Origin of the sequence: Paenibacillus sp. PL2-23 (assembly GCF_040834005.1) — a bacterium.
Classification (GTDB): Bacteria; Bacillota; Bacilli; order Paenibacillales; family Paenibacillaceae; genus Pristimantibacillus.
Genome location: NZ_CP162129.1, coordinates 4,752,421 through 4,810,091 on the forward strand (window position 1 = coordinate 4,752,421; position 57,671 = coordinate 4,810,091).

A 57,671-nucleotide genomic window follows, 5' to 3' on the forward strand; every position below is an offset into this window, starting at 1 on the left:
GCCGCGATCGGGCTTCTCAATGCCAAGCAGGAGGCGCCCCAGCGTCGACTTGCCGCTCCCGCTCTCGCCGATAATGCCCAAGCATTCGCCGCGGGCGCATTCGAAGCTGACCTGATGCAGCACCTGCCGCTTGCTGCCGACGAACATGCCGCCGACACGATAGCTTTTGTCCACGCCATCCACTTTAAGCATGAAGCACACCTCCCATTACCGATTGGAAATGTTGGCTTAACATCAGGCGCGAGTCTAGCAAATATTGCGTGTAGGGATGCCGGCACGCCGTGAAGACGGACTCCACGCTGCCTTGCTCCACAATGGCACCGTCCTTCATAACAACAACGTCATCGGCGATTCGCTTCACAACGCCAAGATCATGAGAGATGAAGAGCAGTGAGCAGCCAACCTGCTCCCGCAGCCTTACCAGCTGCTCTACCACCTCGTATTGGGAGATAGCATCGAGCGCTGTTGTCGGCTCATCCGCGATAATGACGTCAGGCTTAAGCGCCAGGGCCAAAGCAATCATCACCCGCTGCAGCATGCCTCCCGACAGCTGATGCGGATATTTGTTCATCACCTCAACCGGCTTATGCAGCATGACACTCTCCATTGCCGCACACATGGCGCTCTCCGCCTCGCTCCTGCTCCAGTCGAAGTGCGTCCGCAGCGTCTCCCGCAGATGAACGCCGACCGGGCGGGAGGGATCGAAAGCCGCCATGCCATTCTGAACGATCATGCCGATTTGTTTGCCCCTGCGCTTCCTCATCTCTCGCTGCGACAAAGCTCCGATGTCCTCTCCGCTAAGCAGAATGCGGCCGGATTGCCGAATGCTCCCCTGATTCAGCCTCATGATGGCTTTGCAGGTCATCGACTTGCCGCTGCCGCTTTCGCCGACGATCGCGAGACACTGCCCCTGCCGCAGACGGAAGGAGCTGTCCCGGACAATGGAGAGGCCTGTCGCCTCGTCCCAGACATGCAGCCCCTCAACCTCTAGCGTATTCATAGGCTCTGTTCTCCACCTCTTCCGTCTTGCGACTCGTACTTCTTGTTCGCAGCTTGGGATCCAGCGCAACCTGAATGCTGTCCGCCAGATAGTTGAAAGCCATAACAGCCACGACAATGGCCAGCCCTGGCGCGAGCATCATCTCCGGTCTCGAGAACATGACCTCCCTCGCCTCATTCAGCATCATGCCCCACTCTGCGTAGGGCGCTTGAATGCCGAGCCCCAGGAAAGAAAGTCCCGACACCTGCAGAATCATGGAGCAGATGGAGCCGCTCGCGATAACGGCGATATCCGGCAGCGAGGCGGGCAGCATATGGCGACGTATAATGGTTCGATGCGGAATGCCGGCAGCCTTGGCGAAGCGTATGTAATCCATCTCCGCATACTGCATAACGGATGTGCGGATGACTCTGGCGAACCAGACCCATTTCATGGCGACGAAGGCCAACAGAATATTTTCCAATCCCGGTCCCAGAATGCCTACGATGGCCAGAATCATGACATATCCCGGGAATGACAGCATAACGTCGCAAATTCTCATCAGAATAGCGTCCGTTCGTCCCCGGAAATAGCCTGCGGCGAAGCCAATCAAGCCGCCGAGCAGGACGGAGGCCGCCAGAGTCGCCAGCACCCACAGGATGCTGGGACGAATGCCGTAGATCAGACGCGACATCACGCAACGGCCCAGGTGGTCGTTGCCCAGCCAATACTGCCATGAAGCCGGCGCGAAGCGAAGCTTCATATCCACCGCGTATGGATCATGCGGAGCAATCCAAGGGGCGAATGCCCCCGCAGCAACAATGACTGCAAGGACAGATAAGGAGACGGCCGCCCATTTGTCCTTTAACAGCTGGCTTATAAGGGTCATGTCCGCTCACTCCTCAGCTTGGGATTAATGGCGGCGTTGACGATGTCCGACACCATATTGATAATGACGAATGCCGTAGCCATAATGAGCACATAAGCTTGAATGACGGGGAAATCCTGGCCTAGTATTGCCTTGAGAATCAACCTTCCCAGCCCTGGCCAAGCGAATACATTCTCAATGACAACAGTGCTTCCCAGAATAATTGGGATGGACATGCCGAAGATGGACACCGCCACTTGCAAGGAGTTCCTCAGAATGCGCAGAGTGATCGTTCCCTCGCTAAGTCCGCTGGCTCTCGCGTAGAGCACGTATTCTTCGTTTTTGTTCGTCAGCACCGAGCTCCTCACGGAACGAAAATAAATGCCGACATAGGCGACGGCAATGACCGTAACGGGCAGCACAAAGCTTGCCGCAGAATCCATCCCGCTGGTGGGAAGCAGGTCCAGCTTCACGGAAACTAGCCAGATGAGGACAGAGGCAAGCCCGTATGAAGGGATGGCTGTCAGAAAAAACGAAACGCCCCTCGTCGATTTGTCGATCAGCCTTCCTTCCCTCATCGCGCTGACTACGCCCAGAAGGGTAGACAGCACGATAATGACGAAGGACGAGATGAGGGTGAGGACCAACGTATTAACCAGCGCTGGTCCGATAAGCGACCATACGGGCTGTCCGGATACGAACGACTCGCCAAAATTAAGACGAAGGCAGGACATTAGCCAATTGGCGTATTGCAGCAGGAATGGATCATTCATGCCCAGCTTCTCTCTCGTCTCGGCGAGCAGCTCCTCGGTAATCTGAGGCGTTTCCTGCGCGCGCAGCACCACCTCAGCGGGATCCATCGGTGACAGTCGGACGAGCAGGAACGTGATGAAGGACACAACAACAAGCAGCGGCAAGGTTAGCATGAGCCTGCGCGCAATGTAGGGCGCCATACAAGCACCTTCCTTTCTCCTCCAGCAGAGGGTTAGTAGCTAAAGCGCTCGAACGGAAGCTCGAATTGGGTCTGCTTGAAGTCGATGCCTTTCAGCGCCGCCGGTGCAATGACCGTAACACTGCCGTTCGTAAGCGGAATGAATACCGCTTCTTCATGCACGATACCAAGAATATCCGCGTACAACGCTTGACGGGCTGCCTCATCTGTCGATACCATAACCTCTGCGATCTTGCTGTACAGCTCCTCCGCTTGGGCAATGCCTTTGGTTGTGTGCAGGTAGGATGACTCTGTCGTAAATGCCGCAATCGTGCTCTGAGGATCATAAGCCAGACCCCAGGTTTGGTTGAATAACAGATCGTAGTCGCCCGAGGCTCTGCGACTCGCGACAGAGGACGATTCCTCCCCGATCAGCTCCAGCTTCACGCCGATCTGAGACAATCCGCTCTGAATAAATTCCGCTTGCGTCTTCTGCGAGGAAGAGTTGCTGTCATAATACAGCTTCATGGACAGCTCCGCCCCGTCCTTCTTCCTAACGGCCTCACCTTCGCCAAGCTTCCAGCCCGCTTCGTCCAGCAGAGACTTCGCCTGCTCCAGGTCATACTCACGCTTCTCCAGCTCAACATTGGCATAATTCACATTCTCCGAGAACAGGCGATGGGCTGCCTTCTCTGTTCCCTCGAAAATGGCTTCGCTGATCGTATCACGGTCAATGGCGTGCCAGATCGCTTGACGCACCGCTGTCTCGGCAGCCGGGCTGCCCTGCTTGCTGGAGTTCGCCACAATCATCTTCGTATTCATCGCGTCGCTTCTTACGAGCTGATATTTGCCGGAATCCACAAGCTGCTTCATCGCTTCAATATCGATGCTGTCTGTGCCGCGATCATCCGTGAAGACGAAGTCGATCTCGCCCTTCTGCAGCGCCAGGAAGGTCGTCTCGCCTGCCGGGAGCACTTTGGAGGTGATTTTTTGGATAGCGGCTTCGCCGCCCCAATATTCTTCGTTCGCTTCGAATTCGGCATATTGCTCCGGCTCGTGCTTGACGAGCTTATAAGGACCTGTGCCATGGAAGCCGTTCACGCCGTCCTTCGTGCCGCCGTCCTTGAAATCCTTCGGCGAGATGAATACGAACGGTCTTGTCATGGACAGCTCCAGCAATGCCGGGTAATAGGTCTCGGACAGCTTCAGAACTACGGTGTACTCATCCGTCGCTTCTACGCTTGTGATTTTTGTCGACAATTTGATCCACGCATGCTTCTGCGCATTGGCAAGCACCGCTTCGATATTCGCCTTCACCGCTTCCGCGTTGAACGGCTCGCCATCATGGAACGTGACGCCTTGTCTCAGCTTGAAGGTGTAGGTCTTGCCCTCATCGGACAACTCCCACGACTCGGCAAGCAGAGGCTTGATGCCGTCCTTGGTGTTCTCGACCAGCGATTCGTACACCATGCCTTGAGCCGGCATAGAGCCTGTGTACAGATGAGGGTTCATATCGTTAATGTCCTTGGCTGAAGCGTACGTCAGCTCCGACTTGACCTCTGCCGGCGCGTTTCCTCCATTATTGGCTCCGCTATTTGCTGCTTGATTGGCTTCATTGCTTCCTGTGCTGCAGCCGGCTAGAATAGCCAGCGAAAGAGCCGCAACGGCCCATGTTTTTTTCCATGCTCCTGTTTTCACCTTAAGTTCCTCCAATATGTTTGCATATAATGGCTAAATCCTCTTCGAACGACTGGGCTTGGAACGCCCGGGATAATGGCACATCGTGCCCGACTCCAGAGGCCTCCGCGAGCTTCGCTTCATACAAGCTAAGAAACCTGTCAATCGTCGGACAGGCGACTTGCAGATGGCGGGCGATGCCTTGAATGATTTTCAAACGATAATAATCTTCCTTGGGCATTCTAGGAATGTCCAGCTCCCCCTCCAGATTGACGAACAATGCTCGGAAGGGCACCGCGGAAAAATCATAATAGCGCCCCTGCTCGTCAGGAGTAGAGAAGGGATCAATTAACAACGAAGCGTACCGTATGTATAGCAGGTACTCCTGGTGGATCGGCTCAAGCCCGACAAACTCTTCAATATCGCGGCGGGACAAGCTCTCTGGCCGTACCGGGTAGTTGTCGTCCGTCATGAACCTCAGCAGGTTCACGCCGTCAACGCCAAGCGCCGCCAGGATGCTCGTAATTTCCTTCCACTGCGCAAGCATGTCTCGAATGAGCTCCTGTGTAATGGGACCCTCCGGATACAATTTGTACACGTACTTTCGAGCCTTAGCCGGTTGACCGAACACGGCATCCAGAGAGAAGTCGTTCATGAACAGCGGCGGATGCACATACAGCGAAATATTCCGGGCCTCCGCTTCGATCGGTGTCGCAGTCTGGGTCACGCCGATGCCGAGCCGCTGGAATGCCTCAGCCAGTCTGGTCGCTTGCTCTGACGAGGCGCAGGTGGAGCCGATGAATATCTTCCTCTTCACGCCTGCCGTCAGCACCTGGCCGGATGGCTCGCCATGCAGCCAGCGCGTATCGCCGATATAGGTGGAGCAGCTGATGACCTCCGCTTTCGACTGGAGCGACTCCAGATAGCCGCTGACCAGACGGCTCGAGCCGAAGGTCGGGGAGACGAGCACCACACTTTGCAGCCCCCGGATCACGGAACTGCTCAGCTGCTTCAACACCTCCAGGTAAGCGTCTGTCGTCACAGCGAGAATCAGCATATCCCATATCCCGTCGACGGTATCGTAGCCTTCATAGACGCGGCTTGCGAGGCATTCCCCTTCCAGGCGGCTATGCTTCTCGTTCTGCACGCTTGCTCGAAGCAGACCGCCGGTCTGGCTGAGCGATGCGAAGAACGGCTGAGACCGTGCCGACCTCCTGCCTGCAATGCCAATCTCGGCGTTCAGCTCCGCATGCAGGCTAACCGCCAGCTGCACGGAGGCAGGACCTGTTCCCGCCAGCAGCATCCTATGGGACTGATGCATGTTATTGCTCCTCCCCTGGCTGCTGGCCCGACTTCGTATACAACGCGACGTCAAATACTTGATCCTGTCGCAATATACGGTCCGACAGCCGCCACTTCCGATGATCAACCTCCTGCATCGGGTAATTGAACAACGACTTCAACCCGTTACCGTACCGCATCGCCACGACGACATGCTCCATGGTCAGCGCATGCAGGCGGTCTAGCAGCTCATATTTCAAGCCTACGGTCGAGCTGAAAATAATATGAGTCGCTTCGCCCGTATAGGCCAGATGCTCCACAGACCCGTGCTCCAGCCGAATCGGCAAGCCGCCGCCAAGCCTGTCGACAACCTCCTGTCCAAGCTGTATGGCCTCTTCGTCAATATCGATGCCTACCACCTCAGCACCCGTGCGTCTTGCAATAAGCAAAGGCGTCATCGGGAACGAGCCAGAGCCCACGAGCAGCACCTTGGAATGGGGGGTAACCGAAAATCCGCCGAATTCTGTATCAATGCAGGTTTCAATATTCCGGAAGTAGTCGGCGATCGAGGAATGGCCCTCTCGCAGCCTTAACGCCCGGTGCTTCTCCATCATGGCCACGCAGCTTGCGGAAGCGCCGCGAATTCGCTGCATGTCGCTCTCCAGCGATTCCAGCTCGCTGGGCGAAAGCCGATTCCAAGCAGCCTTATTGCCGTCATTCGTCACGAAGAGGGAAAACTCGTTCAGCAGGCTCTCCAGCTTGGAGCCGTATTCCTGGGACTGATCATAGGTGAGAGACAATGCATCAAACCTGTCGGCATACTCCATCAGCTCTTGCTTCAAATGATTCAGAACAATCATCCATCCACCTCTATTCTCCCTATTTGTCTAGATAAATGCGGTACCCTCGGCTGATATATGTACGTCTCCCTGGATGGTCAGACTGGCCAGCTTGCCATATTCGCAGAGTGCCTGGACGCGAACAATACCGCCTGGCTGCTTGAGCTCCAGCTCTACATCTCTCCCCGCCTCGTACGCTGCGTAAGCGCCGATGGCTGCTGCTCCCGAGCCGCAGCCACGCTCCCAGATCATCGTATCTGTGCCTGGCACATAGACAAGCGGCTCCAGCTCTCCACTTTCCTTCCGGTACAGCATGATGCCAAGCGCCCCTTCGCCTTGCAGCAGCGATGGTTGTCTGGCGGCCGCTTCCGCGGCTTCTTTGGTGGAACGGTTGAGCTCGCGGACATCTACGATAAGATGAACGATGCCGGGCAATCTGACGATAGCTGCCGGCAGCAGCTCGCCGCCGAACCACAGCATCTCCTGCTCTATCGACAGAGGCAGCGGCATGCGGAGCCGGCATGAATAGCCCAGCGGCTTCGCCTCGATGGCGCATACCAGCAGCTCCCCGGCCCCTGATACCTCCAGCGGCACCTCCAGCCGTTCGCCGGGCTGCAGCTGGCGACGCCATGCCATTACCGCGGCTAGCGCCATCGCGGCATTCCCGCAAAATTCCCCCGCCATCATCTGCAGCCGGGCCCATGCGTTGGCATCCTCCGCTGCTTCGATGAAGCCTACCTGCTCGGCGAAGACATGATCATACGCCATCAAGCGCGACGCCACCATCGCATATTGTTCTCTGCCGAGACTGCTCTCCACAAGCACCGTCATGTTCTGTGTGGGGCTTGCTTTGATAAACTTAACTTCCACTCCGTTTCATCTCCTCCATTCCGGATGAATGCTCAGGAAGTGATTCTTGAAGTTGGACGCTTCTCTCTGTGTTCCTCCACTCGTCGCTTCAGATCGTAATCGATACTATTAGAACGATTTAAATTGTAATGGTTACTATTATCACTGTCAATACTTTCTTTTTTTGAATGCCCATGGGACGCTAAGGATGCATATCGGCACAAAAATAGAGAGAAACCATTGGTTTCCCTCTTGTGTCGGCATGCTTATTACTCCAAACGAACCACTCCTGCGCAATTAGTCGTTTCTTGCACGCTTGTCCTATTCCTAAGCTACTGAGCTACTAAGCTTCAGGCTCTCAGGCACTCAGAATCCTGGGCTCTCAGGCTTTCAGGCTTTCAGGCTTTCTGGCTTACAGGCTTTCTGGCTCCTCGGCTCTCAGGTTCTCAGATTCCGAGACCCCTAAGCTCCCGGGCTCTTGTTCATCTTTAGCCTTTAGCCCTCCCGCCCATTAAACTTGAAGCCAGGGAGTGAAGGCTCGGCTCCTCAAACCAAGCTCTAAATGCAGAACGTACAGCTATTTTCACGAAAATCTCCATTTTACCAACGCTAGCTGCAGAACGTACAGTTATTTCAAAGATATTTAGAAAAACAAGGTGACTGCCCCAAATCTAAATGTATGTTTTGCAGGTAATCTCCTTAAAATGGTCATGATGCTGCAAAATAACTGTATGTTTTGCAGTTTGGCCCATACCAACCAAATGCTCTACCCAGGCGAATGGCTTGATCCAATCCATATCAAAACACCATTACCGACGTTCCAAGCTTAGCTCAATCGTAACCTTAAACAAATCCCCGTCCACCTCGATATCCAACCGTCCCTCATGCAAGTCTACTATTGATTTGGCAATAGCGAGACCCAGACCGGAGCCCTCCGTATGACGCGACGCGTCGCCACGCTTGAATCTCTCGAACAATTCGTCCACATGCTCGCTTTGCTCATATTTGGACACGTTCTTGAACACAATGACCGCCTTGTCGGATTGCGTCGTAACCGACAGATATACCCTGGAATGCTCCAGCGAATATTTGAGACAATTCCCGATCAGATTATCGAAAACACGCCACAATTTCTGCCCGTCAACCATGGCGTATAGGGGGGCATCCGGCGTTGTCACACGGAATTGCAGGGTGGACGACTTCATCGCCTCATTAGATTCCGCTAGCGCTTGCTGCAGAAGCTGAACCAGATCAATCTTTTCCTTGGTGAGCTGGACGTGTCCGCTGGCCATCTTTGAGGCTTCAAAAAGATCGTCGATCAGCACCTTTAGTCGCTGCGATTTGCGGTCTATAATTTCGACAAAGGCTTTGCGGTCCTCCTCGCTCATCTCCTCTTGCTTCAATAGCGCTGTATACGAGATGATCGAGGTTAGCGGAGTCCTGAGATCATGGCTGACGTTTGTAATCAGCTCCGTTTTCAGTCGCTCGTTCTTGGCCTGCACCTGCTGCGAGGCTTCCACGCCGCGCTTCAGAACGTTGATATTCTCGGCAAGCTTCGCCAGCACGGACTTCCCCTTCACCGGCAGGTCCTGTCCGAAGTGTCCTGCAATCACCTCTGAGCTATGGTACACAATGGTATTGAAATAGCCGATTCGCTTGATCATCAACCAAAGTATAGGCAATCCAATGACGAGCACCACCGGTATATATACGACAATCATCTCAGGCTCAATAGCAACAGCACTCAGACCAGCTCCTAACCCGAACACAATGAGCAGAAGGATAAGCTGCTGAACAGCGACGGACCTCATCAGAAACGCTTCCTGCAGTCCCCGGCCGCCCCGGTATAAGAGAGTCTGGCTCCATGCTTCACGGTTGAACGCCCCCTTCAGCATCTTGCACTGCATCAGAAACAGCATAACAGCGATCACGTTCATAACCAGACCGTTGCCCCACCCCATAACCAATCGATAGGCATCATGGTAATAAAAGGCTTCGTGGGCCATAAAGGCCAGCAGCAATATAGCAGCACCCGTGCCGATTAACAGCATGAGCCTGACGTCCAGCGGTATTCGAGTATACGCAGGTTGGTATCTCTCCAATATCGCCAGCTGTGAAATGGGATGCTTCCTATATAGATACAGCATACCGCCAATGGCAGCTGCACTTATTGCACCAATGATAAGCAGGGCCATTTGTTTTCGTTGAAAGTTATTGTAATTCACCAACACATCGCTTGAATCTGGAGCCGACTTCGTGACGCCGACCTGACCTTCAAACTCCCTTGCGTCTGTGCCAAAAAAACCGTATTCATACTCCAAGTAGTGAGGCGGCGCCTCGGCAGCTAGAGGCTGAAACTCCTGAATATATAACATATCCTCCCGTTTCATAGCACCGTCTGATCCTTCTTCAGCCGCGATATTGGCAAATAGCTCACCTGTCTCGATATCCTTCAAACGATATTTGAACGTCTCCTTCAATTGCAGAAATTGGGAGCGGTACAAGCCTTGCTGCCGGTAATACTGTTCGATTTGGCGCTCCTTCTCTTCAGCAACTCTCTCGCCGGCATATTCATCGCTCTCGAATAGCTGTGTAGCTTCTTCAATTAACCGATTCCGTTCCGACGTATACAGGTCTGCAGCTTCTTTATTTTCCATGGCTATCGCTTCTAAGATTCGTTGGTCATATTCGTTATTAATTTCCGAGATTTGCTGCAGCAAGTCACCCTGCTGGTTGCGATAATTATCTATTTCCTCAGGAGTGACCGTGATCGACCTCTGGGCTTCCTCTATGGGCATCGCATTCAATTCGTAGGCGTTCAGAAGACTGATGAATCGGCCCAGTTCATTTTGAAAATCATGGGTTGCAAAATAGTCCTTTTTCGAATAGGTATCCCCCAATGTCACAATGGTAAGAATGCCATTCATACCAAATGCCAGCAGCAGAGCCCATACGGCTAGCAGTAATCTACTTTTCCATCTTGTATCCAATCCCCCATACCACCTTCAAAAACTTTGGATTTTTTGGATCGATTTCGATTTTTTCGCGGATTTTTCGAATATGTACAGCTACTGTGTTTTCCGCGTTGAAGCCCGGCTCCTTCCATACCTTCTCGTAAATATCATTAATGGAGAAGACGCGGCCCGCATGCATCATAAGCAGCTCTACAATCTTGTATTCTGTGGGAGTCAGTCTCACGGTCTCGCCGTGAACGGCAACCTCCTTGGCCGCTTGGTCCAACGTTAATCCGTTCAAGTTGACCAGCTTGTGCATGCCCTCGTAATGCCCCAAAGTGACGTACCTCCGAAGCTGCGATTTGACTCGCGCGATGAGCTCCAGCGGATTAAATGGTTTTGTCACATAGTCATCCGCCCCTGCTTGCAGCCCCCATACCTTATCCGTATCCTCGCTTTTGGCGCTCAGCATAATAATCGGAATGTTCTTTTTCTCTCTAATCTTGAAGGTCGTTGTAATGCCATCCTGCCGCGGCATCATAATATCCAGGATAATCAGGTGAATGTCCTGCTCGTTCAGCACCTCAATTGCTTCGATGCCATCCTTCGCCTTCACGACCGTAATGCCCTCATTCCGCAAATAAATCTCAATCGCATCCCTAATTTCCAGCTCATCATCGACGACCAGAACGCGGTAGCTGTTCAACATGTTTTCGCCTCCCTTCTGCCATTGTTCTACAAGACCTTCAGCAATTCAATTGTAAAATGCAGTTCCTCTCCAAAAGGTAAGGATAAATCTTAAGATTGGTTTAAAATTGTACGGCGCTATCTTAAGGTTTGATGTATACGGCAAAAAAGCCCGGGATAGGAATCCCGAGCCTTCATTTCCGTTCGATTATCGTTTTTTCGGTTTAAAATTCGCCCATGGAGCCGACATGACCGAGATGACCTTGCCGGACTCCTGGTGGATCTCCTGACGGGAAGACATTAGAGGCTGCGGCCTGCGCGATCGTGGCGCGCTGCCGCCTTGAGCCGGCTGCTTCTGCGCAGGCTCCTGCCTCCGCTGCTTCGACGGCTGCTGACCGCCTTGCTGGCCTTCTGCGTTCCGCTGCTTCGGCTGTTGGCCGCCTGCCCTCTCGCCAGCGCCCTGCTGCTGCCTGCCGTCCTGACGGTCGGCCGACGCCTTCGGCCTGCCGCCATGGTCTGCGTCGCTCGCGCCGACATTTGCCGGCTTCGGACGGCGCTCCGCCTTCTGCTGCGGCTGTCCAGTGTTCAGCGCCTGCGCTGCCTGAGCGGGCTGACCGGCTTGTCCGTCCAGCGCGGTCCCTTCCCCTTGACCAGCCTGTCCCTTCTTGCGGCGCTTGCGCTTCTTCTTCTGCCCGGCGCCCGCTTGCTCCTCTGAAGGCTGGCCGGAAGCGGAAGCCTCCGCTTGCTTCGCAGCGGCTGTCGGCGGCGTTGCCTCTGTCATGGGATAGGCATGCTCCTCCACGACAGGAACCTTCTTCTTAATCAGCTTCTCGATATCCTTGAGATAAGGAATTTCCTCGCCCTCGCAGAAGGAAATCGCTACGCCGCTATGACCCGCCCGACCCGTTCGGCCGATCCGGTGAACGTATGTCTCCGGAATGTTAGGCAGGTTAAAGTTAATGACATGAGACAGCTCCTCCACGTCGATGCCGCGAGCTGCAATATCCGTTGCTACCAGCACGCGCGTAGTGCCGTTCTTGAAGTTGTTCAGTGCGTTCTGACGGGAATTCTGCGACTTGTCGCCATGAATGGCTTGCGCTGTCACGCCTATTTTGTTCAACCCGCGAGCAACGCGGTCAGCGCCGTGCTTCGTACGCGTGAACACAAGCGCGGAAGCAATGCTGGCATCCTGCAGCAAGTCGCCCAGCAGCTTCTGCTTGTTCGGCTTATCGACAAAATAAACCGATTGACTAATCCGCTCCACCGTAGAGGATACCGGCGTGATCTCCACCTTCACGGGATCAACCAGCAGGCTGTCAGCCAGCTGCGCAATCTCTGGCGGCATGGTAGCCGAGAAGAAAAGCGTTTGGCGCTGGGCCGGTATTTTGAGAATAATCTTCTTCACATCGTTAATAAAGCCCATGTCGAGCATGCGGTCCGCCTCGTCCAGCACGAGCACCTCAATAGAACCCAGGTTGATGACCTTCTGATTCATCAGATCCATCAGACGCCCCGGCGTCGCGATAAGAATATCGGTTCCTTGGGCAAGCGCCCGCTCCTGGCCGCTCTGCGACACACCGCCAACAATGGCGACGCAGCGCAAATCAACGTACCGGCTGTACGCGTGAATGTTGTCTGAAATTTGCAGCGCAAGCTCCCGAGTCGGTGTCAGGATCAAGGCGCGGATCAGCCGCTGCTTGCCCCCCTGGCCCTGCTCGCTAAGTCTTTGAATAATGGGCAGCGAGAACGCGGCAGTCTTGCCCGTCCCTGTCTGCGCGCAGCCAAGCAGATCCCTTCCCTCTAGCACGGGCGGGATCGCTTCCTCCTGAATGGGAGTTGGCGCTTCATATTGCTCTTGGGCGAGCGCCTTAAGAATGTCTGGTTTTAGCTTTAAGTCTTCAAAGTTCATTATCACAATTCTCCTATAGTAACCATGCGAATGGTAAATATCATTATATAGCCTCTAAGGATACCACAAATGGATGCAAAAGAGTAGGCATTCTTATTCGGCCCCCTACTTCCCCTCTGCGATGAAGCTGCAAAAACATCCGCTTTGTTGCCATAATATCCTATTACCATAAACGATTAAGCGCTTACAATCAAGTGGAGGGCAGCAACCCGCAGCCCTACAACCGAACCGTATGGAGGCATGATCGTAATGTGGAAAAAAACGTTTGGCCTGCTGCTCAGCCTGGCGCTATGCTTGACCTTGGTCTCGTCGCCTGTGGCTGGGCCACAGCAGACAGCAGCCGCAGCTCCTTCCTTCGCCAAGGGAGCCGATATTAGCTGGGTGCCCGGCATGGAGGCGCAAGGCTACAAGTGGAAGGATAAGAACGGCGTGCAGCGTGATATTCTTGATATTTTGAAAACCGATTATGGGATCAACTCCGTCCGCATCCGCGTTTGGGTCAACCCGTCGAACGACTACGGGAACGGCTACATGACCGTCGACCGAGCAGCTACGCTTGCGAAACGCGCCAAGGACAAGGGCTTCAGCGTTATGCTGACGCTTCACTACAGCGATTCCTGGGCAGACCCCGGCAAGCAGACGAAGCCGGCCGCATGGGCGGGCTATACGTTCCAGCAGCTGATGGATGCCGTCTACAACTGGACCCGCTATGTGATGACGTCCATGCAGGCGAAGGGCGTTACACCGGACTGGGTGCAGATCGGGAATGAGACGAATGACGGCATGCTGTGGAACGACGGCAGAGCCTCCACCAATATGAAGAACTACGCATGGCTTGTCAACAGCGGCCATAACGCGGTGAAATCGGTCAGCAGCTCGACAAAGACCATCGTTCATATCGCGAACGGGTATGACAATGCGCTCTTTGTATGGAATATTGGCGGATTGATCAGCAACGGCGCGAACTTCGACATTATCGGCATGTCGCTGTATCCCACCGCCTCCGACTGGTCAACGAAGGTGAATCAGACGATCTCCAACGCCAACAATCTCATCTCCAGATACAACAAACCGATCATAATTACCGAGATTGGCATGGACTACAATCAGCCCGCCGCAGCCAAAAGCTTCATCGCCGACATCAAGACGAAGATCCGCAATCTGTCCGGCGGCAAGGGCCAAGGCGTGTTCTACTGGGAGCCGCAGGCTACTCCGAGCTACAACGGCGGCTACAGCAAAGGCGCATGGCAGGCAGACATGAAGCCGACGATCGCGATGGAGGGCTTTTTGAACTAACATATTCTTCTCTCTAAAAATGCGGCAGACCGGGATCAAAGCGATTCTGGGCTGCCGCCTTCTCCATTCCGGAACGCTCTAGGCGGCATGCCGTTCAGCTTCTTAAAGCTTTTGCTAAAATGAAATTCATCACCATACCCGCAGCTGTCCGCAATCTCCTTCATGGAGCGGTCGGTGTACAGGAGCATGCGTCTGGCGTGTTCGTTGCGAAGCGCCGCCACATAGCTCTTGGGGCTTCGCCCCTCATAACGACCGAACAAGGCGCGCAAATACGACTCCGATATGCCGAAGCGAACGGCCCACTCGCGCAGCGGGACGGGCTGGGCGTAGCTGCGGGTGAGCTCACTCCTTATTCGCTTGAACAGCCGCTCACTCTCGCTCTCCTCCTTGGGGCTGACGCTCCCGGTTCGATGCAAGCGGTCCAGCAGCTCGAACAGCCTTGCCTTCACGGCCAGCTCGCTCTCCGCTTGACCGGGAACCCACTGCTCCAGCATGTCTGCGAACAAGCCTTGATAGAATGAGGCAGCATCTCCCTCTGTATGAGTGACGAACGGCAGCGGCAGCGCACCAGCGCCTCTAAGGGTCAATACGCCGCTCTCCTCCTGCATCGGTTGCGGCTGATACGCCGACACCAGCACCATAGCAATTCGAAGCGGATGCTCATGATCTGTTCTCATATGCAACTGGAGGCCGGGGTGCAGGTAGAACAGCATGCCTGCTCGTGCTTGCCACTCCTCCCCCTCCCCCGTCACAAATCGGCCTCGGCCCTCCTGAACCCAATAAAAGGTATGGCAATTTCTATTCTGGCGAATATCGCTCCAGCCCGGCTCCGTTCTCTTGTCCATCATCCAGAGCAGCTGAAGATGCAGGCCAAACGGCAGGCTTTTTCTAGGCTCCACGATCCTCACCCCGAGCTTCACTTCGTTTGCGTTCATCATAATGAAGCGAAGCGTTTTTGACAAGTATTGTTTTGTTTTATCCATGTAGAATGGAGCATGAAGCTGATACACTGTTGGTGAATTGTACATGAGGAGGATGGCCAGATGAAGCATCGGGAGATTGATTTTATGCCGTGGATGACGAAGTCCGAGGAGGTGCAGAAGGAGCAGAAGGAGCTTCAGGCTGCGCTGGTTGAACGCTTTGGGTGCAGCTTCGGGGAGGAATGTTTTGTATCGCCGGAAGCGATGCTGTACCCGGTTTCCATGAACATTGGTGACCGGAGCTATATCGCGGGCGGAGCGATCGTGCGCAATACGGAGCTTGTGGCTGGAGCGGACTGCTCCATTAACACGGGAGCCGTCATTACCGGCAAGGTGAAGCTTGGCGATGCCGTACGTATAGCCACCTATGCCAGCCTTTATGGCTTCAACCACGGCTATGCGTCGGTTGACGTGCCGATACATCGCCAGCCCCATACCTCAGTCGGCATTGAGATCGGCGACGATGTCTGGATCGGAGCTCATGCGGTTATTGTCGACGGCGTCCACGTCGGCTCCCATTCCATTGTAGCCGCAGGCGCTATTGTCACGCGGGACGTGCCGCCCTACAGCGTCATAGCCGGCAATCCGGCGAAGGTTATCCGAAGCCGGCTGGCAGGAATGCCGGAAGCACAGGGGCATGCTGGCGGCGGATTGGAAAGCCGGCTTCAGCAATTCGGCCAACAAGTGCGCGGCGAGCTGGAGCCCCTTCTGCGATTTTATTCCGAGACATCGGAAGCTGGCGAGCCGTTGTTCCGGGACCGTCCCGGCTTCTCGCGGACGGTTCGCGCTTATTGCGATGCCGTTGAAATCGCAGCGCTGTTCGGCGAGTTGCCTCCCGGCTGGAGCCGTGAAGCGCTGGTGGCGAAGCTTCAAAGCTATCAGTCCGCTGAGACGGGACTGCTGCCCGACCCGTGGCATTTGCCAGACCCAGACAAGGACGACCCTTGGCTGCTTACGGATTATTTTTCCCGTTATCATCTGCTCGCTGTTGGTTATGCGCTGGAGACGCTGGGCGCGAGGCTCCTCCATCCCGTTCATGCTGTGGAGAGGCTGACAACGGGAGCCTTGTACCGCAAGCTGGACGGCTTGCCCTGGCACATTAACGCCTGGAGCTGCGGCGATTGGATTGATGGCTACGCGACGGGACTGTATCTGAACGCCAAGCATTTCGGCAGCGCCAAGCGGCCTGACGATCTAATGGGCTGGCTGCAGACCCATGTGAATCGCTTCACCGGCGTGTGGGGCCAGCCCACGGAGAAGGAGGACTGGCTGCAGCCGGTCAATGGCTTCTACCGCCTGACTCGCGCAACCTATGCTCAATTCGGCCTGCCGCTGCCGTATCCCGAGCGAACTATCGATACCGTGCTTGCTCATAGCCGGAACAACAAATTTTTCCGCGAGGACCGGCTGAACGCCTGCAATGTGCTAGACGTAGCCCATCCCCTCTGGCTCTGCATGAAGCAGACGGAGTACCGGCGGGAGGAAGTCGTAGACTGGGCCACGCGCACACTGCACCTCGCGCTGGGATGCTGGGTGGAGGGGCGAGGCTTCAGCTTCCGTATCCAGGAGCGCGGCAGCGAGGGCCTGCAGGGCACAGAGATGTGGCTCAGCATTATCTACCTGCTGGCGGACATCTGCGGCATGAGCGCCTCTCTGGGCTACCGCCCGCAAGGCGTCCACCGGCCGGACCCCGCCTGGTCGTGGCGAGGCGTGTAGCCTGCGCAAATCGGGTGGGCTTGGCTGACGCTGTGGCGGGGATGTGGTGACGGCGGCGGTGTCGCTGCGGCAGCGAGGCACGGTGACGGCGGCAGCAGGGTGCGGTGAGGGCGGGAGCGAGGAACGGTGACGGTGGCAGCAGGGCACGGTGACGGTGGCAGCGAGGCACTGGCGCTGGAGTGGACGCTTGTTGGGGAATTAGACGTGCCAGGAACGTCTATTCCTTGCTGGGAGGGGTGTTTGGAGCATTTAGACGTGCCAGAAACAACTAAATGTGCCGGGGCGGGTGTTAGAGAGCAAATAGACGTGCCACAAACGTCTATTCCATGCTGGGATGGGCGTTTGGAGCAAATAGACGTGCCACAAACGTCTATTGCTCCCCTTCTTCCAATTGACTCCATTCTCGGGCGAACCAGTCCCGGGCAAACCGGTGCGCGCCGATGCCGTAGTCCAGCGTCTTCAGCTGATATCGGAACAGAACGCTATGCTCCTTCGGTACCGTCACGCCCTGCAGCTCTTGATTCAGTGCCTCCAGCTCCGCCAACGCTTCATCCAATTTGTCCTTAACCTCCTGAAGTATAGCGCGTTTCTCAACGGTGCTCTCTATCAGCCCAAGAAAAAAAAGCTTAGACAACGCCGTAACCTCCAGCTTGCTGGCAGGCGTCTCACTACACATCCAATTCAAGAAAGCCTCGCGTCCGGCCGGCAGCACAGCATACACCTTCTTGTGTCTCCCGTTCTCGACCTCCTCCGCAAACTCAACCCACCCCTTCTCAAGCAGCTTCTTGAGCGCAGCCTGCAGGCTGCCATAGCTGGCGCTGTAGAACAAGGAAATCCCTCTCTTAAAGCTTTGATTCAGCTCATATACCGTCTGGCTCCTGATTTGGAGTAAACCCAAAATTACAAATTCCATGCTCGCGTTCTCTCCTCGTCTCTTGCAGAATACATTAAATCATATTACGATTAGAAATATATCTTATCGTAATACAAATACCTTACAATATCCACCGCAAGGAGAGATTGGGTATGTCCAATACGCTTATGAACACGAATAACCGGACGGATTTATACCGTCGGCTGGATGCCGTATTTTCGAAGCAGGCACGAAGCAAGCGTGGAGGCGTGGCACGCGGTCAGGCGGCCGATCTTCAAGGCCGCGTGTATTCTGCTAAGCTTGGAATCGACTACCGTTATTCGGCAGACGGGATGGCTAAGCCGTACCACATCGCCAGTATCGGCAAGCTGTTCACCACCGTCCTCATCGGCCAATTGATTGACAGCGGCAGACTGCGGCTGGAGGACCGGATCGCAGACTTCCTTCCTGCCGCTACGCTGAACGGTTTATTCGTCTACAAGGGACACAATTATGAAAGCGAGGTAACGGTTGAGCACCTGCTCGGCCATACGTCGGGTGCGGCGGACTATTTTGGCGATAAGGTGTTGACGGGTGTTCCCCTCAAAAGGCTGATTACCGAGCAGCAAGACCGTATATGGACGCCGCAGGAGCTCCTCGCGATATCGAGGGAACAGCAGCAAGCCGTCGCTCCCCCAGGAACCAAATTTCATTACTCCGATACAGGCTACGTGCTTCTTGGCCTGCTGCTTGAAAGTGTGACCCGCGAAACCTTCGAACACCGCATACACGCTAAGCTGATTGAGCCTCTCCAACTCAATGACACCTATATGCCCTTTCGCACGAAGCCGGCGAACGTGCCTGCCTCCGACATTGCTCCCATCTGGTTTGGCGGACACGAGATCAGCGGCTGCGCCAGCCTCAGCTGCGACTGGTCCGGCGGAGGATTAGTATCTACCACGGATGATCTGTTGGCTTTCAGTCGAGCATTAAGAGAAGGCAAGCTGCTGCAGCCTTCTACTTTACATGCGATGGATACCATTCGCCATCGTTTCCATCCAGGCCTTCATTATGGACTCGGCACCATGGAGGTGCGATTTGAGCAATTCTTTTTTTTACTAAGAGGACTTCCGCGCTATAGGGGACATATCGGCGTGTTGTCAACGCACCTATTCTGGGACCATGAGACAGATACGCATATTGCGTTGAATTTTGGTTCGGAGGGTGCCATGACACAGAGCTTCAAAGCTCTTATCGAACTGGCGCGCATCTTGAAGAGGTTTAATAGTAGGTGAATGCTATGCTGGTGCGGCTTGGCGCGATAGAAGGACACGAGGGAGAAAGGGATTTTCGTTTAACATTCGATCCAGAAGCGCTTCACATGGTGGCCATTCGACGTCGTCAGCTCGTTCTCCAGCACGCCGCCAGCCCTGCGGATCGTCCGCTCCGAGGCGACGTTGTCGCTGTCGCAGACAAGCAGCGCGCGGTCGATGCCAAGAGACTTAGCCGCTCGCAGCGCTTCCGCAAGCTGTATGGAAGCGTAGCCCTTGCCTCGTGCCGCTGGACGAATACCGTAGCCAATATGTCCGCCGCCTTCCAGCAGCCTGTCGTTCAACCGATGGCGAATATTCACCGCGCCTACAATTTCCCCCGTCTCCTCATGGAGCAGCCAGTAGGTGGAATGCGGCACCCAGCCATCCTGTGGCAGCTTCTCCTCGCTGTCGGTCGCATACAGGAACGCAACATACTCTTCCATATCGAATGGTTCCCGCTCAACAACCCATGGGACAATATCCTCCCCCGAACGCCTCCAATCCTCGTAAAACGCCACATAAGCTTCCCTGAAGTCAACCGACGGCCGCACCAGCTTCAATGTTCCCATTCCGCTCCCACCCTCCATCGCGATAATAGCCACCATTATACGTTGGTGATCTCGTGTATGGCAAGCATTTCCATTGTCGCTCCCAACAGAGCGCAGCGGCCGATTCGCGGCAGACGCCTCCATGCCGATGCCATTGCCATTATCCTCTACTTCAAGCGCGAGCGAGCCAGTCCCTTCCATATAAGTTCAGGTATTTGAATTTCTCCTCAGAGGATTTCTCTATACAACAAACACCCCTGCGGGACCGAAGCCTCGATCAGGGGTGCTGCAATCGGTTAGCTGTTATCTAATCTCTGCCACTTCCTCCGTCTTCACCCGCACCAGCACAACATCCCAGAACTGCAGCGGCGGCAGCGCGATGACGGCCGTGTAGCCGCGAGGGGTCGTCTCCAGCCGGAATGCCAGAGGGAGAGCCTGCCCGCCGTGCGCGTCCGGACTTGCCAGCAGGACGGACTCCACCTCGCCGTCAACCGCTACTCTTACGATTCGGCCTTCTACGGGCGAAGGCGTTTCCTTGGCTTCATTCCATCGATCGTCGGAGGCGGACACCAGGTTGATGAAATGCACCAGCTTCAGCTCCGGCTTCTCCCGAATGACCGTCCACACCTTGCCGGCTTCGCCATAGGTGCTGAACGGAAACCCTTCGAACGTGTACTCCATATTATCCCCATCCGCATGAGTCATGGACACGTCGCGCATGCCCTCGGCGTACAGCACATGCCCATACCTGACGCCGAAGTCGCAATAGTCCCTCACTACGCGCATGAAGCCGGGCCGCAGCCTGGAGTAATCCACGTAGTAGCCCTGCGTCAGCACGCCGCCGTTCTCCCCGTGCAGCAGATGGTGTGCGCCATGCGCGGACACGACCGCGTTCAACAGACGATAGCCGTTCTCCGCGCCGCCCTCTCCCAAAGCGTCCAGCTCCCGGAAAGGCTTCAAATACGCCGCGAGAATGACGTTTTTGCCCCCGCTTAGATGCTGCGCCCAGCCGATAATCTCCCGCAGATGATGATATCGCTCATAAGGCTTCCACACCTCCACGTAGATCGCATCCTGGCTCGCCCGAGCAACCGTATCAACAGGCCAATTGCCAACATTGTTGAAAATAAGGCAGACATCGTCCTTCAGCTCCGACAGAGCCTCGCGAGTGGACTCGATCAGCGCAGGGAACTGCTCCTCCAGTCGCTCCAGTCGCGGCACGCCCTCCAGCCTGGACCAGGCCGTCTTGGGGAAGCCGTAGGTGTCCATATGAATGCCGTCGAAGCCCAGCTGCTCCACCGCCTTGCCGTACTCCGCGACAATATGGCCATGCCACGGGCTGGCAGGTGATATATTCATGATGTTAAATATTCCGATAAAATCGTATGGCTCCCCCGCTCCCGTATACAGCCGCCAGTCGGGGTGCTGCTCCGCAAAAGCTTTGCTGGCCGCATATACCGCGCCATAAGCAACCGCCTTCATGCCATGGGCATGGCATAACGCGATCTTCTCCTCCACGACCTTCCGGCTGACGGACCGCCCCATGAGGTCCATGTAGACTTCCTCCGCGCTGACCAGGTCATCGTGCCGGTACATCCAGTCGTAGAACTGCACAAGGTTCAAATGCAGCTTCGTCATCCAGAGCACATCCGAGGCGTCGCCGGCCTGCTCTGCTCCGAAGTCGCTCAGGAAGCCGTAGCGCGTCGCGCGCCGCCAGTCGTCCGCGACATCGAACGCCGTGGACAGACGGGAGACCACTTCCCCATCCATCAGCAGCTCCGCATCGGCGCCCAAGCCTACAAAAGCGGCCTCGAACGAGCCCAGCTTCAGCTCCACCCGCACCTCGTCCTGCGCCGGAGCCTCTACCGCCAGCTCACAATGCCGCACGATGCGGTCCAGCTCGCGAATGAAGACACGAATATGAAGCGTCGCCGCCTGTACGGCTCCATTCGCGAGCTCGACCGCGAGCGCGACCTCCTCCCCGCTGGCGAACTGCGCCTTGAGGGGATACAAATCTTTTATACCAATTGCTGTCACTTCGATATCATCCTTTCAGCGCGCCCGCCGTAATGCCCTTGATGAAATACCGCTGGAACGCCAGAAACGCCAGCACCGCCGGGGCGAGGCCGATCAAGGCCGCTGCCGCCATCATGTTCCACTTGGCGCCGTACGTCTGGAAGAACATCGACACCGCCAGCGGCACGGTGCGCATCTCCTGACTCTGGAGGAAAAAAACCGCCTGCCCGTAATTGTTCCAAATCCCGAGACCGGTCAGAATAACAACAGCCGAGGTCACCGGGCGGAGGAAATGGAACGTCACCCGCCAAAATGCGGTGAAATACGTGCAGCCGTCTATCACGGCCGACTCCTCTACCTCCTTCGGCAGCGAGCGGATAAAGCTTGCGTACAGGAACACCGACAAGGGCAGCGCGTTCGCGGCGGTCAGCAGAATCATCGCCCAATGGGTATTGATGCCGCCAATCGTCTTCATTAGCGAATAGAGCGGCACGGTAATAATAATGGCGGGAATCATGAGGCACGCGAGCAGCGTGTTAAAGATAGCCGCGTTCCCCTTACTGCGGAACCTCGCGATGGAATAGCCCGCCGAGCTTGCGACAACAACGATCAGCGCCACCGCTCCGATTGTAATAATCAGGGAATTAATCATCGAGCGGCCAAGCTTGGAGCCCTCCCACGCATCGGAGAAATTGCCGAAGTGAAAGTCCGGCACAAGCAGCACGCCCCCGAAGACGTTCGCCGACGGCGCGTTCATCGACAAGTACAGCAGCACGTAGAAGGGAATGAGGGACAGAAGCACCATCATCCCCGCAATGCTATATTTGGCCGCAGCCGATAATGAAAATCCCGTTTTTTGTGTCATGGCGGTTACCCTCTCAAAGCTCGTATTCGGACTTCTTCGTCATTCGCAGGAACAGCGCGACCGGAATCAGAATGATGACGAACAGGATGAGCGCTACGGCGGTGGAATAGCCCGTAAAGCTGCCGTACAGCATTCTCATAATGTAGATGCTCAGCGATTCCGTCGCATAGCCCGGCCCGCCGTCCGTCAGCGCCACGATAATCTCGAACACGGACAAGGAGCCGATGATGTTCGTGACGACGTTGATCTTAATAGACGGGTACAGCAGCGGCAGCGTCACGTAACGGAATGCCGACCATCTGCCCGCTCCGTCGATCCGGGCGGCTTCATACAGCTCCGCCGGAATGCCCTGCAAGCCTGCCAGGTAGACGATCATCGTCATGCCGACATATTGCCATACGTTGACCAGGACCAGCACAACCAGCGCGGAGGAGCTTTCACCAAGCCAATTGACGTCGAGGTAGCCGAGGCCGATCGTGTCAAGGACATGGGATAGATAACCCCGCTCCGGCTGCAAAATGAAATACCAGATGTAGCCCATAATAAGCGGGCTGATGACGGCCGGCAGGTAGACCGCCGCTCGGACGAAGCCCCTGCCCGCCATGCTCCGGTCGAGGAACAGCGCGTACAGCAAGCCGAACAGATTCAGCAGCGGAGCGCTGCCGAGCGCGAAGTAGACGGTAATCAGCACGTCGTTCCGCGCCCGGTCGTCCCCGAAGAAATCGATGAAGTTCTGCAGGCCCACAAAGCTTGGCTGGGTGATGCCGTTGGAATCCGTCAGACTGATCCCGACCCCTTGTGCGAGCGGATACAGGAAGAACAAGCCGAACAGCACAATCGCCGGGACTGCCATAAAATGATGCAGCTTGCCGCTTATTTTGTACAGCATTACGCGCATGGTTTCTCTCTCCTGCCTGCCGTCCGTCAGCTATTTATTGGTCGCGCTCCACGCCTTATTCCAGGCTTCGTTGTACGCGGAGGCGAAGTCGACGGAGGATTTGTATTTGCCTGCCAGCAGCTCCTGCACCATTCGGCCAGCGTCGTCTCCCGAGAAGCCCGACGGCGTATCCGTGAAGGCGATGTTGACGCCTGCCTTCAGCGCTGCGGCAGCTTGATCCTTCAGCGGTCCCCAGTCCGCGCTGACATCCGTGAACGCCGGCGGCGACTTCAAGAATTCGCTGTACGCCTTCAGATTGTCCGGCTGGAACAGGAACTCCAGAAACTTCTTCGCTTCCTCCGGGTGCTTGGATTCCGACGTAATGGCGTACACGGAATCCTCGGCGGACAGCGTAACGGGCTGCGTGCCGTCGACGATAGCCGGGAATGGTGCAAAGCCGATATCGCCTGCCATATCCGGGTTCAGCGTCAGCAGATCGCCGAGCACCCACATGCCTTGGCTGAACAGCGCCGACTTGCCGGTAACGAACGCTTCCTTCTGATTGTCATACGTGGCCGTAATGGCATCCTTGTTAATGAGTCCCGCTTCCTTCAGCTCCAGCAGCCTGCCCGCGAACGCCTCGATGCCTCCGCCCTGCGCGTCGAACTGCAGTTTGTCTTGCTCATTGTTGATGAACGCCGCTCGCGCGTCCGCCACGCCGTGCTTCTGCTTGATGACCCCGTGCGCCATAAATTCGATCAGATGCCCCAGCGTCCAGGAGTCCTTGCCAGCCAGGAACATCGGTGTCATATCAGGCTTCTTCTCTTTGATCGTCTGCAGATTGCCTTTGAATTCCGCCCATGTATGAGCTTCCTTCAAGCCAAGCTCCTCGAACACCTTCTTGTTGTAAAAGATGCCCGCCATCGTAACATTCGTCGCGACCCTGTACTGCTTGCCGCTCTTAATGTCGGTATTCAGCTCCTTGATCGCCGGCAGTACGCGGGACCAGAACGGCTCATTGGACAGGTCCAGGTATTTCCCTTGATCCACATAATCCTGAGCGTAAACTGTTGTAATATCCGGGACATCGCCGGAGGCGAACTTGACCTTGATCATATTGCTGGCGTCCTTCTGGTACTCCTGCTCCACCTTGATGTTCGGATTCGCCGCCTCGAACTTCGCGATCAGCTCATTCATCAGATCCACTGTTTCTACCTTGCCTGTAAAAAACTTCAGCGTCACCTTCTCCTGAGGCTTCTCCGTCTCCACCGGCTTCGCCGAAGCGGCTGCCGACGGCTCCGCCGTTGCCCCTCCGTTGCTGCCTCCATTGCCGCCGTTGCCGCCCGAGCTGCACGCCGCCGCAAGCGCCAGAACAAGCATAGCGCATAACAAACTCATCCATTTTTTACGAATCACTGTGTTTCCTCCCCCGAGGATATATTGGTGCTGCACGTTTAGATTAAAGCTAATCGGCCCGGCTTGGAATACCTGAAAATCATGATCGGGGTACTGTTTTTTCAGATCGTCTTCCGCCTTGGGCGGCCGTCCATTACAATGTACAATGAAGGAAACGATAAAGCGAGGAGGCGGCTGGCATGCGGCTGCGGTTATTCCCAATGAAGAGCTACCGCGAGTGGAGCATTAAGACGAAGCTGCTCGCCATGACGGGCCTCCTGCTGCTGTGCTCCGTCTTCTTCGAATCCTATCTCTCCTATACGCGGTATACGCGCGACTTCCAGCGCCAATCCTCCGAGAAGGTGCAGCAAATTCTGGATCAGGTCGCGCTTAATATTGATACTTACCTCGACGACCTGTATCGCCTCACGCTGTACCCTTATCGCAACGAGCGTATTATGCAAGCGCTGGAGGAGCCGCCCGGCGGCACGGAGCTGGAGCAGCTTGAGAAGCGGCGCCTCATTGAATCCTTTCTGGAAGAGATCATGATCTATCCCAGAGGCGACATCGCCCGGGTATCCGTCGTCACGGACGAAATATACTCCAGCTCCCGGCTTCCCACCAAGCTGGTTCCCGACGAGAGGCTGGAGGAATACGACTGGTACCGGCAGGCTCTTGCTACGCAGGAATATATTTTTGTGCCGGACAGCGGCAGCGTCTCCGGTGGACGGGTCGGCAGCGTGCGGACCTTCTCCGTCGTCAAGCAGCTTCGCAGCATTAGCAATTCTCAGATTATTCTTGGTGTTATTAAGGCGGATGCCGATTACAGCGGCATTATTGACATTCTGGAGAAGGCGGAGATGGGGCAGGACGGCGGGCTGTATATTGTGGACGCCGCGGGCGAATTTGTGTATGCGTCTACAGAGCAGCATAAGGCCGCAGCTCTCGGCGCGCTTCAGGGTTTCACCCATAGCAAGGACGGTTATGTGCTGAACACGGCGGAGGTTCCTCGCATCGGGTGGACGGTCGTCGCCGTCAGCTCCGTCCTGGAGATGAACCGGGAGGCGATCGACACGCGCAACAAGGCGCTGCTCTTCTCCGTCGGCGGCGCCTTGATCGCCCTGCTGGCGCTGATCGCGCTGACCAGGCATTTCCTGAAGCCGCTGCTGCTTATTGTGAAGCTCATGAAGGAAGTGGAGCTGGGCCGGCTGGACGTGACGTTCCAGAGCAGCCGGCGCGATGAGATCGGCTATCTCGGCTCCGCCTTCAACCGGCTGGTAGGCCGCATCGGCGTAATGCTTCAGGAGAATACGGCGCTCGTGAAGGAGGTGTACGAGTCCAAGCTGCTGCAGCAGGAAGCGCAGATTAACGCGCTGTTCAACCAGATTCGGCCTCATTTTATATTTAATACGCTTAACTTAATCAGCCTGTCCATGCAATCGGGGAAGCAGGAGAAAGCGATAGAGCATATTAATGCGCTCAGCAGCATTCTCCGCGGCATGTCGCAGTGGGACAAGGAGATGCCGCTCCAGAAGGAGGTTGAGCTGCTTCACGCCTACCTAGGCATTCAGAGCAGCAGGTACGAAGGACGACTGTCTTATACCGTTCATATCGACCCGTCCCTCTACCCGCATCATGTGCCGGCTCTTCTGCTGCAGCCGCTGGTCGAGAATGCCGTCGTGCATGTGTGCGAGCGCCGCAAGGAGCCAACCGTCATCTCCATAACGTCGAAGCTTCTGCCCGGCAAGCTTCTATTGGAGGTGAGGGACAACGGTCCCGGCATGGACGAAGAGACGCTTGGCGCGCTCCGGAGAAGATTGGAGGCCATGGAGCAGCCAGCAGTCGCTGCCGGCACCCGGACGGGCATCGGTCTCGTGAACGTGAACAAGCGGATCAAAGCGAGATATGGCAGCGCTTACGGCCTGTCGGTCGAGAGCGGCATGGGCCTTGGAACGGTCTTCACTATTACAATTCCTTATGGCGGAACGGAGGAGCGCACACATGTACAGATTGCTGATCGTTGACGACGAGCCTATGACGAGAGAATACATGAAATTGCAGATCAACGGGCTTCATCGGGAATGGATCTGTGCGGGCGAAGCAGAGGATGGCCAGGAAGCGCTGGCGCTCATCGACCGGGGAGAAGCGTTCGATCTGATCATTACCGACATTAAGATGCCCGTCATGACCGGACTGGAGCTTGCACGGGAGCTGTCGGGCAGACGGAGTCGCCCCCGCGTCGTCATTCTGTCCGGCTATGACGAGTTTGCGCTGGCCAAGGAAGCGATGCATTACGGCGTGGACGAATATATGCTGAAGCCTCTGGTCAAGGATGAGATCATCGAGGTGCTGGGACGCATCGCGACCGAGCTGGCGGCGGAGAGAGCGGAGCAAGCCTCTTACCGCGCGCTGTCGGAGCAGTCGAGAGAGCAGATCGCTCGCAACTTCCTGCACGCTGCAGCCAGCGGCAACCATATGGAGTTCAAGGTGCTCTACCCTCTCCTGCACCGGCTCCGAATGAATCTGATTGAGGCCGAAGCGGCCATCATGCTGGTGGACCTGGATGAAGGGCAGCTGATCGACCGCGGCATCTCGCCGAGCGACCATGCGCTGTTCCGCTATATCGTCCATCAGACCGCATCCGAGCTGGCGGTGGCCGGTTCCGGCATCGTCCTCTTCGTCGATGCCGAGCAACGAACGGCCATGCTGGTGCCCGGAGACGACGAGGCGGATGTTCGTCGCCGGTGCGCCGCCATGTTCTTGGAGCTGTCCGGGGCTATAGCCGGCATGACGGGGCTCGGCCTGTGGGGCGCGGTCGGCTCCTCGGAGATGGAGGTGCAGCAGCTTGGGGCCTCCTACGTCTCGGCCAGCGACCTGATGCTGCAGCGTCTGTTCGGGCATGGAGATGGGGTTCAGGATCGGCATGGACGTGGAGATGGGCTGCTGGATGAGTGTCGAGATGGGCATGGGCGTGGAGATGGGCTGCTGGATGAATGTGGGGATAGGCATGGGCGTGTGGATGGGCTGCTTATGAAGACGCCAGGGGGTCCAGAGGGCGGCACCCCTGCCGATCCTGGCATGCTCGCCGAGGAGCTGCGCTCCTCCCTTGCGGCGATTAGCGCGCTGTACGCCGAAGCGCGGGACGCCGAGCTGGAGGCCGCGCTTCGCGCTCTCGTTCAGCAGACGCGTCCGAGCCGCCGAGCTGGGGCGCTTCGGCTTGGCGCTTTCCTGCTCCATGCGCTGTCGGCCGCACTGCCGAAGGAGCGGCGGCAGGCGGCGCTCCTGTCCGCCGTTCAGCTGCTTCGCGAGGGCGCCCCTGCGGGTGATAGCCCAGCCCATGACGGCAGGTCGGGCTTGGCGGGCGGATCAGCGGATGCGGGCGGTCAAGGGGAGGCGGATGGGCTAGCAAAGACGGCCCGGGCGGCCGAGAAGGACGCGCCTGGCATTACGGACGAAGCTGTCAAGGCACTCGCGGCCCTCTATTGCAGGGCGTTGCAGCAGCTGCGCGCCCAAGCCCGTCCCGAGCCTTCGCTTGGCGCCGGCAATGGCAGCGAGCATGAGACGATTACCAAGATGAAGGCCTACATTCAAGCCCATTACGCCGAGCCGCTCAGCCTAGCGCTGATTGCCGACAAGTTGGGCGTATCGCCAGGTTACTTAAGCAGCCTTTTTCACCAAAACACACAAGAATCTTATATCAAATTTCTGACGCGCATCCGCATGGAGCATGCAGCGCGTATGCTGCGAGCGAAGCCGCCGGAGAAGGTGTATGACGTCGCGGAGAAGGTCGGCTACCTCAGCGTCAAACATTTCTCCTACGTGTTCAAGCAGCATTTCGGCATCCCGCCGGGGGAATATCAGGAGCGGTCGGGCGTTTAGTAAGCTTCAAGCTCTATAGCGCTTGTAAGATGGGATTAGCTGCAATGGAGGTACGATAGCGATTCCACATGTCGTTATAGAGCCGCACCAGCCCTCCCGAACCCCAATAGCCACACGTCAGATCGTTATTGCGCTAATGAGCTGCGATTGAGGTGCGATAGCGATTCCACATGTCGTTATAGAGCCGCGCCAGCCCTACCGAACCCCAATAGCCACACGTCAGATCGTTATTGCGCTAATGAGCTTCGATTGAGGTGCGATAGCGATTCCACGTGTCGTTATAGAGCCGCACCAGCCCTCCTGCGCCCCTATAGCCACACGTCAGATCGTTATTGCACTATTGAACTGCAATGGAGGTGCGATAGCGATTCCACGTGTCGTTATAGAGCCGCACCAGCCCTCCCGAACCCCAATAGCCACACGTCAGATCGTTATTGCGCTAATGAGCTGCGATTGAGGTACGATAGCGATTCCACGGAGAGTGTCGATTTAATGTGGACATTGAATCTTCTTGCCTAATTTGCGCCCCTCAGATGGATTTTTAATAACAGTTGAATCTAATGACTAAAAGAAAATCGATCTGAGGGCAGTTGAGAAACAAGATGAAAAGCTGTCCACAATTAATAGACACTCTCCCACGTGTCGTTATCGAGCCGCACCAGCCCTACCGAACCCCAATAGCCACACGTCAGATCGTTATTGCGCTAATGAGCTTCGATTGAGGTGCGATAGCGATTCCACGTGTCGTTATAGAGCCGCACCAGCCCTCCTGCGCCCCTATAGCCACACGTCAGATCGTTATTGCACTATTGAACTGCAATGGAGGTGCGATAGCGATTCCACGTGTCGTTATCGAGCCGCACCAGCCCTCCCATCCCCCGATAGCCACACGTCAGATCGTTATTGCGCTAATGGGCTGCGATTGAGGTACGATAGCGATTCCACGTGTCGTTATAGAGCCGCACCAGCCCTCCCGAACCCCAATAGCCACACGCCAAATCGTTATTGCGCTAATGAGTTGCGATTGAGGTGCGATAGCGATTCCACGTGTCGTTATCGAGCCGCACCAGCCCTCCTGCGCCCCTATAGCCACACGTCAGATCGTTATTGCACTAATGAGTTGCGATTGAGGTGCGATAGCGATTCCACGTGTCGATGTGTACGGAACGGAAGTCAGAATGACAGTAAAACGAGCTGGCTCGTTCGAATCAGAAGACATAGCTTCAGCTCACTTCCTCCACAGCAAGCCCACAACCTGCTCTTGCGTCTGGAGCGTTACAGCTTGCGGCGACGTTTGATCGTCCAGATAGGATAGCAGGGCGCGTTCTCCCTGCAGCACGGCGATTCGTTCCATTGAGCTTGTCACCGTGACGGTGGCCGCGTCATGCGAGAAGTAGACGACGCCATGAATGGCGGGCAAGTCACTAACACCCTGGTCTTGAAGGTACGCCTCCAGCCGCGCAGCAGCATTCGCAGTTTCGCCAATGGGGTTACCCGCCGATTGGACATATGGCACGCCTCCCTTCCCCGACTTCCGCTGCGTCATCGTTCCGCCCACCGGATCGACCTCCAGCTCGCCGTTGACATGCTTAACGTCAATGCACCAAATCCCCTTCTCGCTAACCACCACAAAATCCGCGCGCACCATCTCGGAGCCGGACGGTATAGACACATCGGATATCACCTTCCAGCCAGCCGGCAATCTCCGCAAGGCATGAATGGTGTTCATCCGCCCTTCAATTCCTGCCACCGGACTATCGCTCGCGACATCATAGAAGCGCTCCTGCTGCTCCCTGGCCTGCAGCCACTGCCATACGCCCATGCCCAGACAGAGCAGACTTGCAACGCTTAATGCCACAAAGGACCAATGAATGAGCACAATGGCAACCACCGAAATCGGCAGACACATGCCCCCAACCGCAATCAGCAGCAGGGGAAGCTTGCTTAGACGCGTCTTCTCCCGCTCAGCCTCATTAAATTTCTGAATCAACGTGTTCTCTCGAACGAGAATATCCGCCATACCCATCTCTCTCTTTCCTCTACTAAAATAATCTCTTCTCACGATTATACCGTATATCGCACAACAAAAACCCGCAAGATGGCTGCTCCTGCCGAAGCGGCCTTCCTGCGGGTCAACGCTTGCTGCTTGTTGCTTACGTCAAACGTTTTTCTTGCTTTCAGCTTCCCGCTTACTTCAACCTGTTATGCTCTGCTTACTGCTTCGTCACCCTCACATCGTCAATATGGAGCACAGTGCCGCCCGGCGAATTGACGTAGAAGCCTACATCGATCTGGCCGGAGGTGACGTAGATGTTGCTGATCTTAATGACCTTCCATACGCCGTCGTTCGAGATGCTTTGCGTCAGCATCGGGCCGCCGTAGCCTGCGATTTCGGCCCTAGCAATCGTCGGATTCGCGTATTGCATGCGAACCCTCGCCTCAAAGTCGTAGGTCGCGTTGTTGACCGGAACGTCAATGACTTGGTGAATACTCTGCTGGTAGGCCCCTGCCGCATAGAAGTAAGCGCGTTTGTCCTCCGTCCATGCGGATGCAGGCGGATTCGAGCCAGAGCCTGCGTCTACGCCGTAAGCGAGCGCCTGCCCCGTCGGATGCCATTCCGTCCAGTTGCTGGCGAATGCCGATCCTCGCTCGAAGCCGGGGTTGTCGAGCAGATTGCGCTCCGACTCCGGCGTTCCTGGAGAGGTTGAAGCCACGAGCAGACGGTCCAGATTGACGTTGCCGCTGTCCGTCGCGTCGTACCGATACGCAATCGTATTGGAGCCCGCCGCAAGCGTAAGCGTCTGCGCCGCGTCCTGCCACTTGTCCCAGCTGCTGCCGGTGCTCGCGAGGCTGACCTGCGCGACGTCGACGCCGTTCACGTACGTGCTGAGCGTCTTCGCTGTGCCCGCTCCGTTGGAGTAGCGCAGCGCCACCTGATAGCTGCCCGCCGACGGCACGTCAACCTTAAATTTCACCTGCGCGCCAACCGTCGTCATACCATCGACGAACGCTTCGCCCGTATAGAACAAATGATTCCTGTTCACATTCGCGCCGCCTGTGCGTTCCGCGCTTTCCGCCTCGTATTTCGCCACCGCAGGATGGAATGGAACGGTGACATAATCCAGATTAACGTTGCCGGTATCCCCGGAATCGTTGTCGTATTTGTACGTAATCGCGTTGCGGCCCGCGGCCAGCGGCACCGTCTCCGACTTCGTCGACCATGTGCTCCAGTTCGCGAGGTTCGGCAGGCTGGTTCCCTTGATCCGCTTGCCGTTCACATAGATGCTGACCGTCTTGGCGGAGCCCGTCGCGTTCGCATAACGCAGGTCGAGCGCATAGTCGCCGCCCGTCTTGACGTCCGCATAGAAGGTGACCGCCGCCCCGGCGTTGTCGAAGCCATCGACGAAGCCCGCGCCGGAGTAGCCGGAATGATTGTTATTCGACTTGGCTTTGGTTGTTGTTGTATTGCCCGACAACGACGCCTTCTCCGCCTCCAGCTTCATGCCGGTCGCCGATGGGGAAGCCATGCCGGAGACTACGATGTTTTTGGCCGAGGCGCTTGCCGCCGCGACCTTCACGTACGTCACGTTGCCGTACACGTCCTTGCCCGTCGCCCAGCCTTCGCCGCTTGCCGCCTCCAGCGCGTTCAGATCGGCGTAAGATGTAAGCGCGGAGCCATTGCTCGTCACGCCCGTGCCGGCTTTGCCGTGAACGCGGACGATATAGCTCTGCACCTCAGGCGTATACGTGCCCGACTTCGCCGCGATCTGGAAGCTGATGCCGCTTCCGCCGTTATCCTGCGCCGTCATGACCTGTTTGAAATGCTCCCCGCTCTCATAATCATACGTGGAATTGTCGTCCTCGTAATACGTGAAGCTCGTCGCGGACGTATCCGCGAAGACGTCGACGCCAACCGTTGTCACTGCGCTCTGGCCGATGTAGTCCTGCGGCTTCTGTGTCGGAATAATCGCGCCCTTCTTGATGAACAGCGGAATGTCCGACCATGTCTCGGCGTTGACGTCGTATTGGATCGTCTGGCCGCCCGCATACGTGGTGCCCCGGAAGTAATCGATCCAGGTCCCTGCGGGTAAATAAATATCCTTCACCGTCTGCGATTCGTCCACCACCGGCGCGGCAAGCAGATAATCTCCGAACATCCAGGCCTGCGTATAGTTGCTGGCGACAGCATCATTCGGATAGTCGAACAGCAGCGGCCGGACAAGACCGAGGCCGGTCTCATAAGCCGTTCTTTCGTACGTGTACATGTATGGCACAAGAGAATAACGCAGCTGAATCGCACCCTTGGCCGCTTCCTCTGCCGTGTTGCCGTAATACCAAGGCTGGCGCTGATGGTTCAGGTTGCCATGAACCCGGAACACCGGGGTCAGCGCGGAGAACTGCAGCCATCTCGCGTACAGCTCCGGACTCGGATTGCTGTCCGAAGGGTTGAAGCCGCCGGCGTCCATGCCCCATTTGGGCTGCCCGTTATTGATCGACGACAACATAACCGTGCGCTGCTCCTGCATGCCGGAAGCCCAGCCGACCTTCTCGCCCATGTAGAACTGCGCCCCGATATCGCCTGACCAGAGGGTCGTCGCATACCGCTGCGCCCCGGGGTAGAACGTCCTTGCCGTCTGCCACACCCGCTGATTGTTGTTCGTGTACGCGCGCTGCCCTTCATACATCGCCTGCGACAGATGCGTTGTCGTGAAGTTGCCGAACCACCACTGTGCAGAACCCGACGACACCTTGTCCGTCTCGTCGTTCCACCAGCCTATGATGCCCTTGTCATAAGCGTCCTCTGAATGGTCCCAATACCAGGAGCGCATGCTGGCGTTGTAGGGATCAATGGATCTTACCAGCACGGGGATAAAATAATCCGAATACTCGCTATGCCCCGGGTACCAATACCCGCCCGCATTGGCGTCGTTGTATTGGGTCGTCCGGTTGCTGCCGGCGTCCATTGTCACAATTCTTGGCTTGGTAATGCCGATCATCTTAATGCCTTTGGCGTCCATATTGGACTTCAGCGTCCCGGAGCTTGCGTCCGGGAAGTTTGTGCCGTTCCAGGCGAATTCGCCGTAGTTGGTTTCGCCGTACTTTTTCCAGTCGTAGTCGAGTCCGTAAGCATCAAGAGGAATGTTCTTGGCCCGGTAGGTGTCGACCAAGCTGGTCATCTCCGTCTGGTTCGTGCCCCATTCGAAGTTCATGAAGCCAAGAGACCACTTGGGCAGCATCGGCGACTTGCCCGTAATTTCCGCGACGCCCGCCATAATGTCCTTCGGACCGCCGACGATCGCGTAATACTCTACGTCCGTCTTGCTGTATCTCCGGCCCTCGTCCGGCGTGCCTCCGTAGTAGAACTCCAGCTTGCCGGTGGCATCATCCGTATAGGGATATCCGCCATCGCTGTCAACCAGGATGCCATAGCCGGCCGTGGACCACATCAGCGGCGCGCCGGAATCCCCCTGATGGCCCGCGTGGGCGGGATGGTTGCTGTTGTTGCGCAGCAGGTCAGGCGCGCTTTCGTTGGCGTTGTAGCTGCGAATGCCATAGATATTGTGCCCGCTCGCATGCTGGAAGCGGACGCCGTCATAGAACACGCCTCCCCCTGAAGGCTCCCACAGCAGCGTTGTGCCGTCCGCCTTCTTGATCGTGACCCGCGTAGGGGTTTTGGCAATCTCCACCTTCATCTTGGACGTTGTAATCGTAATGGGATTACCGGACGTATTGATCGTCGCGCCCACCGCGCTCCACGTCTTGTTGGGATCAATCATCGGCGTGTCAGGGCTCGGCGAAACGTTGTTCGGCCGGTACGACACCTTCACGATATCGGGCTGCAGCACGTCGAAGATTAGAATGTCGTCGTTTGGCTCCGCGCCGTTATCAACGGTTAGCGTAAGCGAATCGCCGGACACCGAGAAAGCCGTCACGTTGCCGAGCGCCGCCACATAAGCCAGAGCGGGCGTCGTCAAGGTCAGCAGGAAGGTCGAGCAGAACAAGGCCAACGCGACGATTGCAGACAACCCCTTGCGCCATTGCAGCTTGCTTGTCGTCATCACATGATTCTCCACCCTTCATGGATTTGGCCGCCGGAGGAGCGGCGATGCCGGCTCTTGCCCCATCGTTCCGCCCGCTCGCGCCCTCCGGTCAGCACTTGCTGCCTAGTTAACCGTAATCTCGAAATCCGTTCCTTCCCAGCGGTCGATGCTGCTCTCCAGTACCCCGTTATTGTTGTCATCCCACAGGAAGGTGAAATCCACAGTCGTGCTGGAGGAGAATGGACCGACGGACACCTCGTGATCAAGCAGCGGGTCGCCCGAGCCGTTCGGATTCATCTTGGCGTCGATGACGCCAGTCCAGCCGTTGGTTCCCTGATGCACCCAGCCCGAGGCGCCGGTGCGGAACGTTATTCTGTAGCCTGCCGGCACGGACGTAATTTGCCTGTCGAACTGCCAGATGTACGTTTTGTCCAGGTCGAGGTAGTCCAGATTAATCGCGCCTGTATTGGCACTATTTTTCCAAATAGTAATGGTATGAACACCCTTCTTAAGGCTGACTGTCAGCTCGGCCATCCCCCACGCGCTCCAGCTCCCTGTCGAAGGGAAGGCGATGGTGCCCGCATAGTTGCCATCCACAAAAATATCCCTCGTCGCATTCGAGCCGCCGTTGGCGTAGCGGAAGCGCAGCGCCTGGTCGCCGTCCTGGGACGCCGATACCGTAAACGTCACGCCGTCGTTGTCTGAGAAGTTGTCCACGAAGCCTGTTCCCGTGTATCCCGAGTGGTTCGTGTTGACGCCTACGCTCACCTTCACCGCACTCTCCGCTTGGTAGATGTCATCCGTCGGCGTTGTGAAGCTCCGCTTCATGTAGATCATATCCCAATATTGGAGCGATGGCACCGTGAAGGAGACGTATTTGCCCTTGCTGTCCGTGCCCGTCGTGTAAGACAGCGACTGGGACGCGCCAAGCGAGATGTCGGGAGAAGCCAGGTAAACGCCAGATACCGATTCCTGACTGCCGATGTACACCTTAGTCGCCAGGTTCGTGAGCGTTGTCGGCGCGTTGTCGGAATTGCGCCAGTCGGTGTCCGTGCTGTTCTTCATATTCAGCAGATGCACGATATTGTAATCGTCGCTCTGCTTCATGAAATGCCAGATGTTGCCCGCAGTGCCGTTGCCGGCGACAGGCTGTCCTGTAATCTCCACGAACTGGCTGCCGGAATCCACGTTGAACACATCCTTGTCGAACAGCAGATTCTCGTACGCCGTTATGAAGTTATACTGATTTTTGGTCGCTGTCTTGAGGCTGTTCCGCATCTGCTTCGCGCGGTTCGGGAAGTACGGATGTCCCAGCATCTGGTCGCCCTCGCCCATCTCGATGCGGGTAGCGCCTGCCGCCGCAATTGCAGCGCCTGTCAGCCGAACGGAAGCCTCGTCGAACGTGCCCAGCGTCATGCTGTCCAGATTAATGAAGCCCGTGTCGCCCGCTTCCTTGGCCAGCTTGACCGTATGCGAGCCTGCCGTCAGCCAGACGGTATGGGAGGCGTCGAACTTCCAGGTGCCCCAGCTGCTCTGGTCGAGGAATGGACCAACCTGCTTCACGAAGCTGCCGTCCACGTACAGGCTGCGCGTATTGTTGGTGCCCGTGTCGTTGCCGTAGCGGAATACAAGTCCGTACCAGCCTTCCTCCGGCACAGTAATGGAGAATTGCACGTAATCCCCGTTGTCGCCGAAGCCGTCTACGAAGCCGCTGCCGGTATAGCCTGCATGGTTCGTATTCGTCGTCACGCCGTTCAGCGTGGCGGCTTCCGCCTCGTAGCGCGTGCCCGTATTCTCCTCGAAGTTCATGTAAGCCGCCAGTACAACCGCCTTCTGCCCATTGTTGCGCTTGGCCTTGTCGATCAGCGCCTTTAGCTCGATGTAGTCGTTCGCCTCCCCCCAAATTTCGGTGTAGGTGAAGTCGTATTCGGCGTTTTTGGTGACGTCGTCGAATGCCCAGCCATCCTCCGCGCCATCCACGTTGTTGAATGTCAGCACCTTGTCCGACATGCCGTTGCTGTCCAGATTGGCGCGCAGGTTGTTGATAAAGCCGGAGAAGCTGTTGTCGAGATCGATGACGTTGCCGTTGTAATCGTACGGGTCGGCCCGCTCGCCCATCTGGTCGAGGTGGATGCCGTCGAAGCCGGCTGTGGAGATCATGTCCCGATATTGGCCGTAAATATAACTCTGCCAGCCCGCGCTGGCCGGGTTGAACAGCCACAGCCACGTATCGGGGTTGTTGTCGTCGAAGTCGAAGCCCAGCTGGCTCGCATGCGCCGTATCGGAGTACATCGCCCACTGCGGATCGACTCCCGAGATGGTCTGGTAATTGTGCAGCGCGGCGTATGTCATGGTGTACGGCATCGCTGCCGCGTTGTAATTATGCATGGAGCCGATCAAGTTCTGAATGGTGGACCAGTACATGGTGTGCTTGCCGCTCCAGTCCATCCATGAGCTGTCAATGACGCCGCCTGTCCGCTTAATGTTGTTCTCATGGCGCCACATCCAGTCGTAGAGCTGGAAGGCGTTCGTGTGATAGTCCTCTACTGTCCGCTTCACCCGGGCGTCGGTAACGGAGGAGGACTCCGATGGATATTCCGTTATATAGCCGTACCTGGGGAACCTTGTCCAGTCGCTGGACACGTCGATGGCGGTCGCGCCTGTAGATGCGCCTGCGGCGACCTTGACGAAATAACCTTTGAAATCGGTGCTTGGCGTTGTCCATGTGAAAGTGACCGTGGTGGATTGACCGTTGGGAAGATTAATGGAAGTAGAAGTGGAGTGGACTTGCGTCTCAAGATGGTGAATCGTCATGCTTACACTGCCGTTGTACGTGGATCCGGAATCATTGGTCAGCTCCACCTTGATCGTGGCGGTGTTCCCCGGGGCGTACCTCGCCTTGTCCGTGTACACCCGCTTGATCATTCCGGTTGCCGACGCGCTGGCCGGCGGCGGCGGGACCATGACCGACATGGCCAGCAGCACGGCTGCCATAGCCAGTCCGATCAGATACCTTGCTCTTCTCACATCAATTCGCTCCTCTCAAAGCTGGAATAAGATGCACCTCTATTGTAGGTCTCTTATTCTAGCGAAAGAAACACCGATATTTTCATATGGGAGTACGCATTTTATAGAATAGTGGCGATTAGCGGGCTGACCTACAAAAAAATGACCGCCGACTGTGCACAGTCGGCGGTTACTTAAACCATACTTCTTACGTGAGCAGGCAAACGATAACTTTAGTATCGCTTTATTGCCTATCAACCTCCAGAACATAACTCACTTGTGTATCGTCGTAGGCCGTCAGTTCAATTACGATCACATTCAGGCCGGGGGCCAGCGAAACATCCATCACGGAGCCTGATGAGATCGGATTCCCGTTCACCGTCAAGCTCTTATACACCATAGAAGCGGCAGTTGGCGTAATAGCGATGGAGGTTGTTCCGCTGCTCACATTCAAGCTATAGCTGAAAGTCTCCTCGTCAAAACTTATTGTGCCGGGGGCAATGTCGAGGCTTTTCAGCACATATTGGGGATTCATGCCCGACACACCTGAATAATATGTCTTCGAATCAACGAAGTTAATGCTGCCGAGCTTTACAGGGTCAATCGACGTGAACGCCTCGCTAACGGCTCTGCCTTCAGAAACAATGCTATTGTAGAAAGTTATATTTCCGCCTTCCGCTCTTACTTCAGGCCCGGCATTATTGTAGATTTCACTATTGTAAATGAATACGTTGGCTGGCTCGCCTCCCGTTATCCCCGCCCATACGCCGGCGGCCGCCGGCATACCGCCGAACTCGACGGAAGCATAACCTACGCTGTTGCGAATGACGGCCTCTTCGCTGGACCAGAACCGGTAGGCCCGCTTATTATCGTACGAGATGCAATCGTTGAGATACGCGTGATCCGACTTGATGTCCCATCCGCCATCCGTATTGCCAAAGGCGATGCTTCGGTTAAAGGTTATATAGTCGGAGGCCTTCTCCGCGACGAAGCCGTCCGCGTTCCAGTAGGCATCCGACCCCGCATTCTCATAATTGTTGCTGGATATGCAGTCGTTGAACGTAATATTTCGGTCTACAATGGCGGGATCTTGATTGGAATCGGCTACTTGGAAACCAAACGGGAAGTTGCCTGGCACGTAGTAAGCCTCACCACCGGCATCGGCTGTGCTATTGTTCACGACAACATCGTAATGTCCCCCCCTAATTCGCAAACCGCGTTTCGTGTAATACATGAAATCGCAATCCTCGATCAGAATGTCATGGGAGCCAATTGAGGCGTCTTGAGCAGTTGCCCCTCCGTTTAAATAAAAACCATCGCTCATCTCCGTCACATCCACATTGGATATACGAAATCCTACGTTTCTGCCTTTCGTATAAATACCAACGGCATAATTTCGAATTTGTATATCCTTCACTTCCCAATAACTAGCGCCCGCGGATACATCGATAAAATTGCCGGATACTTGGTTGAATCGGGTAAAGCTGCCGGAGAACACCGGCAGACCGCCGCCGGTATCCACGCCTACCAATCGCTTTGGCGAAGAGGCATCCGTACCGCCGGCTGCGATCACTAGTTTTCTGCCCACATAGTTGCCGCTTCCGATATACAGCGTGCCTGTCGCAGCGGTATGATTCCACGCCGATTGAAGGGCGTTAGGGGCTTCAGCGGATAGCGCGTTTGACCAACTGCTGCCGTCCATAGACCCTGAGCCCGTTGGTGTTACGTAACGGTCCGGCGTCAATACGGGTTGTGTCCTTGGCGACGAAGGCAGCATATTACTCAGATTTGGCTGGTAGTAGCCTTTGGAAGAACCATATAAGCCGTTGTTGAAATCAGCGCCTACCCCTGTCCAAAATTCATTAGTTGGATTCAAGATCTCTGGATCTGTCCCTTGGAAAATCCCGTTGACGTAGCCGTAGCCAACGGAGTCGACTAACGTATAATCGCCTCCGTCGATCTTGCTGTACAAGTTGCTTGTACTTTCTGTATCCGCGAAGATAGAATTGTAGGCGGTAACAAATCCACCTTCAATGCGCAACTCGTTCCCACCGTTGTTGAAGAAGGTGCAGTCGTACATGATCACGTTAGCCCGTTTGGAAAAGTTGCTCGTTGCTCCAATCCATGCGCCGAAGCTGTCGGAATAGGCAGCAATGCAATTATTCATCACCGCTTCGCCAGTCGACCAGAACCTGAACCCTCTCTTGTTACCCAAGGCAACGCAATCGTTCAGATACGTATTTGTAGCCTTAACGTCCCAACCACCATCCGTATTGTCAAAGGCTTTGCAGCGATTATACGTAATATTGTCCGCGTTCCATTCGGATACAAAGGAATCCCCGTTCCAATAGCCGGTGCCTCCGTTATGATAGTTGTTGCGTCCTTCACAGTCGTTGAACGTAATGTCGCGATCAATGACGCCGGCAGCCTGATCGGCATCGGCCACCTGGAAGCTGAACGGGAAATTGCCCGTTACCCAATACGCCTCCCCGCCTGCATCCGCCGTGCATCGGTTGACCGTCGCGTTATAATTTCCGTCTCTGAAACGGATGCCGCGTTTCGTATAATACTTGAAATCGGAGTCCTCAATGAGGATGTCGTTGGATCCTATGCTTGCATCCTGAGCCGTTGCCCCGCCTCGTAAGTACAAGCCGTCACTCATGAAAGAAACGTCGACATTAAGAATTCGATATCCGACATTTCGCCCCTTCGTCTCGACGCCGTAATAATAACGATTGATTTCGATATCCTCAAGCAACCAATAGCTGACTTCCGATGCGACTTCGATCAGCGTTCCTCTTCTCTGCATCGTATGGGAGAAGTCGCCGTGGAATACGGGAAGTCCCGATCCGCGGTCCACACCTTGAAGCTTCTTCGGCTCGACTACGCTCAAGCCTCCAGAAGTCATCTCGAGAATCTGGGGAACATCGTAGTCGCCGCTTCCGACAAACACCGTGCCCGTTGCCCCGGCGGAGTCCCACGCCTTCTGCAATCCATCGACCCAATTACCGTTCATCGCGTTCGCCCAACTGCTGCCATCCATCGTTCCCGAGCCCTCCGGCGTTACGTATCGGTCGCCGCTTCCGGGGGAGGGGGCAGGTGCCGGAGGGAGCGTCCCGGGCACAGCGAAGACGTCCATCGTTACGTAGTGGTCGGAGGAGGAGCTGTTTTTGTTCGCGCTAATCTGAACCCGAATGGTATGTGGTCCACTGCCGAGATCCTCGCGGAAGAACACAATTTGCCTGAATTGCTCACTCGGCGAATACAGATCTACCTGCTGGACCCAATTTCCGTCGATGTAGATGTCGGCCATTCCTCTGTTGCTCGCAAGCGAAGTTATCCAATAAACACTGATTCCCGTAAAATTCAATTCGGCATAATTGTTGGTTGCGTTGCTTGCATACTGATCATTGCCGTAATTGTTCAGCGCGGAGCCCGAATATGACCATGCACCTCGATACACGATATTCGGATCCGTTGTATCGACGACCACCGTTCCTGGAATGACGGTCGCCGTTGGCGTCGGTGCGGGGCTAGGCGTTGACGTCGGACTAGGCGTCGGAGTGGGGCTAGGCGTTGACGTCGGACTAGGCGTCGGAGTGGGGCTAGGCGTTGACGTCGGACTAGGCGTCGGCGAAGCGGTAGGCGTAACCGTTGGCGTTGGACTAGGCGCAACTGTCGAGGTCGGTATCGGACCTCCATTCTCGCGATCGCTCTCCGGAGGCCCCGTGCCGGTCAGGACGTCCGTACCTGTCGTAAGGTATATTTTATCAATAGATAAACCGTCTTCTCGGGCCCAGAAATGAATACTTCGATATCCGGGTTGAACGTCAGTTAACGTACCGACGTTTTGCCATCTAAACGTGCTGCCGGTCGACAAGCTTGTATTAGCAAAGGCGAACTCATCATTATATCCCACATAAACCGAATCGGCGCCGGTATTCGGAGCTCGATATAAGAGCCACACCTTATAGTTACCTGGTGTTTCGAATTTCACTTGATAGGTCAGCTCGGGAGCGTTCTCATTCTGCGGCGCGTTAAAAAAAGCACCGGTATCCGGCCATGCCCTCATGGCATCGCCGGAGCTGCCGCCCGTCAGTGTCCATTCAGCGCCTCCCCTGGCATCGGCAAACGCAAAAGCCGAATTCTCGGCCGCAGCCTCGGCTTCCATGCCGACTTGACCGCCACTCTCCATCCAAGCTCCGCTTGCGTCTGGCGTTAAGGTCTCTCGATCAGATTCCGATGGTCCCATACCCGAAGGCATTTCACTGCCCGTAGTCAAATACAGCTTATCGAGCATTAAGCCGTCTTCTCGCGCCCAAATCTGGATATCGACGTATCCGACCCCGATTCCGCTGAACGTGCCAACCTTCTTCCAAAGAAACGAACTACCCGTAGCGAGCTCCGCATGGGTCAAGCGAACGATATCGCCGTATCCCGCATAGACGGAATCGGAGCCAGTATTCGGTGCTTTGTACAACAACCATAGGCTGTAGCTCCCGGCTGTGGAGAAGTTGACTTTATACGTAAGCTGGGGAGCGTTCTCATTCTGCGGCGCGGCGAAGAAGCTGCCGACGTCGGGACCTACTAACATAGAGCTGCCGGAAAGTCCGGCGGACTGCGTCCATTCGGCACCCCCTCTCGCATTGCTGTAAGCGTATTCAGAATTCTCCAGCGCGCTCTCCGCTTCGATACTAACCGCACCCCCTGATTCTATGAAAGCACCGTCGATTTCCGTCGACGCCAGCGCAGCCGGCGATCCGATCCATAGCAAACTTGTGAACATACTCACAGTCACCAGTAGCTTAATTAATTTGTTATTCCTTTGAATTTGACCTTGATATTGACCTGATCCCATTGTGTGATCCCTCCCGAATACGTTTACGATTCGTGTGCGAAGGAACTGGCTTCACGCCAGCTCCAACCGCTAAGCCTATCCGAACGCTGGCCTCCCCCCTTTCCAGTCCATAGGTGCGCCGCCTGCTTGTTATGCGCCACCTACTGCTCCCATTCGCTCAGCAATTTGGCAACCTCAATACCGGCCAACATGACGATGCCGATGCCATGCGTGTCGTTGGTCGTCCATAGCAAGTCTTCCTTGTAATACGACGGGCTGAATGAGTAACGTGAGCCTCTGCATACGCCATGCACATTGCCCCATTGATCTATAGCATGGCGGGTCAAGCTTTCCCAGCCTTTACGAACCGCCAGTGCATATGCTTCGTCTTCATGAAGCCAAGCGAACCGCAGCCCGCGGCAAAAAGCGTAAATGAACATGGCGGTACAGGAGGTTTCCTCGTACGACTCCGGATCGGTCAATACTTGATGCCATAAGCCATTGATCCCTTGACGTTCGAGCAAGCCGCTGCATAGCTCCCGAAAAAACGCCTCAAGCTCCGCTCTGTACACATGATCGGGTGGCAACACTTCCAGAAGCTCCGACAGGGAGAAAAGCGGCCACCCGTTCCCCCTTCCCCAAGCTACTCCCGTTGCCGTTTCGTGCTTGAAATCGTACACATGGGACAACATCCGTTGGTCGGACATATACAAATACTTCCGGAACAGCATCATCTGCTTTGCCGCCTCATTCAAATACTCGGAGCAATCGCTAAGCCGGGCATACCGAATCAGGAACGGAACACTCATGTACAGGTCGTCCCCCCATAACGTATTCTCCATAAAGTAGCCGGGGCTGGATCGATAGAAGACACCATCTTCCTTCCGCTCGTGCTCCGACATCATAAAGTCGGCGACACGCTCGGCAACCCAGAGGAACGAAGGCTCGGAGCAATCCTCATAGGCCTCTAGCATCGTCGATGCCAAGGATCCGCAATCGTCCAGCATATCCAGCTCAGCCAGCTGATTGTTAATCGCGGGATAGCCGTACTGTAATTTTTCCCATAAAGAATAGGCATACATGCGGGTGCACGTCCCGATATGGTCAAACACGTAACGACCGATATCCGGACGATTTAGCATGCGCGCTGTTTGCAGCAATCCGTACAAAGTGACTCCGATGGGATAGCTCCAACGGGCAAAGTTCTCATTCTCCAGATAAGGTCTGATCCAAGTGTCAGGCTTGTCTAAACGCCAGTAGATTCCGCCGTTTTCCTCCTCCCACACTCCTTGCAAGGTCTGAATCTCGTGTGGACTGTAGGATCGCCCTGATTCGAACGGGCCCAGATAGAACCAGCTTTCCTCGGTGCCCCGAACCGCATACGGCTGCTCGAATTCACACCTCTCTCCGTTGTATGTCGCTTCGAGCATATATCCCCAATCCGATTCGCCGGCGACAAATCGGACCAACACGTCTCGAACACCAAACGCCATCTCGATCTCTCGTTCCGTTGATCCAGCCTCGCTGACGGACAAGACCTCCTTACCGTCCAACCATACGGTCGACGGGCCCAGCGCGGACAGACGAAGGACATACCGAACAACACCTTTGGCCTTGCAGCGCATTCTGCTCCAGCCGTAAGCGTAACGTCGACCTTCTCCCATGCCAAACATCCTGCTTCCCATGCCGAGGCGCAGCTCTGCTTCGCTCCATTGCGGCTTAGGATGCCAATCGTACGGACAATCCTGCTCCAAGTCATCGTGCCGTGGCAGTTCCAATCCGGTACAAAGCTCGGAATCAGTAGGTGAAGAATATATCCATCCCGCTTGACCGGAACGTTCAGAGAACGGAGCTTGTATCGTAGGCGTTCCCCACTTGCTGCGCACCGTGCCGATGATACCTCCGAAGCCGGAAGGCGTCTTGCGGAAGGATAACAGAATGCCGTTCCAACCGGGTTGAAGCGGTATGCGTACTGGCACTCTCATTTGCGGATTGACCTCTTCTATAATTTCCGAGCGATAGATTCGATTCCCGTTCACATGAATACGAAGGGGGCCATAGCAGCTGACGGCCGTCTCCCAGCTGCTCTCAGAATTACTCCATACTTTACCGAAAGCGAACGCCCATTGACCGCACGTAGCATTGGGAAGCTTGTGCTCCAGGTTTATATCGAATCTTCCGTCGTCGAGCTGCCGGAAGCCATCACGGCTAAAAGATCTGAAGGTAAAAGGAGTCGACGGATGGCTGCCGATATATCGCGACGCGATCGTCTCAAGCACTTGCTCCGGCTCCATTCCTCTCCTACTTGCTATGCTTTGCTCGGAATCAAAATAATGGGGCATATCGCCACCTCCTTCTACTGTTGCGAATGACAAGGATGTGAGATTACATTCGGAAATTAAGCAGCTTTGTCCGTTTCGGGAAAGCTAAACGGATCACGCCGGACCCATATTCTCCATAAGCATAATCGTTGCAGATAAGCGGATAACCATCTAAGCCGATTAGCTCTTGCCCGCCTAAACGGCAGGGCTGGTCGTAACCAATCTCCATGCAACCGATGGATGGAGATTGGAATAAAAGGCTTCCATCCGCCCCATTTATCAGCACAGCCGAGTGGATGACTTTTACAAATCGTTCGAAGCTTACCCACTGCTCCTTGCTGCCTGCTTCGAGCAGCCATATGTTTGATTTTTCCAGACATAATAATTCGCGTTCCTTATAGGTCCCAGAGGTGGTTACCGTATAGGGTTTCTGCGAATAAAGCGCCACGTATGCATCACGCTTGCGGCCAAACAGCCAATCTCCTTCCTTGCAAACCTCATCGAATTGCCGAAATGGAAAATAAGCATGTGTGTAGCCTGGGCCATCTTCCAGCTTGTACATGTAAGCCAACACGCTCCGATGCGCGAACGTATTGGGGTTGCGGTATTGTCCCCCCCAATAGGACGGACGGGTCATCTCCGACTTATTGTCGAAGCAAGTGACAAATACGGGAACCTCGCCGTTCAGCAGCACTTGGCCGGCATGCACCTGGTCGCCCCTCTCGCCTTTCTTGGATTCCACCATGCCGGACACCATATAGTCGCGAGTCCTATAGGTGGCGCAGTTGACGCCGTCCATTTCACTTCGCGGAAACAAACCCATTCGCGTACGAGTAAATAAGGGGGTGCCATTGCCAGCAAGCTCCTCCCATTCGCGATCAGGAATGTAGGAGCTCCCGGCCAAGGCCACGCAGCCGATGGACAATCTGCGGACAAGCTGCTTCTGCTTTCCAAACAATAACCAGTTCATTGGCCCCATCGCCTCTAGTTCCGGATGGAGGATGGTCTCCTCGTAGCTGCGACCATGCGTAGTTCCCATTACGCCCGCGCTAGAATGGGAAGCCAGGATCACGCAGATTAAATCCAGGAGCTGCCGCGCCAGAATTCGGGTATAACCGCTCTCCTCGCCAAAGTCGACAATGCTCAGCAGCGCCAGTATGTCTTCTTCGTAATAGGTATTGGAATGCCATTCCATAAAGCCGTATGTGCCCTTCTCCTTGATCCACCTCTCGGACATCATGCGTCCCTTAAGGGCATGAAATATCCCATTCTGACCGCTGTTCGGGAAAAATTCTCCCGGAAATAGCAGACCAGCCAGATATTCGGCGCTGTAAAACAGAATTTCGTGATTCTCTGATCGAGTGAACATCATGGAACGGCCGGGTTCGTCCGTCGCGTATTTAAAACCCAGTATCACAGCCTTCATGCGTCCAAGAAGCTTCTCGTCGATGCGGCCACCGTCCGCGAACTTGGCGTATATGCGCAGCAACCCATGCATGGCAAAGTCGGCGCAATCGTAGCGGGCATCAATATAGTCGAGCGTCTCGCCGATAATGTCTACATTAACCGCTTGCCAGTCGCCTAGCTCCATCTTGGCAAGCTCCACGAACAAAGCGGTTCGCGGGTTGCCCTTCTCTTGTGAGATTCGCTCCAGTATATACTTCTTGCGGCAGCCGAAATCCGCTCCTTGAGGCAGCCCAGAGAACCAGTCGATCCGCTTAAACCGGAGCTCTACGCCGCCGATTCGCTCCCCGGCCTCCGATACGTAATCGATGGCTATCAGAAACTCCTCCATTTCCGGCAGCTTATCCGCCGAGATCAGTGGGAGAGCCCTCTCCTCGGGAGATAGTCTATACTGGTCCACAACGATGCTTTGACCACGGACACCGCGAACACCCTGGCAAATTTCTATGACAAACAAGCCCTCGCATTCAAGTGGTCCGTCCCAATGCAGCGTCAACATCTCCCGTCCGGAGACGACATGCTCCTTCAAGTAAAATCTAGCGAAATCCCTCTCAAGCGCCTTCCTCTCTTCGCTCTCCAGCAGAAGCGGCGGCTCAGCGGACAGTATTCCGTCCACTGCCGATAGCCAGAAGGAATTGATGCAATGCAGATGCACGTTTACCAGCATAATCAGAATATCGTTGCTCCCACCCGCAAGCGTAAGCTGTAGCTCGAACTCGCTTTCTACGCGCCCGACTTTTAGGTGCGCGAACGTTTCCTTGCCGTTAACGAAGATACGCGCAGCTCCATCCAGCCCGAAGCGGAACCGGTATGAGCCCGCCGCAGGCACCTTTAACCGGGTGTAGGCGAATGTCGTCAGCAGCCTGGCATGAACGCCAAAGCGAGCCCAAGTCATTTTATGCTCGGAATCGGTCGTCCTCAACAACGACCAACGATTCATTTGACCGAACAGCGTCATTTCATCGCCTTCTCGCGGAAACAGCTTTGGCGCGATAGCCGTCGCTTCCTCGATCAGGTTCAGATAAGGCTCCACCGGAACTTTATAGTTATCGTAGTACAACGACGAGACATTCTGTTCGAAAGGTCCAGCGTACAGCCACTTCCTAATCGCTGTACCTCCCAACGACTCCGATCGCAAGGTTTGCATCTCTCAATATCCTCCTGCTCCGTAGCTTTTTTTGGCTTGGAAAAAAAAGAGGAGGGGTATAGTCCCATTCCCCTCCTTCCTTCATTTGCGACTACTGCTTGAATGTTGCATATTTATCCATCTGCTCTTTGACAATTTGCTTGATGTCGTCCTCAAGCATCGCATTGTCTTTATTCTCGGCATACCATTGCTTATACCAGTCCTCGATCTGTTGCCCGTTGCTCTTCTGCCAGAGGCTCTGCGCATCTTGAAGCGCCTGCTGCACCGTGTAGCCACCTCCGCTGACAATCGCCTTCAGCCATAACGCGTCAATCGCTTCGTCGGCATTGGTATTCGTCGTCAACAGGTCTTTGGGCAGAGAAGGCATATGCTCCGACATCGTCAGCTCAGGATAAGGCCTCTCTAGAGTCAGATAAGTGTCGCGGTACAAATCGTATAACATTTGGTATTCCTCCCTCCGTGGATCACTTTTGTATAAATTGAGCGGAAGGCCCGCCTTGTCGAATGACAGCCCTCCATTGTGTAACATGCGCATATCCCTCGTGATGTCGGCTACTTCCTTCTTGTGCTTGGCGGTGTCTAGAATTTCCACGTTGCCGTCAGTCATCTTGTAATGCGTTCCCTCAATGCCATTCGTCAATGTCAAGCTCGTGCTCTCTTGAATCATGAAATCCACGTATTTTATGACGGCATCCGGATTTTTGGCAGTGGCGCTAATAACAGCTGTCATTTGGACGGGGTTCCCCAGCGTAGGCAAAAACGCTCCGTGCTTGCTTTCCGGGTAAGGGATAAATGTGACGTCAGCAGTCGCTACGTTCGCCTTCAGAGGATCAATCAGATTCTGAAGAATATTCATAGTATTGCTGTCCATAAATGGATAAATGCCGATTTTGCCGTTAATAAAATCTTGCTGCGCCTTGGCCCCGTTTTTGTCAGAAGCGAAGTCTCGGTCGATTATGCCTTCGTCGTACAAGCGCTTGGCATATTCGACATAATCGGTCCTACGCTCCCAGTCAACAATCAGTTGGCCGTCATGCACGGCCAGCTTATTGCTCGTTCCGAACAATTGCTTCATAGTCAATTCAGAATTTCCACTGAGCGCAAGACCGTACGTATCGTTCTGCCCGTTCCTGTCTGGATCTTGATCCGTGAATGCTTTCGCCGTTTCGTACAACTCTTCGGTTGTCTCCGGAATGGAGAGCCCGAGCTGTTCCAGCCAATCTGTCCGAATTAGGAGTCCTCGCTGCGGCGATACCCAGTTAATGCGGCCAAATTCGTACAGCTTGCCGTCGGGTTTAGTACCAAGCTTCCTGAGCAGCGGATTTTCTTCCAACAGCTTTTTGTAATTTACGCTGTGCTGCTCAATCAGATCATCGATCGGCATCAGCTGCTTTTGGTCATAAAGCAAGTTCCTGTGGTTCGGAGCATACTCGAACAACAAGTCTGGCCCGTTGCCGGATGCGTACAGCACGTTGATTTTCTCTTGGGGATTGCTTCTCGGGATAGCGACGAATTTGACGTTCGCCGGACCATTTTCGTTAATCCACTTCGTCCAGCGGTTGTTTTCGATCGTACCTTCATCTTGAGCGACGCTGCCACGGTCATAGACCGAAACGGAAATATTCTTTTTCACCTCCGGCTTCACCGTTTCTTCAGCTTGCTGGGACGCTCCCGGCGTAGACTGTCCCGCAGCTTCGTTGTTGTTGCCTCCGCTGCAGCCCGCCAGCAACATTGCTCCCGCAAGAGTAAAGCTCATCGGTACCATAATCCATTTCCTTTTGTCCATTCCCTAACTCCCCTTTGTTCAATTTGGGCCACCCCATAGGTAAGGCAGTCATACTATGCATAAGCTCAGCCCTTAACGGAACCAAGCATCACGCCTTTGACGAAATGCTTCTGCAAGAACGGATAGACGACTAGCATAGGAATCACCATCACCAGAACGCCTGCCGCCTTCAGCGATTCCGGCACGACTTCGACCTGTTCTTCGACTTGTCCGGATTGCAATACAATTTCCTGAAGCAGGCTTTGGCTCTGGATCATGTTTTGCACCAACACGGTAAGATTGTATTTGCTTGTTTCGTTAATATAAATGAGCACACTCATAAACGAATTCCAGTAGCCCACACCGTAGAACAAAGTGAGCGTCGCGATGACTGGCATGGACAACGGCAGGACGATTCGAAGCAGGTAGGACAGGTCTGTGCAGCCGTCAATTCGAGCGGCATCGTCCACCTCTTCCGGAATGTTCTCGAAAAACGTGCGCATGACTAGCAGATTGTAAGTGCTGATCATCGCCGGAAGCCACAATGCCCAATAAGAATCCAAGATACCATAAAATTTCACCACCAGATAGGTCGGGATCATCCCTCCGCTGAACAACATCGTGAACACCATCGCAAGTGTAAAAAAGCGACGCCCAAAAAATATTCGCCTGGAAAGCGGGTATGCGGTCATCGTTGTCGCCACCATGGAAATAATAACGCCAACTATCGTAATCGTTAAGCTATTCCAGAAAGCAGGAACGATTCTCGTCCCCCGGAACAGCGAAGCGAATGCATCCGTGTTCCACCCTACAGGGTAGATGGTCACCTTGCCTGAAGCAATAGCCTGCAGGTCGCTGAGTGACAACGCGATTGTGTTTACAAGGGGGAACAGGCAAGTCACCCCGAGCAGGAGCAATATAAAAGAATTAATAGCGTAAAATGTTTTTTCTCCAGCAGTTGGTTTCATGTGCGCTCCTCCTCTACCATAGTCCTTTGCCGAATCTACGCGCCACCGAATTGGCCGCGAGCACAAGCAGCAAACCGATGAGCGATTCGAACATTCCCATGGCCGACGTCAGACTGAATTGTGCACCTTGAAGCCCCACTCGGTACATAAAGGTGCTGACGACGTCCGCCACGCCGGACACGATATCGTTCTGAAGCACATAGACGTGATCGAAGCCGACCTCCATCAGCTTGCCCATGGATAGAATAAACATGATGACGATTGTCGAGCTGATGCCCGGCAGCGTAATGTGCCAGATTTGCCTCAGCTTGCCCGCCCCGTCTAAACTTGCCGATTCATATAAGCTGGGATTAATAGCTGTAAGCGCTGCCAAATAAATGATAGCACCAAATCCCACTTCCTTCCAAATTCCTGAGCCAACATAGATAGTAATCCATGAACCTGGGTTGAACAAAAACGGAAATGGCTCCCCGGTCCATGATTCAATCCAACGGTTAATCGTACCGGATTCAATCGAGAATAACGTAACGACGAAGCCCCCGATAATTACCCATGAGAAAAAATGAGGCAAATAAACAATCGTCTGAATGGTACGTCTATACCAGCTTCTGCGCACTTCATTTAACATAATCGCAAGTATGATCGGAAACGGAAAGCCCACAAACACATTGAGTACAGATAATATGAACGTGTTTCGAATAACGTTCAGCGTTTGCGGCTGCCGGAAAATCGTTTCGAAATTATCGAAGCCGACCCACGGGCTTCTGAAAACACCATCCGCGAAATTGTAATCCTTGAAAGCGAGGATCAATCCTCCCATCGGGAGGTACTTAAACATGATGTAGTATAACGCTCCAGGCAGGAACAATAGCAGCAAGGGAATGTTCGCCTTCCACTTCGTCTTTCTTGCCAACCGCCTGGTCCTCCTCTGCGTTTCTCGCTCATCCTCCTTCGTGATGTTTGTTCCTCCTCCTCCCGGGAACATGTCGGTTGCGGTTTTCATCCCAGGCACTCCTCTCCATCCACTTGTTCTATCCCATGCGTTTATTATAGAACGTTCCTCCTCCCGAAACCTTCGATTTGAACAGAAGAAACTACGAAATGAATGCATTCGAGAGATAAAAAAGCAATTGAAAAGACCCGGCCTATAAGCCGGGTCTTGCAGGTTCGAATTAGGGATGGAATGAGGCTTCCGATGCTTGCTTTCGATATTCGCTGGGCGAGAGCCCTGTCATCTGCTTGAAGGCTGTAGCGAAGTAGTTCGAGCCCGGGAAACCAACGGACTGCCCGATCGTGGATACTTTCTTGTCCGTATTTTTAAGCAATAGCTTTGCCTTCTCCATTCTGAAGCGGGTCACGTAAGCGCTGAAGCTCTCTCCCGTCTCCTTCTTAAATAATGAACCAAAATAATTTGGACTTAGATGTGTATACGAGGCAACGGTCGGCATCGCACATTCCTCCGCATAATGCTCTTCGATATAGCGAATCGCTCGTTGGATAATACCGCCGCTATGCTCCATTTGCCAGGCATGAAGCGTCTGCTCGAAAGTCCGGATTTGAACATCGAACCACGTCTTCACCTCTTCCCGTTTATGAGCTAGATGTAACTCCGCCACCCGTTTGCCGATATCACCGATCGCTTGTGGCCTTACCTCCAACTCCTTGCGCATGACGTCATCCATGGCCAGGGCCGCGCAGTACACTTCAAGCTTCAATGCCTCCAAATTCACGATGGAGAGCAGGGCAGAGTCCAGCAAACGGCGCATATACGACTCAAGCTCGGCTGGTCTGCCGAGCAGCAGCAGCTCCGTCATTTCGGTCCGGATAAGCTGCACCTTTGAGCTCCTGCTCGCTTGCTCGTCCCAGGCATCACCACTTGGAGGTCTGTCGACGGAACGATCTTGGAACATTCCTTCCAACCAAATCTCCATATCCTTAAACCGCTGGAATAGACCAAACTCCCGCATGCTAATCGAAATACCCAATAGTTGTTTGACCATATTCACGGCCGTTGTCAATAAAGCTTCGGCCTCGCATTCCGCATCGAGGCATACAACAAACAGATCATGCTCCAGCAGGACTTGACGATACCCGCTTCCCGAGAGAGCCATCAGCTCCTGCAGAATATTGCTGACGGCAAATAGAAGCAGCTTCAGATCTCCGCTTTCATAGCTTTTATTGTTGGGGAAATACGACTCCACCTGCAGCAGCCACACTACCTTGCCTGACAACACTCGCTCCAATTGCCCAGCCGATTCGGTGTCGTAAGGCAAGTTCCTCCACATCGATCTCAGCAGTTGATCTTCACGTTCGATACGAGCCGCCATTTCTCTCTCCTTGATCTCCACCTTCTCCCTGCAATGCTCGTAGCTCTGCTGCAACACGCGGCAAAATTCCTCTTCCGGACAAGGCTTGAGCAGAAATTGCTTGACGCCGTACTTGATGGCGGCCTGCGCGTATTCGAAATCCCGGTAGCCTGTCAGGATAATCACGTCAATCTCCGGCATGGTCTCGAAGATTAGTCTTGCAAGCTCGATACCGTCCATCATCGGCATGCGGATATCGGTCATGACGAGATCCGGTCTGACCTCGCGAATCTTCTCCAACGCCTCGATTCCGTTCGCTGCTTCTCCAGCGACCAGCCAGCCCAGAGGATTGTTGTCGATCATCTTAGCCAGCCCTTTGCGAATGACCGGTTCGTCATCAACAATGAACATTTTCCCTTTCATCGACTCACATCCTTTCTCGAGAAGGGGAGCAGCAGTCGAACCGTCGTCCCCGCTCCCTCCTTTGATTCAATTGTCAAACCGTAGGGCTCCCCGTAAAGAAGATTCAGCCGGCGAACCACGCTGCGTATGCCGATGTGACCTCTTCTTCTGCCAAAGATCGGCCCTTCCGGCTTCTGTGCGCTCCGTGGCGCAAGGGCGTCTGATATGACACCTCTGATCTCTTCTTCTTTCATTCCCGCTCCATTATCAATAATCTCGATTCTAAGCGCCGCTTGTCTTCCTTCTTGCTTGGCACTAGTAACGGGAACCACAAACGTTTGAATAATGAGGACGCGATCTGTCAATTGATTAGCAAACGCGTGGACGAACACGTTTTCGACAAGAGGCTGGATAATGAGTCTCGGTACCTCGGCATGCTCGCTCCCCGCTTCCATCTGGATGACCGTATCAAGCTCATCTCCGTGTCTGGCTCTTTGAATTTTCAAGTAGTTGCGTATCTGAGCGAGCTCCTCTGCAAGCGTCGTCTCCGTATCAGCGGGCTCCAGAGCGTAACGAAGCATGCCAGACAACGAGATGACAAGTTCCGCCGTTTCCCGGTCGTCCTGCAGGTACAGCTTCCAATAGATCGTATCGAGCGTATTTTGTAGAAAATGAGGATTCAATTGTGCTTGCAATGCAGTCAGCTCCGCTTCCCTCTGGCTCAACTGACGTTCATACACCTCACGGATCAACTGCTCGAGATTATCAGCCATGGAGTTAAAGCTTTGGCCCATATAGGCAAGCTCATCCGAAGTATCGACCTTAATCCTCGCCTGCAGGTTTCCTTCGTCGATCTTACGCATTCCCCGAACGAGTTGCTGAAGAGGCTTGAACAGTCTTCTGCCGCTCCAAGATAAGAGAATAACCGCAAGCAGAACGCCAACCATGCCCACAAGCACGGATATTTGTAAGATAACAGAGCTTTTTTGATGAAGAGACTCCAATGACACTTTGCTGATTAGCGAAAAATCCATCGTTTTAGACCGACTTTTCACGTACAAGAAGGAGCTTCCATCCTCCATGACAATCTGCTGGCTTAACATAAGAGAGGGATCCGGCAATATTCCGTCCTCTGCCTTATCCGTAAAAACGAGTCGATCCTGCCGATCGAAGAGATACACATTCGCTTTTTCGTCCCCAACCAGCTCGTCCAAGTCCTCTGAGAACAACGATTCGTCGAAGAGCATGACCATCGTGCCGTATAGCTGAAGATCGATGTTTTTCATGGAACGGGCCACGGCGAAAAAGTCCCTGTAGCCGGATGCCTCAACAGGGCTGGGAAGCTTAACTGGAAACCATATCATATGACCTGAGGCCTCTGCCAAACGCTCTTTAATTTCCTCGTATATTAACGGATCCAATTTACTTCGCGCGGTTGACGACACGTGAAAAAAAAAGCTGTTATCCTGCATATCGTACAAATACATCGAATACAGCTTGTTCTCGTCGTTTTTGACCTGAAATAGAAGATTGTTCAGCTCGTCCTGATCGGTAATTTGGGTATGCTTCTCGCGCGTGTCATTCTCAGCCGATCGTCTTAAAACCTGTTCGATATAAGGATGAAACACGATAAAGTTCGATATCCTGTAGATATCCCGCAGCTGCAAATCAATTCTCGCCGCGGCCTGTTCATTCGCTTTGCCGAATTGCCTGCTTATTTCTTCTGTAAACAGATTCACATTGATTCGGTACGATAAGTAACCTGCTACAATAAACGTCAACATGATAATCAACGACATATGGAGCATGATTCTCTTCGAAAAGCTGTTTCCGCCTGTACGCATGCGGCACATCCTTCTCCTAGCCGGTACCGTTTCCGGTTAAGCGCGGCTTTTTTTTTCATAGTAGCATCGCCTTGTCAGGCATTCAACGGTTTATTGCCGGCAGTTCATTTGTCGTTCATATTCATACAAATTCCGTTGAAATTCGTAGATAGTACTAGAAGAATCATATGAGCAGACCAAAGAGCCTCCCTGCTGCCAGAAAGGCTTCTTACCACTACTTATTCGTTCTGTTGCTGGTCAGGCCTTCAACCCCGGTCACATCCCCGTGCGATACTTTCTTTCGCTGGCTGAATCCCGTTTCGTATCCTTCTTGTCCTTCTCGTCCTGCTGCTCAATCGTTTGATCCTCAACAGGGATTGGGTCGACCGTTCGCTGGCTGAGAAACTTATCGAACAGACTCTCCTTCTCCGTCGGGATACCCTCCGGATTATCGCGTTTGCCTTGCTGATCGGGCTTTCGGTCGGCGCTTCGCTCGAATTCGTTCATCTCTATCACCTCGCAGTTCTATGATAGAACTACTTACCCGCTTTGCCGCCGGTTTTAAACCTATGCAGGATGCAATAGAGCTGACGAGCCGCCCCCATTATTCCGTCGGATAGCTTAGTCCCCACTGATGGCGAATCCGGTCCATCGTCTCCATAATGCTGACTGTCTCACTCAGTGAAATCACGTCGTTCTCCAGTGCCCCCGCACGGAGACATGCCATCGCGGCTTCGGCTTCGTATTTGTAGCCGGCGAACTGGCGATCATCCTGGACGTGAACGGGCTCCTCGCCGTATACCTGCAAGCTTGCTTCCTTCGCGAACAGGAAGTTCGGGATATGAATATATCCCTTCGTCCCATATACATAAGCGTCATTCCTCAGGCTAAGCCTGACCGCTCCATTCAGCGCGGCCGTTCGGCCTCCCTCATATTCGAACAGTAACGAGAATCGCTCGTCGACCCCCGTCTCCCCGATATGCGCGCTGCTCATGATAGACCTCGGCTGCTCTCCATAGATCATGGATGCGAAGGATACGGGATAGATCCCTGCATCCAGCAAAGCGCCGCCGCCCTGCTCCTTATTCAGTAGACGTCCCTCAGGATTCCAGCCGGCATCGAAGCCGAAGTCTGCTTTGACCAGCTGCACGTCTCCGATGAGTCCTTGCTTCAGCCATTCGCGCGTCTGAACGAGGGGCGGAAGAAACCGGCTCCACATGGCTTCCATAACAAACAGCTTCTTCTCCCCGGCGACCCGAACGATCTCCTCGGCTTCCGCTGCGTTAATCGTAAAAGGCTTCTCGCAGATGACCGCATTTCCTGCGTTCAAGCAGGCCAAAACCTGCTCCTTGTGTTTGGGATGAATGGTTCCCACATATATGATTTGAACATCGGAATCCTGCAGGAACGCCTCATAGCTGCCATAAGCGCGGGCAAAGCCGTACTGCTCGGCAAACTTGTCCGCTTTCTCCTGCGATCTAGCCGCAACCGCTGTCAGCTCTGCGCCTTCCGCCAGCTTCAAATCCTTGGCGAACTTCCCCGAGATGCCCCCGCAGCCCATAATGCCCCATTTGATTGTCTTTAGCGTCATCTTCGTCCTCTTCTCCTCTCGCATCTAGCATCTTGTCCTTCTACTATTATTAGTCAATGACCTGAGTTATTCAACCAAGCTGGCCATCACATCGTCGATCATTTGCGAATTCGCGATTGGACCGGTGTAGAGCCAGCTCGTCTCAGGACCAAACACGTATAGCCGGCCGTTCTTGACAGCAGGTATACTTCTCCACAAAGGATCCCTGAGCGCTTCCGAGCCGGAGCCTGAATCGCTGTTGATTAGAAAGATATGATCAGCGTCCAGCTGAGCCAGCTTCTCCAGCGATACGACATTCCAATTTACAGTAGAGACTGCCGCTATTTGTTGGACCAGGCTTGGGATGGAGAGACTTAGATCCTTGTACAAAACCGCGCCGGCCGACACCTTGTCGCTGACGATGTAGAACTTGCCGTCCATCAGCCAGATTGCGGCAGCAGACTGCCCAGGCAGCTTCTCATGCAGCGTCGATTTGGCTACGGCGGCCTTCGTCTCATAATCATCCAGCACCTGCTCCGCCAGCTCCGTCTTGCCCACGACCTCACCTACCTTCAGAAGCGCCAGGCGCCAGTCGGCGTTAATCTGGGCTCCAAGGACGAAGGTCGGAGCCACCTGCGAGAATAGCTTATATTTATCGCCTTCAACCTCTTTTTCATCGCCAATAATAAGCAAGTCCGGCTTAAATCCCAGCACCGCCTCGTAGGGCAGATCGTAAGCAATAGGGGGAATGCCTCCCAGCTTTTTTTCCAAATAATACTGCATCCCATTCGGTACGGACCACTGAGCAACCGGTGTAACGTCAAGCGCAGAGAGATAGTCTTCAAGATAGGATGCGATGATACGCTTCGGCTCTGCTGGAATCGTTACTTCATGTCCCATGCCATCGGTTAACGTTCTTTCCTGCGGGACCTCGGAGGGAGCCGGCGTTGCCGTCTCAGCGGCAGGCGATTCCGTTGCTGTGTCCAGCTTTGTCCAGTTGGTCGTGATACCGCAAGCCGTTAGATGCACAGCAAGGAAGAGCACGCTCATCATGCCCGCCCATCTGATGTTATACCCTTGTGCCTTCAATAGTTGAACGCTCCTTATTCCTCTGTCCCGGCGAATGGAAAAATTTTCTTAATCTCATCTACTAAATGATAATTTTTAGAAATAACATTGTCAATTGAAATGAACAGAGTCGTCCATACCAAGACCATCTCCCATGAATAAGATAAGGGCAAGGGAGGCGACGGCATGAATATTTGGACACAAGATTATGAGCAGCTCATCTTCCTGCAGGATCGTTCCA

37 protein-coding genes and 1 pseudogene (2 of these 38 only partly in view) are annotated in these 57,671 nt (G+C 54.7%); 6 read left to right on the forward strand and 32 right to left on the reverse strand.

All coding sequences use genetic code 11. From position 1 onward, the window contains the following. From AB1S56_RS21150 to AB1S56_RS21200, 11 genes and pseudogenes are all read right to left on the reverse strand, one after another. Positions 1-192, reverse strand: partial view of an ABC transporter ATP-binding protein gene (locus AB1S56_RS21150; RefSeq protein WP_340870484.1) — the 5' end (the start) only. The gene continues 555 nt to the left of window position 1, outside the view; 192 of the gene's 747 nt are visible here — the first part of the coding sequence; the start codon lies at positions 190-192; its stop codon lies beyond the left edge, outside the window. Then, the gene (locus AB1S56_RS21155) at positions 185-1,000 is read right to left on the reverse strand and encodes an ABC transporter ATP-binding protein (RefSeq protein WP_340870483.1); all 816 of its coding nucleotides are present in this window, start codon (positions 998-1,000) and stop codon (positions 185-187) included. Before AB1S56_RS21155 ends, AB1S56_RS21150 begins: the two co-directional genes overlap by 8 nt. After that, a complete protein-coding gene (gene opp1C, locus AB1S56_RS21160; protein ID WP_340870482.1) occupies positions 981-1,868 on the reverse strand; it encodes a nickel/cobalt ABC transporter permease in 888 nt (295 codons plus the stop codon). The genes AB1S56_RS21155 and opp1C overlap by 20 nt, the downstream gene beginning before the upstream one ends. After that, positions 1,865-2,800, reverse strand: coding sequence for a nickel/cobalt ABC transporter permease (opp1B, locus tag AB1S56_RS21165; protein ID WP_340870481.1), 936 nt, complete (start codon positions 2,798-2,800; stop codon positions 1,865-1,867). The genes opp1C and opp1B overlap by 4 nt, the downstream gene beginning before the upstream one ends. Positions 2,801-2,832: 32 nt before the next feature. Next, entirely contained in the window at positions 2,833-4,476 is a 1,644-nt protein-coding gene (gene nikA, locus AB1S56_RS21170; RefSeq protein WP_340870479.1) for a nickel ABC transporter substrate-binding protein, read from the reverse strand. 1 nt (position 4,477) lies between these two features. Beyond that, entirely contained in the window at positions 4,478-5,776 is a 1,299-nt protein-coding gene (locus tag AB1S56_RS21175; RefSeq protein WP_340870478.1) for an opine metallophore biosynthesis dehydrogenase, read from the reverse strand. A 1-nt stretch (position 5,777) separates the two neighbouring features. Continuing rightward, complete coding sequence (locus AB1S56_RS21180) at positions 5,778-6,596, reverse strand: nicotianamine synthase family protein (RefSeq protein ID WP_340870477.1); 819 nt, start codon at positions 6,594-6,596, stop codon at positions 5,778-5,780. Between the two features lie 27 nt (positions 6,597-6,623). Continuing rightward, positions 6,624-7,445: a diaminopimelate epimerase gene (locus AB1S56_RS21185; protein WP_340870476.1), complete on the reverse strand. Its 822-nt coding sequence runs from the start codon at positions 7,443-7,445 to the stop codon at positions 6,624-6,626. A gap of 788 nt (positions 7,446-8,233) precedes the next feature. Continuing rightward, positions 8,234-10,414, reverse strand: coding sequence for a HAMP domain-containing sensor histidine kinase (locus AB1S56_RS21190; RefSeq protein WP_340870475.1), 2,181 nt, complete (start codon positions 10,412-10,414; stop codon positions 8,234-8,236). Beyond that, positions 10,392-11,084, reverse strand: coding sequence for a response regulator transcription factor (locus AB1S56_RS21195; RefSeq protein ID WP_340870516.1), 693 nt, complete (start codon positions 11,082-11,084; stop codon positions 10,392-10,394). The genes AB1S56_RS21190 and AB1S56_RS21195 overlap by 23 nt, the downstream gene beginning before the upstream one ends. Before the next feature lie 633 nt (positions 11,085-11,717). After that, a pseudogene (locus AB1S56_RS21200) lies at positions 11,718-12,974 on the reverse strand (DEAD/DEAH box helicase); the annotation flags it as partial. A gap of 249 nt (positions 12,975-13,223) precedes the next feature. Between AB1S56_RS21200 and AB1S56_RS21205 the strand changes: the two are divergent. Continuing rightward, entirely contained in the window at positions 13,224-14,270 is a 1,047-nt protein-coding gene (locus AB1S56_RS21205) for a glycosyl hydrolase 53 family protein (RefSeq protein WP_340870474.1), read from the forward strand. 35 nt (positions 14,271-14,305) lie between these two features. On the opposite strand, the gene AB1S56_RS21210 is transcribed toward AB1S56_RS21205, so the two are convergent. Further along, positions 14,306-15,169: an AraC family transcriptional regulator gene (locus AB1S56_RS21210; protein WP_340870473.1), complete on the reverse strand. Its 864-nt coding sequence runs from the start codon at positions 15,167-15,169 to the stop codon at positions 14,306-14,308. 144 nt (positions 15,170-15,313) lie between these two features. Here AB1S56_RS21210 and AB1S56_RS21215 point away from each other — a divergent pair, with 144 nt between their 5' ends. After that, complete coding sequence (locus AB1S56_RS21215) at positions 15,314-16,966, forward strand: acyltransferase (protein WP_340870472.1); 1,653 nt, start codon at positions 15,314-15,316, stop codon at positions 16,964-16,966. Between the two features lie 370 nt (positions 16,967-17,336). Here AB1S56_RS21215 and AB1S56_RS21220 read toward each other — a convergent pair whose 3' ends face one another. Further along, entirely contained in the window at positions 17,337-17,879 is a 543-nt protein-coding gene (locus tag AB1S56_RS21220; RefSeq protein ID WP_340870471.1) for a PadR family transcriptional regulator, read from the reverse strand. A 113-nt stretch (positions 17,880-17,992) separates the two neighbouring features. Between AB1S56_RS21220 and AB1S56_RS21225 the strand changes: the two genes are divergently transcribed. Next, positions 17,993-19,114 carry a serine hydrolase domain-containing protein gene (locus tag AB1S56_RS21225; RefSeq protein WP_340870470.1) on the forward strand — a complete coding sequence of 374 codons (1,122 nt, stop codon included), beginning with the start codon at positions 17,993-17,995 and terminating at the stop codon, positions 19,112-19,114. A 59-nt stretch (positions 19,115-19,173) separates the two neighbouring features. On the opposite strand, the gene AB1S56_RS21230 is transcribed toward AB1S56_RS21225, so the two are convergent. From AB1S56_RS21230 to AB1S56_RS21250, 5 genes are all read right to left on the reverse strand, one after another. Next, positions 19,174-19,701: a GNAT family N-acetyltransferase gene (locus AB1S56_RS21230; RefSeq protein ID WP_340870469.1), complete on the reverse strand. Its 528-nt coding sequence runs from the start codon at positions 19,699-19,701 to the stop codon at positions 19,174-19,176. A gap of 282 nt (positions 19,702-19,983) precedes the next feature. Next, on the reverse strand, positions 19,984-21,717 hold the full coding sequence (locus tag AB1S56_RS21235) for a glycoside hydrolase family 66 protein (RefSeq protein WP_340870468.1): 1,734 nt from the start codon (positions 21,715-21,717) through the stop codon (positions 19,984-19,986). 7 nt (positions 21,718-21,724) lie between these two features. Then, entirely contained in the window at positions 21,725-22,561 is an 837-nt protein-coding gene (locus AB1S56_RS21240) for a carbohydrate ABC transporter permease (RefSeq protein WP_340870467.1), read from the reverse strand. A gap of 13 nt (positions 22,562-22,574) precedes the next feature. Continuing rightward, positions 22,575-23,459 carry a sugar ABC transporter permease gene (locus tag AB1S56_RS21245; RefSeq protein WP_340870465.1) on the reverse strand — a complete coding sequence of 295 codons (885 nt, stop codon included), beginning with the start codon at positions 23,457-23,459 and terminating at the stop codon, positions 22,575-22,577. 30 nt (positions 23,460-23,489) lie between these two features. Next, complete coding sequence (locus tag AB1S56_RS21250) at positions 23,490-24,854, reverse strand: extracellular solute-binding protein (protein ID WP_340870464.1); 1,365 nt, start codon at positions 24,852-24,854, stop codon at positions 23,490-23,492. 179 nt (positions 24,855-25,033) lie between these two features. Here AB1S56_RS21250 and AB1S56_RS21255 point away from each other — a divergent pair, with 179 nt between their 5' ends. Then, positions 25,034-26,857 carry a sensor histidine kinase gene (locus AB1S56_RS21255; protein WP_340870463.1) on the forward strand — a complete coding sequence of 608 codons (1,824 nt, stop codon included), beginning with the start codon at positions 25,034-25,036 and terminating at the stop codon, positions 26,855-26,857. Continuing rightward, positions 26,835-28,712 carry a response regulator gene (locus AB1S56_RS21260; protein WP_340870462.1) on the forward strand — a complete coding sequence of 626 codons (1,878 nt, stop codon included), beginning with the start codon at positions 26,835-26,837 and terminating at the stop codon, positions 28,710-28,712. The genes AB1S56_RS21255 and AB1S56_RS21260 overlap by 23 nt, the downstream gene beginning before the upstream one ends. 1,228 nt (positions 28,713-29,940) lie before the next feature. Here the strand turns inward: AB1S56_RS21260 and AB1S56_RS21265 are convergent. The 14 genes from AB1S56_RS21265 to AB1S56_RS21330 form a co-directional block, all read right to left on the reverse strand. Then, positions 29,941-30,738, reverse strand: coding sequence for a nuclease-related domain-containing protein (locus AB1S56_RS21265; protein WP_340870461.1), 798 nt, complete (start codon positions 30,736-30,738; stop codon positions 29,941-29,943). Positions 30,739-30,925: 187 nt separating this feature from the next. Beyond that, on the reverse strand, positions 30,926-34,771 hold the full coding sequence (locus AB1S56_RS21270; protein ID WP_340870460.1) for a TIM-barrel domain-containing protein: 3,846 nt from the start codon (positions 34,769-34,771) through the stop codon (positions 30,926-30,928). 105 nt (positions 34,772-34,876) lie between these two features. After that, on the reverse strand, positions 34,877-37,780 hold the full coding sequence (locus AB1S56_RS21275) for a glycoside hydrolase family 66 protein (RefSeq protein WP_340870459.1): 2,904 nt from the start codon (positions 37,778-37,780) through the stop codon (positions 34,877-34,879). 223 nt (positions 37,781-38,003) lie between these two features. Further along, a complete protein-coding gene (locus AB1S56_RS21280) occupies positions 38,004-42,617 on the reverse strand; it encodes a cadherin-like beta sandwich domain-containing protein (RefSeq protein WP_340870458.1) in 4,614 nt (1,537 codons plus the stop codon). 140 nt (positions 42,618-42,757) lie between these two features. Beyond that, complete coding sequence (locus AB1S56_RS21285) at positions 42,758-44,938, reverse strand: glycoside hydrolase family 105 protein (protein WP_367903385.1); 2,181 nt, start codon at positions 44,936-44,938, stop codon at positions 42,758-42,760. A gap of 43 nt (positions 44,939-44,981) precedes the next feature. Then, positions 44,982-47,528: a hypothetical protein gene (locus AB1S56_RS21290; protein ID WP_340870456.1), complete on the reverse strand. Its 2,547-nt coding sequence runs from the start codon at positions 47,526-47,528 to the stop codon at positions 44,982-44,984. Positions 47,529-47,619: 91 nt separating this feature from the next. Next, on the reverse strand, positions 47,620-49,314 hold the full coding sequence (locus AB1S56_RS21295) for an extracellular solute-binding protein (protein ID WP_340870455.1): 1,695 nt from the start codon (positions 49,312-49,314) through the stop codon (positions 47,620-47,622). Positions 49,315-49,379: 65 nt separating this feature from the next. Further along, positions 49,380-50,261 (reverse strand): carbohydrate ABC transporter permease, encoded by an 882-nt coding sequence (locus tag AB1S56_RS21300; RefSeq protein ID WP_340870454.1) that lies wholly within the window; start codon positions 50,259-50,261, stop codon positions 49,380-49,382. A gap of 13 nt (positions 50,262-50,274) precedes the next feature. Beyond that, entirely contained in the window at positions 50,275-51,246 is a 972-nt protein-coding gene (locus AB1S56_RS21305; protein ID WP_340870515.1) for an ABC transporter permease subunit, read from the reverse strand. A 187-nt stretch (positions 51,247-51,433) separates the two neighbouring features. Next, positions 51,434-52,990 (reverse strand): response regulator, encoded by a 1,557-nt coding sequence (locus tag AB1S56_RS21310; protein ID WP_340870453.1) that lies wholly within the window; start codon positions 52,988-52,990, stop codon positions 51,434-51,436. Further along, positions 52,987-54,813: a sensor histidine kinase gene (locus AB1S56_RS21315; RefSeq protein ID WP_340870452.1), complete on the reverse strand. Its 1,827-nt coding sequence runs from the start codon at positions 54,811-54,813 to the stop codon at positions 52,987-52,989. The genes AB1S56_RS21310 and AB1S56_RS21315 overlap by 4 nt, the downstream gene beginning before the upstream one ends. 255 nt (positions 54,814-55,068) lie before the next feature. Beyond that, the gene (locus tag AB1S56_RS21320) at positions 55,069-55,299 is read right to left on the reverse strand and encodes a hypothetical protein (RefSeq protein WP_340870451.1); all 231 of its coding nucleotides are present in this window, start codon (positions 55,297-55,299) and stop codon (positions 55,069-55,071) included. 97 nt (positions 55,300-55,396) lie between these two features. Next, the gene (locus AB1S56_RS21325; protein ID WP_340870450.1) at positions 55,397-56,383 is read right to left on the reverse strand and encodes a Gfo/Idh/MocA family oxidoreductase; all 987 of its coding nucleotides are present in this window, start codon (positions 56,381-56,383) and stop codon (positions 55,397-55,399) included. A 66-nt stretch (positions 56,384-56,449) separates the two neighbouring features. Further along, a complete protein-coding gene (locus AB1S56_RS21330) occupies positions 56,450-57,451 on the reverse strand; it encodes an ABC transporter substrate-binding protein (protein WP_340870449.1) in 1,002 nt (333 codons plus the stop codon). Between the two features lie 165 nt (positions 57,452-57,616). On the opposite strand from AB1S56_RS21330, the gene AB1S56_RS21335 reads away from it, so the two are divergent. After that, a protein-coding gene (locus AB1S56_RS21335) for a Glu/Leu/Phe/Val dehydrogenase dimerization domain-containing protein (protein ID WP_340870448.1) crosses the window boundary here: on the forward strand, positions 57,617-57,671 show its 5' end (the start). It continues 986 nt past the right edge of the window; only the first 55 of its 1,041 coding nucleotides appear in the window; it begins with the start codon at positions 57,617-57,619; the stop codon falls past the right edge of the window.

Coding starts and splice junctions, on each gene's coding strand:
- AB1S56_RS21310 (WP_340870453.1), bottom strand. CDS start 52,990: ATGAAAGGGAAAATGTTCATTGTTGATGACGAACCGGTCATTCGCAAA.
- AB1S56_RS21270 (WP_340870460.1), bottom strand. CDS start 34,771: ATGACGACAAGCAAGCTGCAATGGCGCAAGGGGTTGTCTGCAATCGTC.
- AB1S56_RS21260 (WP_340870462.1), top strand. CDS start 26,835: ATGTACAGATTGCTGATCGTTGACGACGAGCCTATGACGAGAGAATAC.
- AB1S56_RS21205 (WP_340870474.1), top strand. CDS start 13,224: ATGTGGAAAAAAACGTTTGGCCTGCTGCTCAGCCTGGCGCTATGCTTG.
- AB1S56_RS21285 (WP_367903385.1), bottom strand. CDS start 44,938: ATGCCCCATTATTTTGATTCCGAGCAAAGCATAGCAAGTAGGAGAGGA.
- AB1S56_RS21220 (WP_340870471.1), bottom strand. CDS start 17,879: ATGGAATTTGTAATTTTGGGTTTACTCCAAATCAGGAGCCAGACGGTA.
- AB1S56_RS21230 (WP_340870469.1), bottom strand. CDS start 19,701: ATGGGAACATTGAAGCTGGTGCGGCCGTCGGTTGACTTCAGGGAAGCT.
- AB1S56_RS21315 (WP_340870452.1), bottom strand. CDS start 54,813: ATGCGTACAGGCGGAAACAGCTTTTCGAAGAGAATCATGCTCCATATG.
- AB1S56_RS21225 (WP_340870470.1), top strand. CDS start 17,993: ATGTCCAATACGCTTATGAACACGAATAACCGGACGGATTTATACCGT.
- AB1S56_RS21175 (WP_340870478.1), bottom strand. CDS start 5,776: ATGCATCAGTCCCATAGGATGCTGCTGGCGGGAACAGGTCCTGCCTCC.
- AB1S56_RS21245 (WP_340870465.1), bottom strand. CDS start 23,459: ATGCGCGTAATGCTGTACAAAATAAGCGGCAAGCTGCATCATTTTATG.
- AB1S56_RS21305 (WP_340870515.1), bottom strand. CDS start 51,246: ATGTTCCCGGGAGGAGGAGGAACAAACATCACGAAGGAGGATGAGCGA.
- AB1S56_RS21155 (WP_340870483.1), bottom strand. CDS start 1,000: ATGAATACGCTAGAGGTTGAGGGGCTGCATGTCTGGGACGAGGCGACA.
- AB1S56_RS21255 (WP_340870463.1), top strand. CDS start 25,034: ATGCGGCTGCGGTTATTCCCAATGAAGAGCTACCGCGAGTGGAGCATT.
- opp1C (WP_340870482.1), bottom strand. CDS start 1,868: ATGACCCTTATAAGCCAGCTGTTAAAGGACAAATGGGCGGCCGTCTCC.
- AB1S56_RS21320 (WP_340870451.1), bottom strand. CDS start 55,299: ATGAACGAATTCGAGCGAAGCGCCGACCGAAAGCCCGATCAGCAAGGC.
- AB1S56_RS21290 (WP_340870456.1), bottom strand. CDS start 47,528: ATGCAAACCTTGCGATCGGAGTCGTTGGGAGGTACAGCGATTAGGAAG.
- AB1S56_RS21325 (WP_340870450.1), bottom strand. CDS start 56,383: ATGACGCTAAAGACAATCAAATGGGGCATTATGGGCTGCGGGGGCATC.
- AB1S56_RS21240 (WP_340870467.1), bottom strand. CDS start 22,561: ATGACACAAAAAACGGGATTTTCATTATCGGCTGCGGCCAAATATAGC.
- AB1S56_RS21300 (WP_340870454.1), bottom strand. CDS start 50,261: ATGAAACCAACTGCTGGAGAAAAAACATTTTACGCTATTAATTCTTTT.
- AB1S56_RS21295 (WP_340870455.1), bottom strand. CDS start 49,314: ATGGACAAAAGGAAATGGATTATGGTACCGATGAGCTTTACTCTTGCG.
- AB1S56_RS21265 (WP_340870461.1), bottom strand. CDS start 30,738: ATGGGTATGGCGGATATTCTCGTTCGAGAGAACACGTTGATTCAGAAA.
- AB1S56_RS21180 (WP_340870477.1), bottom strand. CDS start 6,596: ATGATTGTTCTGAATCATTTGAAGCAAGAGCTGATGGAGTATGCCGAC.
- AB1S56_RS21280 (WP_340870458.1), bottom strand. CDS start 42,617: ATGGGATCAGGTCAATATCAAGGTCAAATTCAAAGGAATAACAAATTA.
- opp1B (WP_340870481.1), bottom strand. CDS start 2,800: ATGGCGCCCTACATTGCGCGCAGGCTCATGCTAACCTTGCCGCTGCTT.
- AB1S56_RS21215 (WP_340870472.1), top strand. CDS start 15,314: ATGAAGCATCGGGAGATTGATTTTATGCCGTGGATGACGAAGTCCGAG.